This window comes from Dokdonella sp. (genome assembly GCF_019634775.1).
Classification (GTDB): Bacteria; Pseudomonadota; Gammaproteobacteria; order Xanthomonadales; family Rhodanobacteraceae; genus Dokdonella.
Window position 1 is genome coordinate 575,743 of record NZ_JAHCAS010000001.1, and the last position, 57,671, is coordinate 633,413.

Annotated in this window: 50 protein-coding genes and 2 tRNA genes (2 of these 52 only partly in view); 27 read left to right on the forward strand and 25 right to left on the reverse strand. The window is 66.6% G+C overall.

All coding sequences use genetic code 11. The features are described 5' to 3' along the window. Positions 1-509: the 5' portion of a c-type cytochrome gene (locus KF907_RS02465; protein ID WP_291217820.1), read on the reverse strand. Its footprint begins 22 nt before the window's first position; only the first 509 of its 531 coding nucleotides appear in the window; its start codon is at positions 507-509; its stop codon lies off the left edge, out of view. Positions 510-694: 185 nt separating this feature from the next. Between KF907_RS02465 and KF907_RS02470 the strand changes: the two genes are divergently transcribed. Then, a tRNA-Arg gene (locus KF907_RS02470) sits at positions 695-771 on the forward strand. Here the strand turns inward: KF907_RS02470 and KF907_RS02475 are convergent. The 4 genes from KF907_RS02475 to KF907_RS02490 all read right to left on the reverse strand — a co-directional run bounded on the left by KF907_RS02475 (position 742) and on the right by KF907_RS02490 (position 3,513). Beyond that, complete coding sequence (locus KF907_RS02475; protein WP_291217822.1) at positions 742-2,382, reverse strand: recombinase family protein; 1,641 nt, start codon at positions 2,380-2,382, stop codon at positions 742-744. The genes KF907_RS02470 and KF907_RS02475 overlap by 30 nt on opposite strands. Before the next feature lie 21 nt (positions 2,383-2,403). After that, positions 2,404-2,658, reverse strand: coding sequence for a hypothetical protein (locus KF907_RS02480; RefSeq protein WP_291217825.1), 255 nt, complete (start codon positions 2,656-2,658; stop codon positions 2,404-2,406). A gap of 94 nt (positions 2,659-2,752) precedes the next feature. Then, complete coding sequence (locus KF907_RS02485; RefSeq protein WP_291217827.1) at positions 2,753-3,112, reverse strand: type II toxin-antitoxin system PemK/MazF family toxin; 360 nt, start codon at positions 3,110-3,112, stop codon at positions 2,753-2,755. Beyond that, entirely contained in the window at positions 3,109-3,513 is a 405-nt protein-coding gene (locus KF907_RS02490; RefSeq protein WP_291217829.1) for an antitoxin MazE family protein, read from the reverse strand. The genes KF907_RS02485 and KF907_RS02490 overlap by 4 nt, the downstream gene beginning before the upstream one ends. A gap of 210 nt (positions 3,514-3,723) precedes the next feature. Here KF907_RS02490 and KF907_RS02495 point away from each other — a divergent pair, with 210 nt between their 5' ends. The 6 genes from KF907_RS02495 to KF907_RS02520 all read left to right on the forward strand — a co-directional run bounded on the left by KF907_RS02495 (position 3,724) and on the right by KF907_RS02520 (position 11,459). Further along, positions 3,724-3,915, forward strand: a complete 192-nt coding sequence (locus tag KF907_RS02495) for a type II toxin-antitoxin system Phd/YefM family antitoxin (protein ID WP_291217831.1) — start codon at positions 3,724-3,726, stop codon at positions 3,913-3,915. After that, entirely contained in the window at positions 3,916-4,236 is a 321-nt protein-coding gene (locus tag KF907_RS02500; protein ID WP_291217834.1) for a hypothetical protein, read from the forward strand. Further along, a complete protein-coding gene (locus KF907_RS02505; RefSeq protein ID WP_291217836.1) occupies positions 4,233-7,430 on the forward strand; it encodes a hypothetical protein in 3,198 nt (1,065 codons plus the stop codon). Before KF907_RS02500 ends, KF907_RS02505 begins: the two co-directional genes overlap by 4 nt. 3 nt (positions 7,431-7,433) lie before the next feature. Continuing rightward, positions 7,434-8,144, forward strand: coding sequence for a hypothetical protein (locus tag KF907_RS02510; protein WP_291217838.1), 711 nt, complete (start codon positions 7,434-7,436; stop codon positions 8,142-8,144). 721 nt (positions 8,145-8,865) lie between these two features. Next, positions 8,866-9,264 (forward strand): MerR family transcriptional regulator, encoded by a 399-nt coding sequence (locus tag KF907_RS02515; RefSeq protein ID WP_291217840.1) that lies wholly within the window; start codon positions 8,866-8,868, stop codon positions 9,262-9,264. A 44-nt stretch (positions 9,265-9,308) separates the two neighbouring features. Continuing rightward, entirely contained in the window at positions 9,309-11,459 is a 2,151-nt protein-coding gene (locus KF907_RS02520) for a VIT and vWA domain-containing protein (RefSeq protein ID WP_291217842.1), read from the forward strand. 22 nt (positions 11,460-11,481) lie between these two features. Here the strand turns inward: KF907_RS02520 and KF907_RS02525 are convergent, their stop codons facing one another. Continuing rightward, complete coding sequence (locus tag KF907_RS02525; protein ID WP_291217844.1) at positions 11,482-11,964, reverse strand: hypothetical protein; 483 nt, start codon at positions 11,962-11,964, stop codon at positions 11,482-11,484. Between the two features lie 225 nt (positions 11,965-12,189). Here KF907_RS02525 and KF907_RS02530 point away from each other — a divergent pair, with 225 nt between their 5' ends. The 3 genes from KF907_RS02530 to KF907_RS02540 all read left to right on the forward strand — a co-directional run bounded on the left by KF907_RS02530 (position 12,190) and on the right by KF907_RS02540 (position 15,955). Beyond that, a complete protein-coding gene (locus KF907_RS02530; RefSeq protein WP_291217846.1) occupies positions 12,190-14,817 on the forward strand; it encodes a peptidoglycan DD-metalloendopeptidase family protein in 2,628 nt (875 codons plus the stop codon). 323 nt (positions 14,818-15,140) lie between these two features. Further along, entirely contained in the window at positions 15,141-15,335 is a 195-nt protein-coding gene (locus tag KF907_RS02535; protein ID WP_291217848.1) for a hypothetical protein, read from the forward strand. A 386-nt stretch (positions 15,336-15,721) separates the two neighbouring features. Further along, complete coding sequence (locus KF907_RS02540; protein ID WP_291217850.1) at positions 15,722-15,955, forward strand: hypothetical protein; 234 nt, start codon at positions 15,722-15,724, stop codon at positions 15,953-15,955. 320 nt (positions 15,956-16,275) lie between these two features. On the opposite strand, the gene KF907_RS02545 is transcribed toward KF907_RS02540, so the two are convergent. The 6 genes from KF907_RS02545 to KF907_RS02570 form a co-directional block, all read right to left on the reverse strand. Next, positions 16,276-16,348, reverse strand: a tRNA-Thr gene (locus tag KF907_RS02545). Positions 16,349-16,412: 64 nt separating this feature from the next. Beyond that, positions 16,413-17,069, reverse strand: a complete 657-nt coding sequence (locus KF907_RS02550) for an SPOR domain-containing protein (protein ID WP_291217852.1) — start codon at positions 17,067-17,069, stop codon at positions 16,413-16,415. Positions 17,070-17,106: 37 nt separating this feature from the next. Further along, positions 17,107-17,844: a type III pantothenate kinase gene (locus tag KF907_RS02555; RefSeq protein WP_291217854.1), complete on the reverse strand. Its 738-nt coding sequence runs from the start codon at positions 17,842-17,844 to the stop codon at positions 17,107-17,109. Then, positions 17,841-18,836, reverse strand: coding sequence for a biotin--[acetyl-CoA-carboxylase] ligase (locus KF907_RS02560; protein ID WP_291217856.1), 996 nt, complete (start codon positions 18,834-18,836; stop codon positions 17,841-17,843). Before KF907_RS02560 ends, KF907_RS02555 begins: the two co-directional genes overlap by 4 nt. Further along, positions 18,833-19,462: a glycerol-3-phosphate 1-O-acyltransferase PlsY gene (plsY, locus tag KF907_RS02565; protein WP_291217858.1), complete on the reverse strand. Its 630-nt coding sequence runs from the start codon at positions 19,460-19,462 to the stop codon at positions 18,833-18,835. Before plsY ends, KF907_RS02560 begins: the two co-directional genes overlap by 4 nt. An 81-nt stretch (positions 19,463-19,543) precedes the next feature. Then, complete coding sequence (locus KF907_RS02570) at positions 19,544-21,376, reverse strand: DegV family protein (protein WP_291217860.1); 1,833 nt, start codon at positions 21,374-21,376, stop codon at positions 19,544-19,546. A 448-nt stretch (positions 21,377-21,824) separates the two neighbouring features. Between KF907_RS02570 and KF907_RS02575 the strand changes: the two genes are divergently transcribed. Further along, positions 21,825-22,211, forward strand: a complete 387-nt coding sequence (locus tag KF907_RS02575; RefSeq protein ID WP_291217862.1) for a hypothetical protein — start codon at positions 21,825-21,827, stop codon at positions 22,209-22,211. Positions 22,212-22,225: 14 nt separating this feature from the next. Beyond that, positions 22,226-23,020, forward strand: a complete 795-nt coding sequence (locus KF907_RS02580; RefSeq protein WP_291217864.1) for a M90 family metallopeptidase — start codon at positions 22,226-22,228, stop codon at positions 23,018-23,020. On the opposite strand, the gene KF907_RS02585 is transcribed toward KF907_RS02580, so the two are convergent. After that, positions 22,995-24,566, reverse strand: a complete 1,572-nt coding sequence (locus KF907_RS02585) for a tetratricopeptide repeat-containing sulfotransferase family protein (protein WP_291217866.1) — start codon at positions 24,564-24,566, stop codon at positions 22,995-22,997. The genes KF907_RS02580 and KF907_RS02585 overlap by 26 nt on opposite strands. 254 nt (positions 24,567-24,820) lie before the next feature. Here KF907_RS02585 and KF907_RS02590 point away from each other — a divergent pair, with 254 nt between their 5' ends. The 8 genes from KF907_RS02590 (at position 24,821) to rpoH (ending at position 34,009) form a co-directional block, all read left to right on the forward strand. Then, positions 24,821-27,445 carry a C25 family cysteine peptidase gene (locus KF907_RS02590; protein ID WP_291217868.1) on the forward strand — a complete coding sequence of 875 codons (2,625 nt, stop codon included), beginning with the start codon at positions 24,821-24,823 and terminating at the stop codon, positions 27,443-27,445. Positions 27,446-27,448: 3 nt separating this feature from the next. Continuing rightward, a complete protein-coding gene (locus KF907_RS02595) occupies positions 27,449-28,318 on the forward strand; it encodes a UbiA prenyltransferase family protein (protein ID WP_291217870.1) in 870 nt (289 codons plus the stop codon). A gap of 54 nt (positions 28,319-28,372) precedes the next feature. Then, on the forward strand, positions 28,373-29,581 hold the full coding sequence (gene gspF, locus KF907_RS02600; RefSeq protein ID WP_291217872.1) for a type II secretion system inner membrane protein GspF: 1,209 nt from the start codon (positions 28,373-28,375) through the stop codon (positions 29,579-29,581). 122 nt (positions 29,582-29,703) lie between these two features. Then, complete coding sequence (gene ftsE / locus KF907_RS02605; RefSeq protein ID WP_291217875.1) at positions 29,704-30,378, forward strand: cell division ATP-binding protein FtsE; 675 nt, start codon at positions 29,704-29,706, stop codon at positions 30,376-30,378. Beyond that, positions 30,378-31,397 carry a permease-like cell division protein FtsX gene (gene ftsX / locus KF907_RS02610; RefSeq protein WP_291217877.1) on the forward strand — a complete coding sequence of 340 codons (1,020 nt, stop codon included), beginning with the start codon at positions 30,378-30,380 and terminating at the stop codon, positions 31,395-31,397. The genes ftsE and ftsX overlap by 1 nt, the downstream gene beginning before the upstream one ends. Next, positions 31,394-32,239: a response regulator gene (locus KF907_RS02615; protein ID WP_291217879.1), complete on the forward strand. Its 846-nt coding sequence runs from the start codon at positions 31,394-31,396 to the stop codon at positions 32,237-32,239. Before ftsX ends, KF907_RS02615 begins: the two co-directional genes overlap by 4 nt. Further along, positions 32,236-32,952 (forward strand): uracil-DNA glycosylase, encoded by a 717-nt coding sequence (ung, locus tag KF907_RS02620; RefSeq protein WP_291217881.1) that lies wholly within the window; start codon positions 32,236-32,238, stop codon positions 32,950-32,952. The genes KF907_RS02615 and ung overlap by 4 nt, the downstream gene beginning before the upstream one ends. A 187-nt stretch (positions 32,953-33,139) precedes the next feature. Continuing rightward, positions 33,140-34,009: an RNA polymerase sigma factor RpoH gene (gene rpoH, locus KF907_RS02625; RefSeq protein ID WP_291217883.1), complete on the forward strand. Its 870-nt coding sequence runs from the start codon at positions 33,140-33,142 to the stop codon at positions 34,007-34,009. Between the two features lie 313 nt (positions 34,010-34,322). On the opposite strand, the gene KF907_RS02630 is transcribed toward rpoH, so the two are convergent. The 3 genes from KF907_RS02630 to KF907_RS02640 all read right to left on the reverse strand — a co-directional run bounded on the left by KF907_RS02630 (position 34,323) and on the right by KF907_RS02640 (position 39,287). Continuing rightward, positions 34,323-36,509 (reverse strand): primosomal protein N', encoded by a 2,187-nt coding sequence (locus KF907_RS02630; RefSeq protein ID WP_291217885.1) that lies wholly within the window; start codon positions 36,507-36,509, stop codon positions 34,323-34,325. Between the two features lie 382 nt (positions 36,510-36,891). After that, a complete protein-coding gene (locus tag KF907_RS02635) occupies positions 36,892-38,304 on the reverse strand; it encodes a DUF3667 domain-containing protein (RefSeq protein ID WP_291217888.1) in 1,413 nt (470 codons plus the stop codon). After that, the gene (locus KF907_RS02640) at positions 38,301-39,287 is read right to left on the reverse strand and encodes an NAD-dependent epimerase/dehydratase family protein (protein ID WP_291217890.1); all 987 of its coding nucleotides are present in this window, start codon (positions 39,285-39,287) and stop codon (positions 38,301-38,303) included. Before KF907_RS02640 ends, KF907_RS02635 begins: the two co-directional genes overlap by 4 nt. A 61-nt stretch (positions 39,288-39,348) precedes the next feature. Here KF907_RS02640 and KF907_RS02645 point away from each other — a divergent pair, with 61 nt between their 5' ends. Together KF907_RS02645 and sppA are read left to right on the forward strand one after the other, a co-directional pair. Further along, complete coding sequence (locus KF907_RS02645) at positions 39,349-40,719, forward strand: MATE family efflux transporter (RefSeq protein WP_291217891.1); 1,371 nt, start codon at positions 39,349-39,351, stop codon at positions 40,717-40,719. A 79-nt stretch (positions 40,720-40,798) separates the two neighbouring features. Further along, positions 40,799-42,646 (forward strand): signal peptide peptidase SppA, encoded by a 1,848-nt coding sequence (gene sppA, locus KF907_RS02650; protein WP_291217893.1) that lies wholly within the window; start codon positions 40,799-40,801, stop codon positions 42,644-42,646. A 96-nt stretch (positions 42,647-42,742) separates the two neighbouring features. On the opposite strand, the gene KF907_RS02655 is transcribed toward sppA, so the two are convergent. Then, entirely contained in the window at positions 42,743-42,958 is a 216-nt protein-coding gene (locus KF907_RS02655; protein WP_291217895.1) for a hypothetical protein, read from the reverse strand. 89 nt (positions 42,959-43,047) lie between these two features. Between KF907_RS02655 and KF907_RS02660 the strand changes: the two genes are divergently transcribed. From KF907_RS02660 to KF907_RS02670, 3 genes are all read left to right on the forward strand, one after another. Next, positions 43,048-43,824, forward strand: coding sequence for an SDR family oxidoreductase (locus KF907_RS02660; RefSeq protein ID WP_291220218.1), 777 nt, complete (start codon positions 43,048-43,050; stop codon positions 43,822-43,824). 62 nt (positions 43,825-43,886) lie between these two features. Then, on the forward strand, positions 43,887-45,350 hold the full coding sequence (locus KF907_RS02665) for an AlkA N-terminal domain-containing protein (RefSeq protein ID WP_291217897.1): 1,464 nt from the start codon (positions 43,887-43,889) through the stop codon (positions 45,348-45,350). A gap of 17 nt (positions 45,351-45,367) precedes the next feature. Beyond that, complete coding sequence (locus tag KF907_RS02670) at positions 45,368-45,871, forward strand: methylated-DNA--[protein]-cysteine S-methyltransferase (protein WP_291217915.1); 504 nt, start codon at positions 45,368-45,370, stop codon at positions 45,869-45,871. A gap of 102 nt (positions 45,872-45,973) precedes the next feature. On the opposite strand, the gene KF907_RS02675 is transcribed toward KF907_RS02670, so the two are convergent. The 3 genes from KF907_RS02675 to KF907_RS02685 all read right to left on the reverse strand — a co-directional run bounded on the left by KF907_RS02675 (position 45,974) and on the right by KF907_RS02685 (position 49,778). After that, positions 45,974-46,630 (reverse strand): DUF4124 domain-containing protein, encoded by a 657-nt coding sequence (locus tag KF907_RS02675; protein WP_291217917.1) that lies wholly within the window; start codon positions 46,628-46,630, stop codon positions 45,974-45,976. Positions 46,631-46,734: 104 nt separating this feature from the next. Then, positions 46,735-47,364 (reverse strand): DsbA family protein, encoded by a 630-nt coding sequence (locus KF907_RS02680; RefSeq protein WP_472843820.1) that lies wholly within the window; start codon positions 47,362-47,364, stop codon positions 46,735-46,737. Beyond that, positions 47,364-49,778 carry an acyl-CoA dehydrogenase gene (locus KF907_RS02685; protein ID WP_291217919.1) on the reverse strand — a complete coding sequence of 805 codons (2,415 nt, stop codon included), beginning with the start codon at positions 49,776-49,778 and terminating at the stop codon, positions 47,364-47,366. The genes KF907_RS02680 and KF907_RS02685 overlap by 1 nt, the downstream gene beginning before the upstream one ends. Before the next feature lie 222 nt (positions 49,779-50,000). Between KF907_RS02685 and KF907_RS02690 the strand changes: the two genes are divergently transcribed. Together KF907_RS02690 and KF907_RS02695 are read left to right on the forward strand one after the other, a co-directional pair. Next, positions 50,001-50,549 (forward strand): ECF-type sigma factor, encoded by a 549-nt coding sequence (locus KF907_RS02690; RefSeq protein WP_291217921.1) that lies wholly within the window; start codon positions 50,001-50,003, stop codon positions 50,547-50,549. Further along, complete coding sequence (locus KF907_RS02695) at positions 50,546-53,452, forward strand: serine/threonine-protein kinase (protein ID WP_291217922.1); 2,907 nt, start codon at positions 50,546-50,548, stop codon at positions 53,450-53,452. Before KF907_RS02690 ends, KF907_RS02695 begins: the two co-directional genes overlap by 4 nt. A 19-nt stretch (positions 53,453-53,471) precedes the next feature. On the opposite strand, the gene KF907_RS02700 is transcribed toward KF907_RS02695, so the two are convergent. From KF907_RS02700 to KF907_RS02720, 5 genes are all read right to left on the reverse strand, one after another. Beyond that, on the reverse strand, positions 53,472-53,888 hold the full coding sequence (locus tag KF907_RS02700) for a DUF1801 domain-containing protein (protein ID WP_291217924.1): 417 nt from the start codon (positions 53,886-53,888) through the stop codon (positions 53,472-53,474). 36 nt (positions 53,889-53,924) lie between these two features. Beyond that, positions 53,925-54,803, reverse strand: a complete 879-nt coding sequence (locus KF907_RS02705) for a prephenate dehydrogenase (RefSeq protein ID WP_291217926.1) — start codon at positions 54,801-54,803, stop codon at positions 53,925-53,927. Positions 54,804-55,100: 297 nt separating this feature from the next. Beyond that, positions 55,101-55,622 carry a tetratricopeptide repeat protein gene (locus KF907_RS02710; protein ID WP_291217928.1) on the reverse strand — a complete coding sequence of 174 codons (522 nt, stop codon included), beginning with the start codon at positions 55,620-55,622 and terminating at the stop codon, positions 55,101-55,103. Positions 55,623-55,753: 131 nt separating this feature from the next. After that, the gene (locus KF907_RS02715) at positions 55,754-57,355 is read right to left on the reverse strand and encodes a phytoene desaturase family protein (RefSeq protein ID WP_291217930.1); all 1,602 of its coding nucleotides are present in this window, start codon (positions 57,353-57,355) and stop codon (positions 55,754-55,756) included. A 7-nt stretch (positions 57,356-57,362) separates the two neighbouring features. Beyond that, a protein-coding gene (locus KF907_RS02720) for an MFS transporter (RefSeq protein WP_291217932.1) crosses the window boundary here: on the reverse strand, positions 57,363-57,671 show its final stretch. It continues 969 nt past the right edge of the window; only the last 309 of its 1,278 coding nucleotides appear in the window; the start codon falls outside the window, past its right edge; its stop codon occupies positions 57,363-57,365.

Sequence of the window (57,671 nt, forward strand, 5' to 3'; positions counted from 1 at the left end):
CACTCGACCGTGGCCTTGACCTGCTCATCGTTGAGCGAGGCGTTGCCGCCGCGCGCCGGCATCATGCCGAGGCTGCCGGTGAAGCCTTCGCTTGCGTGCTGGACGAGGGTGTCGAGGCCGAGCGCGATGCGCTGGTTCCAGTGAGCCGTATCGGTCAGCTTGGGTGCACCACCGGCGCCACTGCCGTGGCAGGCGCTGCACAGGTTGGTGTAGATCACCGAACCATCGGTCGTGCCCCCGTAGGCGACCTGCGAAGCCGCGGCCTTGCGCGCGGCTTCCTCGGCCGCAGCAATCGCCGCGCGACCGGTTTCACCGGCATGCACGCCACCGACCGGGGCGAGACGGCGCTCGACCACGCTCGCCTGGCTCGTCGCAACCGGCTTCTTCGTACCGTTGTAGACACAAGTCGACAGTGCGATCAGGCCCAGCGCGACGAGCACCAGCCCGGTGATGACCTGGGCGAAATGCTTGAGGAAGACCGCATCGGTCTGCGGAACGGGATTGCTCACGGAGGGCCACCTCTTGATACGTCCGCCCCTGTTGGCGGGCACGGATTGACGCGCAAGTATAGCCAGCGCCCCACGGACGCGGAAGGGCGCGGCGTTGGTCGTGGTCGGGCCGGCGCGCTATGATCCGCGCCGCGTCGCGGCCGGGCTTCGCCCCGTCCCGCCCGCATCATGCAGCGGCATCTCATGCGCCCGTAGCTCAGCTGGATAGAGTACCGCCCTCCGAAGGCGGGGGTCACAGGTTCGAATCCTGTCGGGCGCGCCATTTCAGTACAGAACTCTGAACACCGATTGTCGCCGATTTCCCGCCTGAGGCGGCGACGAGGGTGCGCAGCAGTTCAGACTTCGATCCCATGATGCGGACTTCGTTGTCGGCCACCTCGATGCGCTGGGCCAGCGCGCGCAAGTGGTCGCGGCGGTAGCCGCCGCCTGCGAGCCGGATTCGCCTGCGCGCCACGCGGGCGAAGGCTTTCACACGGTCGGGGCTGACGGCCTGGTTTCCAGCATTGCCGAGCGCGGCTTCGGTGCGGGCGGCATCGCTGGCCGCCTGCTCCCGGATGGCTTTGAGACCAGCGATCCGCTCTTTCAGGCTCTCGTCCAGATCGGCCACGCCGGTCTCGATGGCGTCATAGAGCCGGTTGAGGCGCTGATCGGTTTCGGCGATTCGCTGGTGAAGCTCGGCCAGATGCTCACGGCGGCGCTCGGTGCGCTCCTGACGACGATCCAGAACGCTGGCGAGGATGGTTTCCAGCCGCTCGGGCTGTAGCAGGCGGTCTTCCAGATGGTGGGCGACCAGATCGTCCAGCTTGTCCATCGGGATTGAACGCCCTTCACAGCCGGTCTGGCCCTGCCGGGCCTTGGTCGAGCAGGTGTAGTAGCGATAGGTTCCGCCCGCGCTGCCCCGTCCGGTGCGCAGCGTCATCGCGCCACCGCACTTTGCGCAAAAGCAGATGCCGGTAAGAAGGGTGGGACCGCTGGTGACGCGCGCAGGCGTCATCCTGGGATCGCGGGATTTGAGGCGGGCCTGCACCGCCTCGAAGGTGTCGCGGTCGATCAGCGGCGGGCAGGCCATAATCGCCACCTCGCTCTCCGGCTTCTTCTCCCGATCCTTGTGCGAGCGCGTGTTGAACCTGTGCTCGCCGATATAAGTCGTGCGGGTCAGGATGGCGTGGATTTGGGCGAGACCCCAGCGCCCACCGTCACGGGTGAACAGGCGGCGTTCGTTGAGATAGCAGGTGATGGCCTTGACGCCCATCGGCCCCTTCACGCCATCGCCTTCGAGGAACAGCCGGAAGATCAGCCGGACCGTGTCGGCGTGGAGCGGATCGATCTCCAGCTTCTTCTTGATCTTCGCGCCGCGTTGCTCGGCGGCGACGATGCGGTAGCCGATAGGAGGAAGCGCACCGTTCCAAAAGCCTTGCCGGGCGTTCTCGTTCATGGCGCGCAGGACGTGCTTGGCGTTCTCCTTGGACTGGTATTCGTCGAACAGGGCCATGATCTGCCGCATCATGACGTGCATGGGGTCGTCGCCCATCTCCTGCGTGATCGAGACCAGTTTGACGCCGTTCTTCGCCAGCTTCCTGACGTTGAACTCAAGCTCGAAATGGTCACGGAAAAAGCGCGAGAAGCTGTGCACCACCACAACGTCGAACGGCGCGGGCTTCGATATGCCAGCTTCGATCATGCGCTGGAACTCGGGGCGGCGGTCGTTGGTGGCCGACGCGCCAGCCTCAATGAAGGTTTCAACCAACTCATACCCCCGCGCGGCACACCAGGCTTCGCCTTGGCGTTTCTGGTCGGGAATGGAGATGTCATGCTCGGCCTGCCGCGCAGTCGAAACGCGCAGATAGAGAGCGGCGCGTAGTGGCGCGGTCATGGGGCATGGCTCCTTCTCATCTCATGGGGCCGGTCCGAACAGGTCGTCGAAGAGATCGCCGAACCACGCCTCGAACACATCCACCTCGGCGTCGGTGACGGGCACACGCCCGGGCCAGTCATCGGTGACGGCCCAAGCTGACGGATCGTGTTTCGACGGACGCCCGATGCGGGGCAGCGGCTTGGCCTCGGCATAGGCGTAAAGATCGCTCGGGAGCGCGCCGGCTCGGGGGCGCCGATGACGTTTGGGGCTGTGAAGGGCGCGCATCCTGGACATGCACCAAGGATCGCCCAAGCCCGGCCAATCCTGAACAGCCCATGTGCCGTCGATAGCCGTCCTTTGCCGCTCGGTCGGGGCACAGCCTCGACCGTCATGGCTGCTTCCCCCTTCCGGCCCTCGGCGTCACCGCCAAGCCGAGGAACACGATCATCGCCTGGTTGAGCCGCACCATGTCCTCGTCGTCGAGCCGCCCGACCTGCGCGCCTAGCTTGGTCTTGGGAACGGTGGTGATCTTGTCCACCATCAGGCGGCAGGCAGAGCGCAGGCCATTGCGCTCATTCGACTCCACCACGAGACGGAACAACGGCGCGTCGGTCGGATCGGTGGTGAAGGCGCAAATCGTGATCGAGTCGGTGGCGTCGAAACTGTCATCCTGCACGATCACGGCTGGGCGCGGCTTGCTCGCATAGTCGTTGCCGCCGGAGACGGTCCACACCTCGCCGCGCCTCACGCGTCGCCCCAATCAGATACGGCGTCGATGAAAGCCTGATCCGCACGCGCATGGGCGCTGGCGGCGACCGCCTGTGACTGGCGATGGGCCTGTTCCTGGAACGACGGTGCGCGCACGTCCGGCACCCAAATCTGGATCGGACGCAGCCCCTGCGCGCGCAGCCGGTCGCGATGCTCGCGCACCTTTTCCCGGACGGGCTTGGCCTTCGATGTCGCCGCCATATCGGCCTCCATGCAATCAGTTACATGTAACCTATCATGAAGCGATCCCGACCGCCAGACCTTTCGGTCGGGAGGCTCAAGAATGGCTTCGGATTCGGACAGGTGCAGTTCAGCGCGCAAGAGCGCGCCGTGGCGGGAAACTGGCGGATTGCACCGTGCATCAAGCCATTGAATGAGCATGGAAATCGGGAATGTCGCACTGTGCGCCAATTCCTCGCACGGTGCGAAATCGGCTCATAACCCCTTGAAAAACAACCGCCCCACCGCCGCGCACTGTGCGGCCTTTTATCCTGCCATCATTGGTCGCCTTCTGTGCCGCGCCCTTTCCGGGTTGCTCAAAAGAGCCATTTCGCCTTAATTGGCGCAATGGGGGCGGTGCAGGAATCAGTCATGAAAATCATGTCGGCGCGCGAAGCGAAAAACGGCTTCGGGCTGATGATCGACATGGCGCGTGCAGCGCCGGTGCTGATCGAAAAGCACGGGCGCGGCGTCGTGGTGGTCATGTCGGTGGAGGAATTTGAACGACTGACCGGCAAATCCGCTGCAGATCGACGGTTGGCTAAGGATGAGAAGAGGAACTGAATGCCGATCCTGCACTGGCTGACACGCGATGAGGATGTCCGGGCGACGGCACGCGTGCCGTATCGCCTGCTAGAGGAAGCGTCCGTGCTGTCTGCCGGAGATCCGGCGGCGGCGAATATACTCATCCAAGGCGACAATCTCGATGCGCTGAAGGCGCTTCTGCCGTTCTATGCCGGGCAGGCGGCCAAAGCCGCTCGTGACGTACGGGCCGCCTTCGGCGGTCAGGCGCAAGGCCAGTTGGGAGCGACAAAGGAGCCTGGCATCTCTATTGGTGAGAACATCAAGGCTAACGGGGGATTTGAACGGATGAGCGACAAATGAGCGAGATTGTTGAAGGGCTGCAAATTCTGGCTCCTGACGCCCTTCCTATCCTCGCGGAACTTGATTCTCGCGATGCCTGCCTCTGGCTAATGCCGTCCTTTGCTGAGGCGGCAGGGCCAGAAGCGACCGCAGGGGTGTTGAGTCTGCCCTGGGAATTTGTCTTGAGTGAGACCGCATCGGAGGGCCTACTCAAGGCTGTTGATGCTTTGGACAGTGCAATCGAGTCTCCGCTCGTTCGCCGGAGGGGGCTGGTGCACGTCATCGATGTCCCGCCCTCAAACACCGTGCTGCCGCCCCGGGGCCTTCCGATCTTTCTGCTCAACGGCCGCACCGGGGCCGACAAGGCAGGGTTCGTCGCTCGGGCGCGCCGGATAGAAATGATCATGGAGTTGCAGCAGCGCGGGGTCCGGAACCTCGTGGTGCTCGGCGGGCCCGATCTGACGCTGCCCGTTGAACTGGGACAACTCTGGCAAGACGGATTCCAGTGCGGCTTGACGGTCGTTAGCGATGATCCCGAGGCTCGGCAGAAGATCACCAAATGGCGGGCCGACGCGGGGGCGCGGCGTGTAACACTGCTGCCGGCCCCTTCGACTCTGCTGTCGGAAGCCCTGCATAGGCGCTATACGGAGCGCGCCGACGACCGGCTCATCATCCGCGTCCGGGATGCACAAGGAAGCAGGCACCGGGTCGACCTGTCGGGACGCGATGATCCCGAGCATCCACTTCTGGGCAATTTCGAACTGCTCTCTGAGGTTCATCTGGAATATGTGACGCCGGAGGGGCTGAGTTCGGAGGAAATCAACGGGTTCTTCCGGGATCCGTCTGCCTCGTGGCGACCCTATGCCGCGCAAATGCCGTGGTCTCGGGACGATCGCGCCCGGAACACCTTGATAAAGGCGCTGCGGGACCTCGACCGTAGCGGGCCGGAGGCGAGCCGGATCTTCTACATCCGGGCGGAGTCCGGAGCAGGGGCGACCACGTTCATTCGCGACCTCGCCTTCGGGGCGGCCATGGACGGGTATCCGACGCTGATAGCCACCCAAGCTCCCTTTACCCCCAGCGGGCGTAGCGTAGTGAATTTCATTAACTCCTGCTTGAACGGTATCGCTTCAGCCGACATCGGGAAGGGTTTGCGCCAGTACGAGGCGCCTTGGCTGATCGTGTTCGATCGGTCGCAGTGGGAGGGACGCGAAGGGGATATCGCCGCTTTTTCTAGGCAGATCACGGAGGCTGGGCGCCGAATCTGCATCGTCTTCGTAACTGATGCGCTGCTACCAGTCGCCATCTACGCGGAGAAGCGTCTGGAACATCTGTGCGATCTGTCCCACGAGATCTCGCAGGAAGCGGCGATGGATTTGGGCCGGCACCTGAACCGGTTTCTTCGACCGCTGGGTACGGCGCGCGATGCCTACGAATGGCAGGCATTCGTCAACCACTCACTCCTCGGACCCGCGGCGGGCCGCTCGGTATTCTGGATCGCGCTGGCATTCTGGCTGCAACGGCAAATCGACCTTACCGAAACGGTACAGGGCTGGCTTTACGAACAGTTCCGGCAGAAGGTTGCTGATACGGTCGTGCGGCGCGCGATAGTAGACATCGCCGCCATGAGCACGGTGCGCCAGCTTCTGCCCGAGACACTGCTGCCACGGTCCGGAGATTTTCCGACCCGTGACAAACTCTCTGATCTGCAATCGACCGTCGGGGCCTTGGGCGTGGTGCGCCAGCGCTTTGACACGGTAAGCCACTGGGCGATGATCCACGATCAACTGGGACGGTTCCTTCTGACCGGGCTGTTTCACGACGCCCCCGCCCGCGCTTCGGCCGGGCTGGCGGAGGCGCAGAATCCCGATCACCTGCGGTTGATGGTTCTCGCGCGGATCGCCTCCAACCCGATGATTGCGCACCCGGACTTGGTGGAACTGGCCGAAACCTTCGCCACCAGCATCTTCAAGATCGACCCCGGACAGGGCCGCAGCGAGTTCGCCCTCTACTGGCGTGAAGCGCTGGAGGCTCTGGACGCGATGCCGAAAGCATTTCGGATAACCAGCCGGACGTTTCTTCACCATTGCTCGATATCGCGGCGGCGCATCGCGAAGGACGACGTCATGTTCCCGATCACCGATGACGAGCGCGCCGATTTGCTACGGCGCGCTGCCGGGGATATCGAAGACGCGCTGGCACTCGAGCACGATCCCGGGGGCGAGCCCGACCTGAACCTCTATAATTCGCTCGCTCATGCCTATCACGACCTCGCCGAGGTGGAGGCGCGTCGCGGAATGCCAGCCGAACAGGTGGCAGCCCTGCGCGCCAAGGCAAACAAATCGACCTATAGCGCCTACAGGCTGAACCCTGACAATTCTTACGTTCTGGAAGTCTATGCGCGCGACCGGCTCGTAGGGGCTAACGAGGATCCCGACGGCGCAGCGAGCGTCGCGCTAGAGGTTCTAGGAATCGTCTACGGGGCCATGCAGCGAGAGACCGCAGAGTTGCGACGAAGCGCGCTGTCGCGTCTCGCCGACAAGGCGTTCGACCTGCTGCTTCGGTCAGCCGGGGCGTTGCATGACACCGAGCCATCATCCGAAGGCGAGGCGATCCAGCAGGCACTGTCGGCCTTGGGCGAAGGGATGACCCGGCGTGAGGGCATGCTGCTGGAAGACTTCCCGCGTGCGAACCGGATCGACGCGGCCGTCCGGCTGGGGCATCCGTTGCTGCGGACCAACGCACAGGCGGTCCGGCTGCGCTACATCTTGGTCTGTATGGATCATCCGAAGGACTTCGCCCTTCAGCTGGAGCTGCTCGAAACCCTCGATGGCAACCCGGCGATCCTATCTCCGCAGCTGGATTTGGAATTGGCGATTCTCATGCATCAGAGAAACCGCCATCACGAGGCATCGCGGCGGTTCCAAAGACTCCGCCAGCTCTGGGCACGAGGGGAGCACTACGTAGAGGTTCCGGACCGTCTCCGCTGGTTGCTTGACGAGAGCACGGGGAATAGGCGGCAGGTCCGCGCCCGTATCGCGTCGGGCGGAGAGGGAGCACGGCTTCATGCCAGAGTCCAAGAACTCCAGAACGACCGGGTCCCGTTTCGTATAGCCGAATTTGATGGCACCCAACTGCGGCCTGGCACGAATATTAGCGGCCTCATCTCCTTCGGGCACAACGGTCCGTTGCTGCGGCCGCTAACGGCAGGTTGAGCATTGATCGGACTTGTCGAGAGATACGCCAATGGAAAGGGCTGGAATGTCGGCACGGCCAACGTCGTTGTCGAAGGGACGAGCGATGTCTGCTACCTGCGCCTCGCTCGGGACCTTTGGCAACGCGAGAGCAATCATGATCTTTTCGACTCTGGATTTGCCGTTTTCGAGGCGGGGCTGAAGGATGATGGCGGCGTTCAAGGGGTAGTGCGAGAGTTGCAGACGCTGCGGCAGATGGCTTCCCAGGACACAGCAAGCCTGATGATGGAACGAAAGTTCGTGGGGCTGTTTGACAACGACCACGCGGGCCGTAAGCACGCCCGAATGCTTTGCGAGATGGATTTCCGGGTGAAATACTATCGAGATGTGTTCCTCCTGCATCCGATCATGCCGGCTTCGAACGGCGTCCTAGGTCCTGAGCTACAGCGCCGGGCTGAAGCACAGAACTGCAGTTGCGCAGGGCTGGATTGGGAGATCGAGGATTTCCTGCCCGAGGACCTAATCCGGAGATTCTGCAAAGCAAATCCCGGCTTGCTCATCCGCGAGCAGAAAATGGCGGGCCGCGTGCATCGTGAGTTCACTAGGGTAGGTAAGGGACGGTTGCAGAGGTATGTCGCTGAGGAGGCACTCGTTGAGGACATGATCGAGGTCATACGTTTGATTTGCGCACTACGCGACTACTTGGGGCTTGAGCACCAATCCGTGCGTCCTTGACCGATCGTGTTGAGTCGGAGGCCCTGAGGGTGAGGGGCGTGCATACTCTCCCACCTCCCCGATCCACAAGATCGCCAGAAACGATAACCTTGGCCACTTTGAGATTGGCCTCGACAAACTGCTCGAACAGCCATGATCCAGTCAGCCTCCTCTTGTCTGATTGATCTGGCGACCAGATTCCGAACGTAGCATGCAGCCAGCAAGCCGCCATGCATCCAATAAGGAGGCCTCAGTTAGAGGGCGATGGCGTAAACGTAGTTCTCATCATCGCCCGTTGCTGCGCGCCAATCCCCTCTGTGCCCTATCTGTGCGCTGGCTGTGCCAAGGATTTCCAGGCGCTTTGGGCGGTTCCGTCGGATCGGTTGGTTGCAACGATCTCGGCTGATGGCCTTTCCTGTAGTCGACTGTGTGACACCGATGAACTGCGCGAGGCGATCCGGTTCGTCTGACGACAGAGGATGGAAATCCCCGTCTCACTCTGTTGCCAACTTCGCGATGGTCGACCGTGATACCGAAAGCTTCCACGCCTTCCGCACTTGTCCGTGATTCAGGGGAAACCGACCCCTCGCTGGCGCGAGGTCGACACTGGATCCTTACCTGCTCATGACGTGATGTCCGTCCGCCGCAGGGGCCTCGCGACGCGGTCTGTCGTCGAGGGCCGACAGGGCTGTTGACAGTCGGTTTATTATTAGACAGTATATGCGCCACTTATGGTGGCTATATGAAGCTGACACTAGAGCAACTGAGTGAGCAGGCCGGAGTTCCCGGTCGAACCATTCGCTACTACATCCAGAAAGGGCTGATCGCCGGCCCCGAAGGTGAAAGGCGCGGCGCCTGGTACACGGCCAATCACCTGTCGGACCTGCTGCGGATACGCCAGTGGCAGGAATCGGGCCTTTCCCTGGACGCCATTGCGGGTTTGCTTCAAGCCAAGCGCGAGCCACCCCTGGCCCCGCGTCGTCCGGGCGCAGTCGAGGTGCGTTCGCACCTTGTCCTGACCGACGGCATTGAACTGGTGGTGGCGCCGGAGCGTGCGGGCCTGACGCAGGAACAAGTGCGTCGATTGTTCCAGTCGGTGATGGCGGCCTTGGACACGATCAGGGATTCATCACAGGACTGAAGATCTGCCTCGGCAGACCACGGCAAGACATACGAGAGGACACCATGAACCGCATTCGTCGTCGAAATCACGCCACATCACCGCTGGCGCACTCCGTGCTCAAGGTCGAGATCGTGGACCTCTTGGCCGAGTACGAGTTGCGTCACAGCTTTCGCAATGAAGGTGACTCCGCCATCGAAGCGGTTTACTCGTTCCCCGTGCCGCTGGACGCCGCGTTCTGTGGCATGCAGGCGACTCTGGGCGATGAATCACTGGTGGCGCAGGTGCTTCCGGCCGAGCAGGCGAATCGGCGCTATGACGATGCCATCAGCGACGGCCATGCGGCGATCCTGCTTGAGCAGGTCGAACGAGGGATGCTGTGCGTCAACCTGGGCAATCTGAAGCCGGGCGAACAGGGCGAGATCGTCTTGCGCTTCAGCGCGATGCTCAATGTGGCTGATGGTGTTGCGCGGTTCAGTCTGCCCCTGGTGCATCGACCACGCTATGGCCGAATGCGGCTGGATGAAGTTGTCGAGCCGCAGCATGATTTCATGGCGGAACACCCGCTGGATGCCGAAATCCGTGTACGCGGACTGCTGGCTGGCCGGCCGGTGCGGTGCGCAATGGAAGGTGCACGCTTCGAGCAGCAACAGGACGAAACTGTGCTGCGCATTGGCAAGGCCATGCTGGACCGCGATCTGGTGCTGAACTTCGAACTCGGCAATGCGCCGTTGGCGCAGGCGCGATTGGTGGACGATGACGATGGCAGCATCGCCATGATGACCTTCACCATCCCGCAAGTGGCCATCGCGGCGGAAGGTGCCCGCGAGATCTGCCTGCTGCTTGACGGCTCCGGCTCGATGTCAGGCGACGCCATCGTTCAATCACGCCAGGCATTGGCTGCTGTGGTGGATGCCTTGGAGGACACCGACCGCATCCAGGTGATTCGCTTCGGCAGTCGGGCCATTCCCATGTTCAGGCGTCCGCTGCGGGCCTTGCCCCGCGTGAAGAGTGCCTTGCATGAGCTGATCGCCACCATCGATGCGGACCTGGGTGGCACGGAAATGGACGAGGCCCTCATGTTGGCGCTGGATTCGCTGGCCAGTACGGATGGGGAGCCTGGCGGCAAGGCTGTCATCCTGGTGACCGATGGTGCTGTCAGTGCGCAGGAGCTTGCGCACGCCAGTCGTCGCGCTGCCGAAATGGGTATTCGGGTTTTCGTTGTGGCGGTGGGCAGCAGCGCCGGTGTGGACGTGTTGGCACCCTTGGCCGAGGAAACCCATGCGACGCTGGAACGCGCCGTACCTGCCGAGCCGATCGATGCCGGCGTGATGCGGCAGTTCCGCCGCGTGCGCGCGGCGCCGGTAAAGGTTGAAGTGAATTGGGAAGGGGCGGATGTACAGGCCCTTCCGTTGGGCGCTACCTATCCGGGGGACGCCGTTACGGCCATTGCCTTCGCGAAGGATAAGAAACCGCGAAAAGCCACGGTACGCACAGCGGGCGAAGTCGCCTTTGAACTGGAATTTGGCCAAGTCCAAAGCATGCCCAGCATGCGCGTCTGGGCCGGGCAGCAGGCCTACAGTCATGCAGCAAAGGCAGACCGGGAAACCTTGGCGCTTCGTTATGGTCTGGTGAGCCCGGAAACCAAAGCCGTGCTGGTGAAGTTGCGAGGCGACCATGAACTGGCGGAGGGATTGCCACGCGTCACACCCGTGCGCCACATGCTGCCCCAAGGGATGTTGGTCGCAGGAATGTCGCTCCGCGCCTTGCCGGGTTTGAGCTACGGACTCGACAAATTCGAGGCATACGATATGGCGCCAGGCGATTCCACGATCGACCGCATGGATCTACCGAGTTTCCTGCGACGCAGCGTGCAGGATGATCCTGTCGTCATGGAGGTTGCGGAACATCCGGAAGCGGAATCGGCAACGAGGGATTCCCTGAGCATCCACCAGGCGGACAAGCAATCCGTACTGCAGGCCCTGCTGGCATTGCTCCTGACCGAGGGGCGCATACCCTCAATCGATGCCGTGGTTGCACAACTGGAGCCTCGCCTGCGGCCGCTTGCACGGGCCTGGCTTGAGTTCCATCACTTTGACGACATGGCGGAAGGCGCATTGCTGACCTTGCTGCACGATGCCCGGCTCGACTTGAGTGATGAGCAGGAAGCCGAACTGGCGATGGTGCTCGGGGGCAGAAGCCTGTCGAACCCCTGATCGTCTGTGAAGCGGGACTGCATCATGGAGCCTCCGCGAGTCGACCGAGATCCTTGAACCGCGCGAGCCCGGCGTCCGGGTTCGCGACAAACAAGGGATGGAACGAGGCATAGCCCCACGCGACCGCTTCGGCATGGCGCCCCTGGGCCTCGCGCAAGCTGCCCACGGTGGCGGCCACAAAGGTTGAGTTGTAAGGATCATCCGGAGCGACCCGCTGCAGGGCCGCGACTGCTTCTGCGGCGCGCGCGTCGGCTCGGTCCGGAGGCACACCCAAGGTCAGTGCCTGGACTTCGAGCATGGCCGTCAGCCAGGTGTAGATGCTGTCACCGCTGACCGATCTGAGCATCCCGAAGGATTCATGCAGGCGCCGCGCCGCGGCGTCGAAGCGACCTTTGGCCCGGTCCGGCGATGCATAGGCCTGCCGGCACGGGGTGAAGTTTGGACATGTGCGTCTCCGGATCTTGCCTGGCTTCGATGGCGCCACAGGCACAGGCAGGACCGGCATCAGGCGTGGCCTCTGTCACCGCCGCTTTCCGTGTCTGCTCGATAGGGGGACCGGAACAATGGAAGGACCGCGACGGCTCACATGCCAAGGATGGTTGGAATGGGCCACAACACGGATGCCCAGGCCCACTGCGATCCATGCGCGACATGACGGAACCCGCTTGATCCACACCGCCCGCCAGCGGCGCGGCACAGGCACGGCGTCCTGACCACGAGGAGCTCACACATGCGTATCCGAATGCTGGCTGCGGCCCTGAGCCTGATTCCCGCCGGCCAAGCACTGGCTCAAGCCGGGACTGGAGAAACCTGGGACACGTTCGGTCCAGACCGGGCCAGCGGCGTGTTCCTGAACATCACCCGTGAGCATCTGGAGAACAACTATGCCGATGCGATCGCGGTCGATCATGCCGACCGAATCCTGATCCTGAACGACTGGCGCGAGGATGGCAGCACCAATCTCGATTGCGCGCTGACCCGGCATATCGCCAATGCCCGCCTGCTCGACATGAGTTTTACCGGGCCGCAGGAGTTGGAGGCCACGCAGCGCATTGCGCTCGATCTCGGCGGCGCCAATCTCGATGTGTGCAATTCCCTCGCCGTGGATGATGTCAACCGCCCGATCATTGCCGGCTACGCCACCACAGGCTCCGGCACCAGTGGATTCCTGATGCGACGTCGAGCCAACGGTTCCGCAGACACCAGCTTCTCTGCCGACGGCCAAGTCGTGCTGGCCAGTGTTCTCGGTTTCGTTGGCACCGATTCGCACCTGGAGCATGTCCTGTCCATCGGCGACAAGATCGTCGCCTGTGGTTCGGTCAAGCGCGGCGCTTCCAGCAACATGCTGATCATGCGCTTCAGCGCCAACGGACAGCTCGACACCAGCTTCTCCGGCAACGGCTGGGCGGAAGTGGATTTCGGCGTCAGTGGCACGCGCAACGACAGCTGCAAACGCATCGTTGCCCTGCCCAATGGCCACCTCATCGCCGGCGGCACCATCACCGATGCCAATGGTGCTCGCGCCTACGGCTTCGCTCGTTTCAACTCAAGTGGTGGATTCGTCACCAGCTTCGGCAACCAGGGCCGCCTGCTCATCGAGAACACCTCACAAATCGCGTCCACTCCGAGCCTCACCGACCTCGCCTGGGATGCCGGCCGAAACCGTCTGTTGGCCGCATGCAATCTCAGCTTCGCCTTCTCACTCGCTGATACATCGTGCGTCATGGCCATTCGCGGCGCGAATGGCGCGCTCGATCCGACGTTCTCGAATGCCGGACGCCTCAGCTTCCGCTTCTCCAACTTCGGCGGTGGAATCCGGGAAACCGGGGACAGCACCCTGACGCGCATCCACGTGCGTGACGATGGCAGCTTCTATGCCCTCGGCACGCATGAAAACAGCGAGACGGATGCATCGACCTATGGCAGCTCCGATTTCGTCAGCATGCGTTTTGAAGCCGATGGCAGCGTGGTGGAATCCGGCCCCCAGGCCTACGCTGGCGATGGCATCACCTTCACGTCCATGCCTGAAGTTTCCGTGAGTCAAGTGGCGCACCCGAACAGTTCCTGGCGACGCGTCGGTGAGACCCTGGTGGATTCGACGATCTACCGAGGCAACCTCCTGTTCCTGGTCAACCGCAATCGCTTTCCTTCCTTCGTCTACGACCATGATGGCGATGGCAATCTCGACGAACCCGGTCCGATCGCGCCCGTGGCCGGCGCCCTCGTGACTGACGGCCTGTTCAGTGCGGACTTCGACTACGACGGGGTTGCCCCTTCGACGCTCGCCACGCCGATCACGCAACCACCCGCGGGGCTCGGCAACTATTGCAGCGTGCGCGCTGCGAATGGCGCGTTCGGTCTGCTTCCGCAGGGCAGCGGCAGTGACCCCTGCCAGGTTTTCCTCAACGACAACCCCAGCCTGATCATCGAGCGCGCCGGCAAGTATTCGCTGAGCGGCTTCAACTGGGTCATCGGCACCTGCAGCGGTGGTTTCATCACCCTGCGCTCGGGCAACGGCACTGCGCCATTCGACCTGGCCTTCAATGACGCTGCCGGCCGCAGCAACTGCGTGTTCACCGCATCGCCGGATGCCATGCCGGTGTTTTCGCGACCCTACACCGGCACCAACAGCGGCGTGGGCAATACCCAGTCCTTCAATCACGACCCCTACAAAATTTCGCTGGACGTCACGGATTTCGGCCAGTCCTCGACCAACGGGTTCAATGCCTGCGCCATCGACAATCGCGGTCGCCAGCGCAGCATCGGCAATCCGGACGCCAACCCATCCACCTGCAACTACGACAACTCCGGCGTCGACGAGCCGGCCATTGACATAGGCGTCACCAATTCACGCAACGTGATCGCAGTCGCGGATGGCCGCGTGACCATGGCCATCCCGCGACACGTACCACGGTTCTCTCCCGCAAGCATGGATCCCTATCAACGCGAAGTGTTCGTGCGCCACTCGGTCGGCGGCGGCCGCTATGCCGAGGAGTTCACCACCTACTACGCACACATGAGCGATACCGCAGTGCGCACGGGCGATCTCGTGCTGGCGGGTGACGTGCTCGGCCAGGTCGGCACGACCGGGGCGTCCAGCGGCGAGCATCTGCACCTGGGCGTGATCCGCCACACCAACCTGACGTTCCGCCCGACCTTTGAACTCAACTTCGTCGGGGGAAGTTGGGATCGCGATGCCAGCGTCGGCGCGGTCGATCCCTTCGGCTGGCTGGCGCCTCAGGGCTTCGATCCGTGGGCGTGGCGCTTCCGCAACCATGCCAGCAATCCCCTGCTCAACAATGCCGGCGCCCTCAGTCCGCAGCTCTGGAGAAACGGACAGGCCCCGCCACTGCAATGATGCGCTCCGAGCAGCAATACCGGTGCCGCGTCACCGGCGCAGGCACACCCGATCGTGCCTGCGCGGGTCGTTTCGGATCAGCTGCGCTCGCGACGCCGCAAGGGGCGAAGATGCCTGCTGGCGGTGCGCGCCTGGCGCAAACGTGAGGCATGTAACTCCTTGCGGGTAGCCAGAGGCCGCGCAAGCGCCGGTTTGGGCACGGGTTGCGCGACCGCGCGTTGGATTTCGCTACGCTGCGGCCGCTGATCCTCGCACTTCACGACCATTTCGCACCGCTCCGCGGCAGCGGTTGCATGACGACAAGGTGGCGGTACGCTGCGCGCATGAACACGCCCGAACCGTCGCCCCTGAAAAGCGTTCCCGCCGACTGCTCGGATCTCTATCGCCTCGCCGTGCGTGTCGCCGCGACCGGGACGAACGAAGAACTCCGCGCGATGGTGGAACGGCTGCAGCCCCGAGGAAAACTCAGCCTCGTGACTTCAAGGGATGCCCTGATCAATCCCGCAATGGCGCCGTGACATCCGCAAGGTTCGCAGCCGGCTTCATCCGAAGCTGCTGCACGGGTCGCCATTACCTCGATCAGCTTGCGGGCTAGTGGATGCCCTTGCGGTAGTCGCTGCCAACAGGCAGGGGGGCCAGCATCTTCCCAAGGATCTCGCGGCGCTCGGCCAGCGCCTTGTCGGAAGGAGCTGGAAGTCGCAAACCTCGTCTTGGTCGACCGCGATCATCTCCTTCAAGAGACCACGCGCCCGTGAAGGGACGAGGTCCCTCACGAACGAGTGCGCCGGTATCCTGCCGGGCCAGACATTGCCCTGTAGGCAACGAACTTGGAGTGGGGGCTTGAGTCGGGGCTTGCCGGATTCCCTGAATCTGCGACGCTCGGCAGAAACGAGCTGGAGTGACCATGGAACTGACGAATGATCGACGCCTGCGCCTGGACGCGTCGGACCGGAAACTGATCCGCGCCATCGCCGCCGAGGAGGCCGCCGAGATCGTGTCGATCGAGTTCATTCGCGAATGCGCGGTGAACGTCCGCAACGGATCGGCGACCCACGTCTACGCCGACATCATGCGTGTGATGTTCGATCACTTCCTGGCGGAAGCCGAAGCCCTGGTGCGCTCGGCAAGGCTTCAGTGAGGAAAGGCTTGCGGGTGCCGTCCGGAAGGGGCGGCAGCGGCCTGTCTTCGCCGGGAAACCGGCGACGGACCGATGTCCGGTTCGTCTTCGTTCCGTGGTTGCGATGAATCCTCTCGCGAACCCCATGCCAGCGTGGCCAGGGGGGCAGTCGGGGCGCGATGTCGTTCAACGAGCGCAGCTCGGCGTTGCGCCGGCTCGACACACCGTCGTCCGCCTTCGCCGTCGCGCATCGATCTGCGCCCACGCAAGACGGTAACGCCGTTGCGGGATCGATCAGAGCATCCTTGGCCGTGGCCGGTACCACGGCATGACGGTAGACATGCCGGCACCCGGATTCGAACTGGGGACCTACCGCTTACAAGGCGGTTGCTCTACCAACTGAGCTATGCCGGCACAGGCCGCGCATTCTAGGGATGCTCTGAGCAATCCCGCAATGGCGGGATTGCTCAGAGCATCCCTAGAAACACTCCACCGCCTGCTCGGCCACAGCAGCGACTGCGGCACGTGCGCGTGCATCGAGCGTGGCGTCGCGGGCGATCGCGTAGTCAATGAAATACACCGGCAGTTCCTCGGTGCGCTGGATGACTTCGGGCGCGAAGCCGAGCGCGGTGATCTCGGCACGGCGGCGCTCGGCATTGGCCTGCTCGCGGAACAGGCCGAGCGAAACCGTGTTCTGCTGCTCGCCGGCGGTGACCACGTAGTAGTCGCGCACGCCCTTCGATGACAACGAGCGCGCGAGGCCGAGCGCTTCCTCGCGCGACTTCACCGCCGGCAGGTAGACCCAGTAGCCGCGCGATTGGGTGGCGCGCGCATTGCGGTACTGGATGCGTCGCACCTGCGGGGTCAGCACCTGCATTGCCGCGCGCATGTCGGCCTGTGTCGCGAACGGACCGAGCGTGCGGCAGACGTCGTCGCCGCGACCGGCAACCGCCGCCGTGGACGCCGGTGAGGCACCGTCGCCGCCGTCGCGTTCGGACAGCAGGATCAGGCGGGCGACGCCGGGCTCGGGCAGCAGCTCCGGAGCGCGTTCGGCAGGTGCCGGCGCGAACGCGATCCAGCACGCGCCACCGATGTTGAGCGCGAGCAAAAACAGGAACAGGAAGCGCGGAAACATCCGGTCTCGGCTGGCCAATGATGAAGTCGCGCGGATTCTAGCCCGCCCGCTCACTCCACAGGGCGAGGCCGCGCAGGACGAGATCGTGGGCACGTTCGAGATCGGGCAGTTGCGCGCGCCATTCGTCGAGGCCACCGCCATCGCCGACCAGGGCGACCGCCGTGCCGAGACGACGCGCGACTTCGCCACGGAAACGCTCGACCAGGGCCACCGCGGCCAGGGCGGTACCCGACCAGGCACCATCGAGCGTGTCTTCGGCAATCTCGACAAGACGGCCCGCACCTGTGCCGACGCGCGCCGTGGCGAAGCCGAGAGCACGGCGCATCAGGTGTGGCGACGGCGCGATGAGGCCGCCGAGATGGCGACCGGAAGCATCGAGCGCATCGAGAGTCAGGGCCGTGCCGCAACCGACAACGACCTGTGCGCGGGGCGCCTGTGCATGCGCAGCGGCCATGGCGAGGAAGCGGTCGACGCCCAGCCGTAGCGGCTGGTGATAGGCGTTGACGATGCCCAGTGCGGCGGCCGGGCTGCGCACAAACTCGGCCTCGCGGCCGCAACGCGCAAGCAGCAGCGCGTGCAGCGCGGCCTCCCTATCTGTATCGACAACGCTGGCGACATGGATCGAATCGACGGCAGGCAGTCCGACCCACTGCGCTGCCAGCGCTTCATCGAACGGCGTGTCGGCATGCGCAAACGCGCCACCGGGCGAGAAGCCTTCGGGCGAGGCCAACGCCCATTTGAGGCGCGTGTTGCCGATGTCGACCAGCAGTCTCATGCCACCGTCCCGTCGATCGTGCGCACGCTGACCTCACCGCTATCGACGACGCACTCTCCGTGCGCGCAGGCCAGACGCAACCGGCCTTGCGCATCGACGCCACGACCAATGCCTTGCACGAGCGTGGGCGTGCCGAGCATGCGCAATGAGCGCCCAGCCAGCACGTCGAGACGCGCATAGTCGTCGACGAAGGCTGCGAAACCATGCAGCGCGAAAACATCGGTCGCCGCGGCGATCTCGGCGAGCAGGTCGGCGGCAAGCACATTGCGGCCCGGCATTGCCGTACCGGCGAGCGTCGCCAGATCGGTCCAGGGCTGGTCAATCGCCTGCCCTGCCACGCCGAGTCGCAGGTTGAGGCCAATGCCGATCACGGCCACGCACGGACCATGCGCCTCGCCGGTCAGTTCGATCAGGATGCCGGCAAGCTTGCGTCCGTCGACCACGACGTCGTTCGGCCACTTCAGCCCGACACCAGCCAGCTCGTGCTTCGCGAGCGCACGCACGACGGCAACCCCGATGGCGAGGCTGAGGCCGGCCAGCGCAGCCATGCTGCCGTCGAAGCGCCGACGCAGCGACAAGGCGATGCCACCGCCGAGCGGCATGTGCCAGCCCCGGCCACGACGCCCGCGCCCGTGCGTCTGCCGTTCGGCCAGGCAAGCCGCGAGCACGCGCTCATCGCCGGCCGCCGTGCGCAGCAACGCGCTGTTGGTCGAATCGATCCGCCAGTGCACCTCGATGCCACCAAAGCGCCGGCGCAAGACCGGCGACAGATGCGCCGCGATCGCCCGCGCATCGAGCAGTTCGATCGGTGCGGCCAGGCGATAGCCGCGCCCGGCCTGTGCCTCGATCGCCACGCCCTCGGTACGCAGCGCCTCGATCTGCTTCCACACCGCCGCGCGCGTGACACCGGCACGCGCGGCCAGCTCGCTGCCCGAGCAGGGCGACTGCGCACAAAGCGCGCGCAGCAGGCGCTGGGCGGCGTCTCCACTCATGCGCGCGAGCGACCGATGCGCGGCTCCTCGCCACGCCACAGGCGGCGCAGGTTGGCGCGATGGGTGAACACGATCAGCACGGCGACCGCCAGCGCGAACACGAGCAGGGCCGGCGGCGGCTGCCAACCGGCGACACCGGCAAGCCAGACGCACAACGGAAACGCAAGCGCGGCGAGCACGGTGGCAAGTCCGACGAAACGCGTCGCGAACACGATCGCCAGCCACACCGTCAGCATCGGCAGCACGAACACGGGCGCGAGCACGAGCACGCCGCCGACCGCCGTGCCGGCACCCTTGCCACCGCGGAAGCCGAAATACACCGGCCAGCAATGACCGATGACCGCGGCGAAAGCACAACCCGCGCCGAGCGCAATGGCATCAACGCCGATGCGCGCAGCAGCGACCTCGTCCAGACCGATCCATGCGGCGAGCGCGCCCTTGCCGATGTCGATCACGACCACCCCCAGGGCAAACTTCCAGCCGGCCACGCGCAGCGCATTGGTGCCGCCGGCGTTGCCGCTGCCATGATCGCGGATGTCGACCCCACGCCAGCGCCCGAGCACGAGGCTGCCGCTGATCGAACCGAGCAGCCAGGACGCAACAAGTTTGGCCAGCACGATCAGCATTGCCAGGGATTTCCACGAAACTGGTTCACGCGCTGCGACAGACCAGGCAATTTCGCGGCTGCAGCCGCGATCAGTATTTCCTCAAGCCACATCCAACCGTGGCATCACCGACAGCGCCACCGCACCGATACCGGCATGTGCGGCGATCGCGCTGCCGGCGTCGAGCACGTCGGTGCATTCGATGTCCGGTCGCCGCGCGAGCAGCGCGGCGCGCACGCGCTCGGCCTCGTCGCGATTGTCGCAATGCATGACCTGGGCGCGCCAGCGCTGCGACGGATCGAGCGTGGCGAGCACGCGGGCCGCAAAGCGCTCGGCGAGGCCGGCGTGGCCGACCATCACGCCTCGCACATGCAGGCGGCCGTCATCGCCGCCGATGCGCACGAACGGCACCAGGCGCAACCAGCGCGTGATCGGCAAGGCCCAGCGCGGCACACGGCCGCCGCGCACCGCCGACGACAGGTCACGCACGAAGGCGAAGGTCGCGGTCCGTGCGCGCGCACGTTCGACGGCGGCGACGATCTCGCCCGCATCGGCGCCGGCCAGCGCACGCTCGGCCGCGAGCATCGCGAGCAGACCCTCGCCGCCGGAGACATTGCCGGTATCGACCACGCGCACGCGCGCGACCAGCGCTGCCGCCGCGCTCTCGCCGGCTTGCAGGGTGCCCGACAACGCACGCGAGAGGCCGACGTAGACGACCTCGTGATGGTGGCTCAGCAGGAACTCGAACAGGCGGCGGAAATCACCCGGCGGCGGCTGCGAAGTGCGCACCGGCACATCGGCCGAACGCAGCATGGCGTGAAAGCCCTGCGCCGACAGCGATACCTTGTCCAGGTAGTCACGCGCACCGACAGTCACGCGTACCGGCACCAAATGGATCGGCAGGCGCTCGAAAGCCTCGGCCGGCAGGTCGGCCGCCGAATCGACCACGATGGCGACCCCGCCGCGCGCCTGCGCGCTGCGCTGCTGTGCGCGCATGTCGTCGGCCTTGCGCGCACGTACCTCGCCGAACGCGGACAGGGTCGCGAACAGGCGCTCCGGATCGTCGACATGCATGTGCACGCGCAGCTTCTCGCGCGTGCCGGCAAGGACGAGGCTCGAACCATCGATGCGTGCCAGCGCTTCGCGCACGGCGCTGCGGTCGAGGTCGGCGCCGGAGAGCACGCATTCGCTGCACCAGCGATGCCCCATGTCGACATCGGCGAATCCGCCAGCGACGACCACGCCATGTTCGCCACTCACGTCGTCGCTCGCCTCGAGCACGGCACGGCGCCCGCGACGCATGAAGTCATCGATGCCTTCGAGCAGATGCACGAAGCCCTGCGCACCGGCATCGACCACACCGGCCTTGCGCAGCACGGCGAGCTGGTCGGGCGTCGCCGCCAGTGCGGCACGGCTTGCCGCCAGCGCCACCGTGAATTGGGTGCGCAGGTCACCACCGGTCGGCAACGCGCCCTGCAGGGCACGCGCGAACGCGGAGATCACCGACAGCATCGTGCCTTCGCGCGGTTCGGCGACGGCAAGCCGCGCCTGTACCGCACCGGATGCGGCCGCCGCGGCCAGTGCATCCGCAGCGATCCGCGCAGACCCGGCGAGCGTCTCGCCGAAGCCCTGCAGGAACTGCGCAAGGATGGCCCCGGAATTGCCGCGCGCGCCGTCGATCGCCTCGCCGGCCACCGCGCGCAACACCTCGCCAGCGTGCGCCGAGCGCAACGGTCGCAGCGCCTCACGCACGGCGGCCAGGGTGAAGCCGAGGTTGCTGCCGGTGTCGCCATCGGCGACCGGAAAGACGTTGATGCGATTCAGGCCATCGCGCTCGGCGACCACGCGCGCGATGCCGGCGAGCAGGGCGCGCTTGAGCACGCGCCCGCCGGCATGCGGCACGAGAGGGCGCTGCGGGACGGGGATGGCGGACATCGCCCAAGTGTAGGCACAAGCACGGCACGAGGGTGACCGTGGACAATCCCGCCCACGAAACCGCACGAGGGCAACCCCCTGCGCTGCGGCACGAACCGCCGGCGCACCCACGGAACGACCGCATCGGCATGCAGCGCAAGGGACGCACCGATCGATCCCGCAATGGCGTCAGGACATCCAGAGCGGACAGGCGACCCTGTCCGCACGGTGTCCGGCGGACAGTCCGGTCGCCATGCCGTTTACGTCGATTTACGCAAACGATTGTTCCATGGGCGATTTTTCCGAGGTTACTTCTGGCATGGTGCGTGCTTTGTAGTTCAGGCCCCAGCTGACGCGGCCGGTGCTCGATGAACGAGCCGTCAAATGGGGTGGTGGAGCCCGTGCTACGGACATGCGACGATGCCGGGCCCTGGCGCTGTCCGAATCCCTGCATGCCTTGGAGGCGAGCATGATCACGCGCAAGTCATTCCTTTTCCTGTTGGCCGTGGGCATCGCCTGTCTGCCGTTCGGCGCGCGTGCCGCCCAGTTCGCTTTCGGTGGCGGCGAGATGGCGCCGATGGAGGTGTCCGAGCCCATGGGCACATCACGCGGCTTCGACCGCGACGCCATGCCATCGCGAAGCGCGCTCGGCGGGGATGCTCGGCTTTCCTATTCGCGTGCGACCATGGCCGACGCGGCCAGCGATGATGGCGCAGCGGCGCGTGGTGAAACCGACGCACCAGTGGCTGCCCCGGTGACGACGCCGCGCAACACCCCTCCGGCCACGCCGGCAGCGCCGAACCGCGCGCGCGCCGGCAGCCGCTGGCAGTCGCTGGTGCCAGGCGCGATCAAGTAGTCCGGCGTGACTGCGTGAATCCGCCGGCTTGGTGGCGTCGCCTGCGCGCGACCGTGTGGCCGCGCACCGTCATCATCGACGATGCCGACTGGGGCGCGCTGGTGGCCCGCTCCGAATTGTTCTCGTCACTCGATCCGGCCCGCCTGGCACGCCTGCGCGAGCGCTGCGGCGAGTTTCTCGCACGCAAGTCGTTCAGCGCTGCCGCCGGCCATGTCCTTGATGATGCGCAGTGCCTGGCCATCGCCGCCCAAGCCTGCCTGCCCGTGCTCGACCTCGGTATCGACTGGCTCGACGGCTGGCGCGAAATCGTGGTCTATCCTGGCGGTTTCCGCGTGCGCCGCGAGCACCACGATGAACACTCCGGGGTGATCACCGAAGGCGACGACGAGCTGATCGGTGAGGCGTGGGAACGCGGCCCGGTGATCCTGTCGTGGGCCGATATCGCAGCCGATCTCGACGATCCCTTCGCCGGCTTCAACGTCGTCATCCACGAAATCGCGCACAAGCTCGACATGCTCGACGGCGCGATGAATGGCGTGCCGCGCCTGCCGCGCACGATCGCGCGCGCGGAATGGATCGCCACGATGCAGGCGGCCTACGACGATTTCGTCGCGCGCGTCGATGCCGGCGAAGACATGCCGCTCGACCCATACGCCGCCGAGGCACCGGACGAGTTCTTCGCCGTGCTCGCAGAATCCTGGTTTTCGACTCCGACCACGGTGCAGGCGCTGGGTCCCGGCGTCAGCAGCCTGCTCGAACGACTGTTTTCCCCCACTCCACCCCTCACCGGGCCTGCAAACGCTGCCTGAGTGGATCCAGCAGCGCGCCGTACGGCTCCACTTGCGACGAGGGCGCCCGCAACGGCTGGCGCACCTGTGCCGAGCTGGCCGTGCGGACCGGGCGCCGACTTTCGTGCGGGCGCAGGCAGTCGGCGTGGAAAGGCAGGCCAACGAAGTGCAGGAGCGCCCGGACCTCGACTTCGCGATCGTCGAGGAGTCGCTCGTGTGATTGGCATCGAACCGGGATGCCCACGGTGTCCCAGTGCGCCATCAGGCGCAGATAGTCCCGGCAATAGTCCGCAACGTCGTCGAGTGAGTAGGAATAGTTGGCCAAGTCAGGGGCAAAAAGCTGCTTGTAGCAGGACCAGCAGGTCTCCACGAGGTCACGTCGACAGTCGATGATGTGCGCACCCGGCAGCATCCGGCGGATCGCACCCACGTACTTCCAGTTGTCCGGGAACTTGTCGGTCGACAGCGGCCGCGTCGCGCGCCAGCGTGCCGTGCGCGCCAGGTAGGCCTCGCCGAGACGGGCCCAGTCGTCGGCCGTCGCCGACGGCACCCAGTCGGGAAACGGCTGTCGCCGGCGCTCGGATTCTCCGGCCAGCAGTGAGGGAAGCACTGCAAGTTCGCTCGCGCCTTCGACCGAAGGATGCGATGCCAGGACCTGTTCGACCACCGTGGAGCCCGATCGCGGCATCCCGACCAGGAAGATCACTTCGCCACCACGTGCCGCGGATGCGGGCAATGGCGGCTCGTCGCGCGAGAACGCCCGCGCGACGTCATCGATGAAGCGGGCATGCGACGCTGCATTCCAGCGCAAGCGTTGCCGCAGCCCGCGATTGGCGAGTTCGAGCGCACGGAATGCCGCCTCGTATTGCCCATCGGCTTCCAGCGCGCGCGCGAGGGCGAAATCGATCAACGTCTGTTCGTCGGGCGCGTGGCCGTGCTGCTTCGAAAGGCGCTTGAGCGCCGCCAATTCGGCATCGTCCAGACGCACGGTCTTCATGTCGAGCAACGAGAACCAGGCTTCGGCGACCCGCTGTCCGGCGCGGATCAGCGACCGATACTCCGCGGCCGCTGCGTCGATCCGCCCGAGCATCAGATACAGCCGCCCCAGCTGAAGCCCGAGCCGCCGGTCTGCAACGCCCTGCAAGCGCGCCTGTTCGGCCAATGCCAACGCCTTGTCGGGAACGCCGGCCAGGTCATAGGCAATCGCCAGATCGACCAGCCGCGCCCCATCCAATGTTCCCTGCGCGATTCGATCGAGCATGGACATCGCTGGAGGCAGCTCATCGAGCTCGGTCAGCAACGACACCAGTTCGAACTGCAGCCGCAGATCGTTTGGCGACTTCGCGACCCCCTCCTCGAGCACTCTGCGCGCCTCGCCACGGCGGCCGGCGAGGCGATGCGTGCGCGCGACCAGCAGCGGTAGCTCGGGGTCCCCGGCCGCGAGCAACATGACGCCCGGCAGCAGGCGCTCGGCGCCGGGCAGATCCCTTGCCGTGAGTGCCTGCTTCAGTCTCGACAGGGATTCAGCCACCCGACGGGATGCCGTGGTCGTCTTGCGCGATGTCATCAAGCTTCACTCCGAACGATCGAACTGGTTCCTTGTCCAACGCCGTGGCGGCGCCTGAATCCAGCGGCACCAGGCATCAAGGCGCCTTGCAGGCGATGCACCCCGCCGGTAACCTCCCGAGGTTCCGTGTGCATCGATTGCGGAACCCCTACGCATTGCCTTCCCCAGTATCCATGAATCCGCATTTTCTCCGTAGCCTCGCCTTGTGCGCCGTGGCAGTCCTTCCTCGCCTCGCCTGGTCCTGCGAAGGAGCCGTGTTCATCGAGGTCGAACACGACGACGTCTATGCAGTCGATCACGAAGCCATCGTCGCCCAGCAGCCGTCGTTGGCCGATTGCGAGAGTCGCGCACTCTACCTGAGCCGGGCCGGAAAGCAGGTTCCCATCCGTGTCGTTGATGGCGGTAGCGGTCGTTTCGGCCCGGGAGCACGGATCGAATGGGTCGGCGAGCAGCTGCATGGACCGCAGAGCTGGTACAACCACTACAGCATCAACAACACCTACCTGCTGTCGGTAGCGGACGGCGAACACTCGCGCATCAAGGATGTGGCGCCGCACGAAGGCGCTCCGGCGGCGCTCGAGCGCGTGCTCCATCACGAATCCGACAGCCTCATGATCCGCCTGGACCAGAACCAGCAGAAGCCGGGTGAAGAACCCGACGTCTGGCAATGGGCGAAGCTGACCCACGCCGATCCGTCGCCGTTCGAGTTCGAATTCGACCTCCCGGACCTCGGTGGATACGGCGGCGTGTCGATCACGATGAACTTCCGCGGCCTCTCCCGCGCGCTGCGGTCCCATGGGCACGAACCCGTGTCCGACCACGTCGTCGAGGTATCCATCAACGGGCAACCTGTCCGCACGATCCAATGGGACGGGCGTGACGAGGAACGTTTCACGTTCCCGCTCGGCGCAGGCATTGCGCGCGGATCAGGCAACAAGCTGCAGCTGCGGATTCCCAAACGCATGCCCTCGTGGGACGAGCGCAACCCTATCGTCGACGTGGTCATGTTCAACTGGATCGAGTTCCGCTTTCCGATCCGCGGCACGCTCGATGAAAGAATGCTGCCGTTCGTCAGCAGCAGTGACCGCACGCACCCCATCGAACTGCAAGGCAACACCGACGTGGCGCTGTACGGCTCCGACGGAATCCGCCGCAGTGGTGTTGCGTCAGGGCGCGGAGGCACGCGCTTCGCCGGTGCGGCACGCGATGTGACCCTGTTCCCGGCGGCCGCCGGGCGGATCTCGGCGCCTGTGACGGTGCGCGCAGCGACACGCCATTTGTGGATGAACCCGACGCATGGCTATGACTATCTGATCGTCAGCCACGCCAGCCTGATCGAGTCGATCCGGCCGCTTGCCGAGTTCCACGAGCGACGCGGCCTCAAGGTCGCCGTGATCGACGTGCAGGACGTCTACGACGCCTTCAACCACGGCATCACCCATCCGCAGGCGATCCGCAACCTCGTCGAGCGTGCCTGGCACGACTGGCCGGCACCGAAGCCGCGCTTCCTGCTGCTGGTCGGCGATGCCAGCTTCGACATCCGCCACGACAGCTACAACGACCTCGCCTACGCGAAGTTCGCCAACAATCCGACCGAGCTCGCATTCCCGGGCCATTTCGCCGGCATCCCTGGCACCCAGTACGAAGCCTCGAGCAAGCGCATGGCGGGCCGCAACCTCATCCCGACCTGGCAGTTCCCGTCACCGGAAGGACAATCCGCCAGCGACAATCCGTTTGGCGCGGTCGATGGCGACCGCATCCATCCGGTGGTTGCCGTGGGGCGCTTCCCGGTCGTCGAGCCGGATGAAGTCAAGGCGATCGTCGACAAGACGATCGGCTACATGACCAAGCCGCAGGCCGGCAGCTGGAAGCGCGACGTCATGTTCATCACCGACGAGTCGGATTACTTCAAGAGCAGTTCCGACGAGATCGCCAAGGAGATCGGCAGGGAAGGCTTCGTCGCCGACAAGATCTACGCGAGCAAGGACGAGGCCGACAACCTCGCCCACCAGAGCGCGATCAAGGACGGCCTCAACGACGGCCAGTTGCTCGTGCACTTCATCGGCCATGGTGGTCGCTACATCTGGCGCACCGGCCCGCCGGACATCCGCAAGAACCACGACCTGTTCACCCTCGATGACGTCAGCGGCCTGAGCAACGCGTCGCGCCTGCCGATGATCCTGTCGATGACCTGCTACTCGGCGCCGTTCGACAACCCGACCGAGGACTCCATCGGCGAGCGCTTCCTGCGCGAGGCCGACAAGGGCGCGGTGGCGGTCTTCGCCGCATCGTGGCGCAACGCCCCATCGACCGCGTTCAGCAAGGCCCTGGTCAAGGAATTGCTCGCCCCGGGTGCGACCATCGGCGAGGGCATCGTACGCGCCAAGGCCGCCATCGATGATCGCGTGCTGATCGAGATGTACAACCTGCTCGGCGATCCGGCAGTCGTGCTCAAGCGGCCAGTGGACACCGTGCGGATCGCGCTGCGTGAGGACCGCTGGAACCCGACGCTCGGCATCGCCCTGCCCGGCCCGCACTTCGACGGCGAGGTCGATGTCGACTGGTTCGACGCAGACGGCACGCGCATTGCCGGTGGCCGCTATCGGATCGCGCAGACCCGCTTCGAACTGCCACTGCCGCGACTGGGTGACGGCCGCGAGGCCGCCAGTGTGCGCCTCTATGCCGGCGATCCGCGAACCGGCCGCGACGCCACCGCAAGCTTCGACATCAAGGCCGAGCGTGAACGCATCGCTGCACGCACTGTCGAGCCCGCGGCTGAATCAGCCAGCCCGCGCGTACCACCGAAACCCACGGCGCCCGACACGATCTCGAGTGTTGGATTCGACGCCGAGCATCCCCAGCTGATCGCCGGAAACTGAAGCATGCGTGCCACTGCGTCGGCCCTCGTCGAGCTGGCGCGACCCGGCCAGTGGCTCAAGAACGGTTTCGTCCTGCTGCCGCTGTTTTTCGGCCACGCCCTGCTGTCGGCGCCGGCCGTGCGCGGTGCCCTGCTCGCCACGCTGGCGTTCTGCCTCGCTTCCTCGGCCGTCTACGCGTTCAATGACGCCCGCGACGTCGAACGCGACCGCCGTCATCCCGACAAGTGTCGCCGCCCGCTCGCCCGTGGCGCCTTGTCGTTGCAGGCCGCGTTCGTGTTCGCTGCACTCGCCGCGGTGGCTGCACTCGCATTGGGCGCAATCGCAACGCCGGCGGTGGCCGTGACAATTGGTGCCTATCTCGCACTGAACCTCGCCTATTCACTCGGCCTCAAGCGCGTCGCCTGGCTCGACGTCATCCTCGTCGCCAGCGGTTTCGCCCTGCGCATCATCGCCGGTGGTTTCGGGGCCGGCGTGCCGCTGACGCCATGGATCCTCGTCATGGGCTTCCTGCTCGCCCTGATGCTCGCCCTCGGCAAGCGCCATGGCGATCTCGTCCACGTCGAGAATGGCGCGGCGCACGCCACGGACGCCTACCACGCGACGACGATCGAGCATGTGCTCGCGGTGCTTGCCGGCGCCGTATTCGTTGCCTATGTGTTCTACACCCTCTCGCCCGACGTGACCGCCCGCCATGGCCATCGCGCCCTGGTCTATTCGGCTCCATGGGTCGCGCTCGGTGTTGCACGCTATCTCATCCTCGTGTTCCGTCATGCCGCCGGCGGCGATCCAAGCCGCCTCGCCGTGCGCGACCCCTGGCTGCTCGGCGCGACCATCGGCTGGCTGGCCACCCTCGGCGTGATCCTCTACACCTGACGCGCCGGCCCAATCCGGCGACAATGTGGCGTTCCGACAACGACGAGGGGCTACGTGCCGGCTTTCGCATTCCAGGCACTCGATAGCGAGGGCAGGACGCAACGCGGCGTTCTGCAGGGCGATACCGCGCGCGCGGTACGGGGTCTGCTGCGCGAGCGCGGACTCAACCCGCTCATGGTCGAAGAAGTGAGTGGCAGCGAGGCATCGCCCTTGCGCATGCGCCGGCGCGGCCTGTCCGGTGCCGAACTCGCTCTGCTTACCCGCCAGCTCGCCACCCTGGTCGGCGCGGGGCTGCCGATCGACGAAGCGCTCGCCGCGCTGGCCGAGCAGAACGACAACGAACGCCAGCGCACATTGACCGTCTCCCTGCGCGCGCGCGTGATGGAAGGTGCCGGCCTCGCCCAGGCCATGGCGGATTTCCCTGGCAGCTTTCCCGAGATCTATCGCGCCACCGTCGCCGCCGGCGAGCAGTCCGGTCATCTCGACACGGTGCTGGCCAAGCTGGCCGGTTACGCCGAGGAACGTGATGCCCTGCGCCAGAAGCTGCTCGCCGCGCTGACCTATCCGATGCTGCTGACGATCGTCGCCTTGGCTGTTGTCGCCGGCCTGCTGGCCTGGGTCGTGCCGCAGATCGTTGGCGTGTTCCAGAACATGGGTCAGAGCCTGCCTTGGGCGACGCGCGCGCTGATCGCAACTTCGGCCTTGCTGCGCGACTGGGGCTGGCTGGCGGTACTGGTCCTCGGAGCAGCGATCATCGCCGCACGCATCGCCCTGCGCCGCGAGGAGGTACGCGTGCGCTGGCATGCCTGGCTGTTGCGCCTGCCGCTGGTCGGCCGGCTCGTGCGTGCAGCCAACACCGCACGCGCGGCGCGCACGCTGTCCTTGCTCGCCGGCGCCGCCGTGCCCTTGCTCGACGCACTGGCCATCGCCGCCCAGGTCGTGCCGAATCTGCCGATGCGCGAATCGCTGCGCCGCGCCGCGCACAAGGTGCGCGAAGGCAGCGGTTTCGCCCGCGCACTCGGCGAAAGCGGCCAGTTTCCACCGGTCGCCCTGCGCCTGATCGCCAGCGGCGAACGCTCCGGCGAACTGCCGCGCATGCTCGACGAGGCCGCCGCCCAGCAGCAGCGTGACCTCGACCGCTGGCTCGGCGTGCTCGCTGCCACGCTCGGCCCGTTCGTTATCTTGGTCGTCGGTGCGATCGTGCTGTTCATCGTCCTCGCCATCCTGTTGCCAATCTTCAACTTGAACCAGATGGTGAAGTAGCCGCGAACGATGAATCGGCGGTGGGGAATGGAGGCCGGCGAAAGAACCGCACATCGTTCCGACCCCTCACTACAATCCGATCTTCCCCTCGTCCATCCCCGTCCCCATTCCCCGTCGCCCCGATGATCCACTTCGACCAGGTCAGCAAGCGCTATGCCGAGGGCCATGAGGCGCTGAGCGGACTCAGTTTCGACATCGCGGCTGGCGAGATGGTGTTCGTTACCGGGCATTCCGGCGCGGGCAAGAGCACGCTGCTCAAGCTGCTGTCGCTGATCGAGCGACCGTCGCGCGGCGAGATCACGGTCAACGGCCTGCCGCTGGCGCGCGTGCGCGCACGTTCGGTGCCGCATGTGCGTCGCGACATCGGCATGGTGTTCCAGAACCACCGCCTGCTGATGGACCGCGACGTGTTCCACAACGTCGCCATGCCGCTGCGCATTGCCGGGGCAGGACGCGAGGAAACCGCCAAGCGCGTGCGCGCGGCGCTCGACAAGGTCGGCCTGCTCGACCGCGAACGCTCGTTGCCGGTCACTCTGTCGACCGGCGAACAACAGCGCGTCGGCATCGCCCGTGCGATCGTCGGCAAGCCGCCACTGATCATCGCCGACGAGCCGACCGGCAACCTCGACCCACAGCTTTCGGTCGAGGTCATGCGCCTGTTCGCCGAGTTCCAGCAGGTCGGCACGACCGTCATCGTCGCCAGCCACGACCTGCACCTGATCCGCCACATGGGCAAGCGTGTGCTCGTGCTCGACCACGGCCGCCTGATCGATGATTTCCGGCCGCAGGTCACGTGATGGCGAAGTCCGAACGCATCGGCGGCAACCGCCTGCGCCCCGCACCGGCGGCGAACGTCAGTGTGCGGCGTGCACGCCGCCCCCTCGGCACGCGCTTCGAAGGCTGGCGCCAGGCGCACCAGGATGCCTTCGGCGGCTGCCTGCAGCGCTTCGCCACCCGCCCCTGGGCCAGTCTGGTCACGATCCTCGTGATCGGCATTGCGTTGGCCCTGCCCCTGCTGTTCCACGTCATCCTCGACAATGCGCGCCAGCTCTCGGGTGGCCTGCGCGATGCACGCGACGTCACCGTGTTCCTGAAGATCGACGTCGATGCGGCGCGTGCTGCCGCGTTTGCCGCCGAACTCGGCCAACGTCACGATGTGGAAAGGATCGTCGTGCGCACCCCCGACGAGGGGCTGGCCGAGTTCCGCCAGCTTTCCGGCTTCAACGAAGCGCTTGACGTGCTCCAGCACAACCCCTTGCCGAGCGTGCTGGTGGTCACGCCGCGCTCGGCAAGCGACGACCCCGACCACGCCTCCCTACTCGACACGCTGCGCAACGACGCCCGCGCCGGCATGGTCCAATACGACGCGGCCTGGCGGAAGCGCCTGTCGGCCTTGCTCGGATTCGGCGAACGGGCGATGCTCGCCCTGATGGCCCTGCTCGCCGTCGCCACCCTGCTCATCATCGGCAACACGGTACGCATGGACATCCAGGGGAAATCCGAGGAAATCGCCGTGCTGCAATTGATCGGGGCCAGCAATGCGTTCGTGCGCCGCCCATTCCTCTATACGGGCGTCGCCTACGGCTTGCTCGGCGGTGCGCTCGCCCTGCTCGCGGTCGGCCTGGTCGAATGGGCGGTGGCCGCACCTGCCGCGGACCTGCTCGAGAGCTATCGCAACCGTTTCCGCCTTGCCGGCTTCGGCGCGCGCGAGGCGCTGGCCGTGCTCGGCGGCGGCGCCGTGCTCGGTTGGCTGGGCGCCTGGCTGGTCAGTAGCGGGCACTTGCGCGCCGGTCGTATCGGGGAAAGCCGCGCATGAATGTCTCGCTCGGCCGCCACCTCTCGTCCGACCACCCACGCGTACTCGTCGTCGATGGCTCGAAGCTGGTGCGCCGGGTGATCGAACAAACCCTCGTCGCCAGCCTGCCTGGCGTCACCGTGCTGCAGTGCGAGACCGGCGTCGAGGCGCTCGGCCATCTCGGCGAGGGCGCGATCGACTTCGTCACCACCGCGTTGCGCCTGTCCGACATGGACGGCATCGAACTGGCGCGGCGCATCCGTGAAAGCGCGCCGCAGGCCTACATGCCGATCGTGGTCGTTTCCGGCGACGTGCAGGAGCGCCTGCTCGAACGCTCGCTGAGCGACATCATCACCGACTATTTCGACAAGTCGCTCGGTTTCCAGGCACTGGCCGAGTTCATCCGCGGCTATGTACGCCCGACCGAGGCGACGCCCGGCGAGGTGCTCTATGTCGAGGACAGCCGTGTGGTCGCCCTGGCTACGCGGCGCATGCTCGAAAAGCACGGCCTCACCGTGTTGCATGTGGTCACCGTCGAGGAGGCGATCGACATGCTCGAGACCGCCCAGGCGATGGACCGCATCGGTGCCGACCTCGTCCTCACCGACGTCAACCTCAAGGGTGAACTGACCGGCGCCGACCTGCTCGATCGTATCCGCCGTCGCCTCGGCTACGGCAAGGGCCAATTGCCGGTGATCGTGATGACCGGTGACGACAATCCGCAGAAACAGGCCGCGTTGCTGCGCGCCGGCGCCAACGACCTCGTCGAAAAGCCGATCGACGAGCGCCTGCTGCTGACCAAGCTGCTGTTCCAATTGCGCGTCAGCCGCCACCTGCGGGCGCGCCTGGGCACACCGGCATGAGCGAAGGCCGCGAGCTGAAGCTCGAGACTTCGTGGAAGCAGCGCGTAGGCAGTTATCTCGAACGTCCCGAGATGCGCGCACTGTCGGGCTTTCTGCGCGAACGCAAGCAGCAAGGCAGGGTGATCTACCCGCGTGGCTCGCGCATCTTCGCCGCACTCGACACCACACCGTTCGATGCGGTCAAGGTCGTCATTCTCGGCCAGGATCCATACCATGGGCCCGGCCAGGCGCACGGTCTGTGCTTCTCGGTGCTGCCCGGCGTCGCCGTGCCGCCCTCGCTCGAGAACATCTTCCGCGAGATCGAGCGCGACCTCGGCCTGCCGCGCCCCGACCATGGCTGGCTGGTGCCGTGGGCACGCCAGGGCGTGCTCCTGCTCAACGCGGTGCTGACCGTTGAACAGGGCCAGGCCGGCTCCCACCAGGGCAAGGGTTGGGAAGGCTTCACCGATGCCTGCATCGATGCGCTCAACCGCGAGCGCGAGAAGCTCGTGTTCCTGCTCTGGGGCAGCTATGCCCAGGCCAAGGGCAAGTTGATCGACACACGCCGCCACCGCGTGCTCAAGGCTCCGCACCCTTCGCCACTGTCCGCCCACCGCGGCTTCCTCGGCTGCGGCCACTTCTCGGCCACCAACGCCTGGTTGGCCGAGGCCGGCATGGCCTCGATCGACTGGCGCCTGCCACCACGCAGCGAGCTGCCAACCGACGCGCAATGAGGCCTGTTTCGGCCCCATTGTTCACGAAATCGAGCCAATCTGCTTACTGCGCGTTGACGGCGCAGGGCTTACCATACTCGCAGGTTCAGTTTCTCCCCACGCCGCAACGCGTCGGGAACTCCCGGGGCTTTAGCACTCTCAATACCGGAGTGCTAGCATGGCTCCCAACAACGGAGGACTTCGATCGATGACTCAGACTCAGGCCCCCATGGTCGACACCCTGCCGGTCCCGAGCGCGCTCGGCAGCCTCGATGCCTACATCTCGGCCGTGCACCGCATCCCGATGCTGACCATCGAGGACGAGCAGGCGTTGGCCCGTGAGTACCAGACCGAGGGCAACCTCGAGTCGGCGCGTCGCATGGTCATGTCGCACCTGCGCTTCGTCGTCCACGTCGCGCGCGGCTACTCCGGCTACGGCCTGCAGATCGGCGACCTCATCCAGGAAGGCAACATCGGCCTGATGAAGGCGGTCAAGCGCTTCGACCCCGACCAGGGCGTGCGCCTGGTTTCGTTCGCCGTGCATTGGATTCGTGCCGAGATGCACGAGTTCATCCTGCGCAATTGGCGCATCGTCAAGGTCGCGACGACCAAGGCGCAGCGCAAGCTGTTCTTCAACCTGCGCAAGTCGAAGAAGCGCCTCGGCTGGATGAATGCCGACGAGGTCAACACGGTCGCGCGCGAACTCGGCGTGCCGGCAGCGACGGTGCTGGAGATGGAATCGCGCCTGAGCGGGCGTGACATCGGCTTCGACGCCCCGGTCGACGACGACGAGGATGCGCGTCCCTCGCCGGTGATGTATCTCGAAGACCACCAGAATACCGACCCGTATCTGACCATCGAGAACGATTCGGAAGAGGAGTCCTCGTTCGACACCCTGCAACGCGGCCTCGCCAAGCTCGATGCACGCTCGCGCGACATCATCCAGCGCCGCTGGCTGAAGGACGGCGAGAAGGCAACCCTGCAGGAACTCGCCGACGAATACGGCGTCTCGGCCGAACGCATCCGCCAGGTCGAGGCGAATGCCATGAAGAAGATGCGCGCGCTGTTCGTGGCGTAGGCTTGGCTTTTGCAATCATCCTTGATTGCTGATTCGACCGGGGTCGCGCAGGGATTCCGTTGCGCGCCTTCGTGGGAACCCAGAAGCGGCGTCCATGGCCGCACGTTTGAACAGAAGCATCTCTCCGACGGCCCGTTGATTCGGGCCGTTTCTTTTTGTGCGCCACGCTTCCGCAGGAAACGCTTTCAGGCGTGCTGCCATCTCTCTGTGGCGTTGTACAGCCAGGGCATCACGGCTGAAGCCGTTTCCTACGGAGAGCCACGCGGTAGGAAACGGCTTCAGCCGTGATGCTTTTTTCACCACGCTCTGCGGCTCAATACAAGTCCACCGGATCGACATCGATCGACCAGCGCACGCGGCGTGCGTCCGGCAGGGCGCGCACACGCTCGAGCCAGTCACCAAGGAAGGCGTGCAGCGGCGCGCGCTCGGCGGATTCGATTAGCAGGTGGCTACGTTCGTAGCCGGCGCGGCGCGGCATCGGCGCCGGCATCGGTGCGTGCACGAGCACGCCATCAGCGGCGCGCGCCTCGGCGCGGGCGGCGAAGAGGAAGTCCTGTGCCGTGGTCGCCTCGCGTGCCTCCGCACGCAGCAGGGCGAGATGGCCGAACGGCGGCAGCATCGCGGCGCGACGTTCGGCGAGCAGGCGCGCGGACAGGGCCGGATAGCCGCCGTCGAGCAGGGCCCGCAGCAACGGATGTTCCGGGTGATGCGTCTGCAGGATCACCTCGCCGGCGCGCGCGGCGCGGCCGGCGCGGCCGGCCACCTGCACGATGAGCTGGCCGAGTCGTTCACCGGCGCGGAAGTCGAGGCTATACAAGCCTTCATCGACGCCGACCACGACCACCAAGGTCAGCGCGGCGAGGTCATGCCCCTTCGCCAGCATCTGCGTGCCGACGAAGATGCGTGGACTGTTGCCGTCCAGTTCGGCGAACACGGCCTCGCGGCGTCCACGGCTGCGCGTGCTGTCGCGGTCGACGCGCACGACCTGCGCGCCGGGGAAGCGCTCGATGAGGGTTTCCTCCAATCGCTCGGTACCCTGCCCCTGCGGGGCGAGCGCTTCGCTGGTGCAGTCGGGACAGACCCTCGGCAGGCGCTTCTCGTCACCGCAATGGTGGCAGCACAGGCGGCCTGTGCCGCGATGCACGGTCATCGAGCGCGCGCAACGCATGCACTGCGCGGTCCAGCCGCAGGCATGGCAGAACAGCACCGGCGCATAGCCGCGGCGGTTGCGGAACACGAGCACCTGTCCACCCTCGCCGAGGTGGCGGCCGATCGCCTGCAGGGTTTCGACCGCCAGCCCCTGCTCGAGGCGCCTGTGGCGAATGTCCATGACGCGCAGCGCCGGCGGTCGCGCGTCACCGGCGCGTTCGCGCAGGACCAGATGCGCATAGCGCCCGACCTCGACATTGGCCAGACTCTCCAGCGACGGTGTCGCCGAGCCGAGCACGACCGGAATGCCGAGCGCCTTCGCGCGCACGATGGCGAGGTCGCGCGCGTGGTACCGGAATCCTTCGTGTTGCTTGTACGAGGCATCGTGCTCCTCGTCGACGACGATCAGGCCGGGCCGCGCCAACGGCACAAACGCCGCCGAGCGCGTGCCGAGCACCACCGCTGCCTCACCACGCGCGGCAGCAAGCCAGGCGCGGGCGCGCTCACCGTCGGCGAGTCCGGAGTGCAGGATCGCCACATCCAGGCCGAGGCGTTCGCGGAAGCGCCGCATGGTCTGCGGAGTCAGCGCGATTTCCGGCACCAGCACCAATGCCTGGCGGCCACGCCCGATCGCGTCGAGGATCGCGTGGAGGTAGACCTCGGTCTTGCCGCTGCCGGTGACGCCGTCGAGCAGGAACGTGGCGAAACGCTCAGCGGCGGCACTGATGGCCGCAACCGCTGCGGCCTGGGCCGGATTGAGCGGCGGCCCTGACCGCTCGGCCACGCGCCAGTGCGCCAGCATCTCTGGCGCGGCTACCGTCTCGATCCAGCCGCGTTCGCGCAGCCGCCGCGCGGCCTCGCGCCAACCTGGCTGTTCGGCATCAAGCACATCCGCCGTGACCGCGCCCGCGGCGAGGCGCGACAACAAGGCATCGAGCCGGGTGCCGCGACGCCGATGCGGGTCGACCAGCGCAACCCGACCGGCATCGGTCAGCGCATGCCAGGACGCGCGTGCGACCGCCGTCGTGCCCGCACTGCGCAGCGCGACCGGCAGGGCGGCCTCGACAACCTCACCGATCGGATGCTGGTAATACCGCGCCGCCCAGCACAATGTGGCCAGTAGTTCCCGCGACAGCCACGCGCGCTCGTCGAGCACCTCGAGTACGGACTTGAGATCGGCCTCGGCCTGGTCCGAGACATCGGCCTGCTCGATGACGACACCGACCACCCGACGCCGTCCGAACGGCACGAGCACGCGCGCGCCGAGCACCACCGTCATGCCGTCGGCGAGGCGATAGTCGAACAGGCGATGCAGCGGCACGGGCACCGCCACACGGACGAAATGCGGCATCGGCACGGGGTCTGGCAGCACGGCCGGGGAGTGTAGCGAAGCATGCCGGATGGCCGCTGGGCACTTGCGTCGCATAGTTGAGGAAATCGGCAGGAAAGTGATCCAAGTAGCTGCCGTTAACGGGTTTTCCCCCTTATCCACAAGCATTGTGGATAACTGTGTGGATCACGCCCTGAATAACGCCCCACGGAACGTGACCAAGGCCTCCGTCGTCATCTTGGTGAAACTTTGACCACTCACACAGAGGCTTTCAAGATCAATGGGTTGCATCACCATGCCTGGCTGTGGTCGCGCATCGCGACGGCGAACTCAGGTGCCGCGTTTGAAAACTCCCCAGTTGTGCAAAACCGCTTGACTTGTCCGCAAAAACGGCTACGGCGCCTCAATCCATGGCCAGCCCGATCAGCACCGCAACGAAGGCCCCGGTCGACAGCAGGAACGTGTAGCAGATGCCGATCAGGCCGTATTTCAGCGTCGTCATGATCCAGCCCTGGCGATAGACGCGCTTCTGCATCCAGTACAGGTAAACGAACATCCACAGCCATGCGAACAGTTGCAGCCAGCCGAGCGGCGCGACGATCCAATTCACCTCGGCGGCCCAGGATTTCAGGGTGCCGAGAATGACGAGCACGACGATCGACAGCAGCAGGAAGGCGTGGCTGTGCAGGGCGACCAGCAAGTGCTCCATGTAGAGCCTGCGCTTGAACAGATAGAACAGCTTGAGCAGCAGGGCAAATACGGGCATCAGGAAAAACAGGGTCTGTGGCAACACCGCGAAGGTCGCGCGGAACCCTTTCGAAGGCTGCTCGATCCAGCTCTCGACGTTGTCGCACATGTGCTGCAGGGTTTCGTTGAACTTCATGTTCGCGGCATCGGGCAGCCAATCGAAAGCGACCGGATTCGCCTCGCGATGCCAGGGTGTGCCCTTGAAGGTGAAGAAGACCGTGGTGCTGCCCTTGCCGCAGGAACCGACCACCTCCGCAGGGTCGGCCGAGGGCGCCTCGGTGCCGGCGAGCACGCGCTTGCGCCGCTCGCCGGACTCGCGCAGCTGTCGCTGGCGTTCGTCGAGTCGGGTCTTGGACCGGGCCGGGAGCGCATCGATATCGACGCCGTCGACCAGTGCGGCGAGACCATCGGCAACAGCCTGATCGACTTCGGCGCTGGTCGACGCTGTACCGATGCGCCCGCGCGCGAGTTCGAGCTTGCGCGCGCGACCGACACCGGCGAGTTCCTTGATGCCTTCCTCGAGCTGTCGGCGCGAGTCCGCATCGAGATCGGTCGCCGCCGCCACTTCGTTCAGGCTGGCGATGCTCTGCTTGATCGCCGTGTCGACTTCAGCCGCCGTTGTCGCCGCGTCGATCTGTGCACGCGCTGCCATGGCCCTGTCGGCGTTGGCGAACATGGCGTCACCGAGCATCGCCTGCACGAGGAAGAACGCCAGCAGACAGAGCACGAAGAACAGCCGGAACGGCGTGACATAGCGCGCGCGCCGACCGGCGATGTATTCGGTGGTCAGGAAACCCGGGCGGAAATACAGGTCGAACAGAGAGCGGAAGATGCGCGAATCGACATTGAAGACGATGTCGGACAGGTCACTGAAGACCTCCTTCAGGCTGCGCACCATGCCCTTCTCGGACTGTCCGCAGGCGTGGCAATAGGGGCCGTGCACGGGCGCGCCGCAGTTCGGACAAGTCGGCTCCGGCGCGGCGAACGTGGCATCGGCCTCGGCACGTACCTGCGCCACCGGAACCGGTGGCGACGGAATCGGCGGCAGCGGATCGAGGTCGGAATTCATCGTGCTTGCAACAACCCCTGCGCACGCAGCCAGTCGCAGGTGTCGGCGACCAGGCGGGCGAGCGGCGTGATGCGATAGTCGAGTTCGCGCATCGCCCTGGCACTGTCGACACGCAGGTGATAACAGGTCAACGCCACTGCCTGCGGTGTCAGCGACGGTTCACGGCGCGTGATCGCGGCGATCAGGTCGAGCATGCGCGCATGCGCACGCAGCAGTGCTGCCGGCAAGGCTTGCGCAGGCGCCTTGCGGCCAAGCGTGCCGGCGATCACCCGCACGAGTTCGAGGAAGGGCGCGTGTTCGCCACCGAGCAGGAAGCGCTTGCCTGCCACCGGCCGCCGCCACGCGGCGACATGGGCGAGGGCGACTTCGCGCACGTCGGCGAAGGTCCCCGAACCGGGCGGCGCGCCGGGCAGCTTGCCCTGGTCGATGAGCAGGAACAGGCGTGCCCAGTTGTGGCGATCATCCGGCCCGAGAATGTGCGCCGGATTGAGGATCACCGTCTCGATGCGACCGCGTGTGCTGGCCTCGTCGACGAGTTCTTCGGCGATCGCCTTGGTGCGTTCGTAGTTGATCCACGACTGCGCCCCAAGGCGCGGCGTGTCCTCGGTCAGCACGCAGTCCTGCCGACCATAGGCCGATACCGACGAGGTGTGCACGAAACGGCGCACCCCGGTTGCTTCGGCGGCGGCGAGTACGGCGCGGGTGCCATCGACATTCGTGCGCGTCTGCCGCTCGGCGTGACCGCGCCACGGACTGGTATCGGCCGCAACATGGAACAGCGCATCGGTCGGCGCGCTCAAGGCGGTGCGCAGCGCCTCGCCGTCGTCGAGCGCGCCGACGAAGGCCTCGACGCCCGCGGCACGCAGGCGTTGTGCCGCATCGGCCGAACGCACATACGCCGCAACCTGCGCACCCTCGGCACGCAGGGCATCGAGCAGATGTCCACCGAGGAACCCTGTTGCCCCGGTCACCAGTACGCGCATGCAATCTCCCCGTCGGGCATCCGGGCGGACCGCTATACTCCGCGCCCCGCCGAGTCCGCCAATGCCCGCCATTCTACCCATCGGCCGATCGCGTCTGACACGCGAGATCGGCGCCACCATAACGCTGGCGGCACCGCTCGTGCTCGGCCAGCTGTCGGCGGTCGGCATGAACGTCATCGACACGATGCTGGCCGGGCATCTCGATGGCCACACGCTCGGCGCGGTCGCGGTCGGCACCAATGTCTGGGTGCTGGCGATCGTCATCGTGATCGGCGTGATGATGGCCCTGCAGCCCTCGGTGGCGCAGTTGCACGGTGCAGGCCGCCTCACCGCGATCGGGCCGCTGTTCCGCCAGGCCTTGTGGATCGCGCTGCCGCTCGGACTCGGCCTGGCCTGCGTCGTGTACGTCGCCGGACCGCGATTGTTCGGTCTGATCGGCGTCGATGCCGCGCTGATCGCCGACGCGACGGCCTTCCTGCACGCGATCGCATTCGGCGCACCGGCACTGACCCTGTTCTTCGCCCTGCGTGGTCTCAGCGAAGGTCTCGGCCTGACCCGGCCGACGATGTGGTTCAGCCTGCTCGGCCTCGTCCTGCTCGGCCCGATCGGCTACTTGCTGATGTATGGCGCATTCGGCCTGCCACGCCTGGGCGCGCGCGGTTGCGGCATCGCCACCGCGATCGTGCTGTGGCTGCAATGCCTGGCCTTTGCCGCCTACGTCGCCGTGCATCCGCGCTACCGCGCGGTGCGGCCGTTCGCACGTTTCGAAGCGGTCGATGCGCGCGCGATCGGCGAACTGCTGCTGATCGGCGTGCCGATGGCAGTGACCTTGTTCATGGAGGCCAGTCTGTTCGTCGCCGTCGCCCTGCTGCTCGGCTCGCTTGGCACGGCGATCGTCGCCGGCCACCAGATCGCGATCAATGTCGTCTCGGTCGCCTTCATGGTGCCGCTCGGCATCGCCATGGCCACGACCGTGCGCGTCGGCCATGCAGTCGGCCGCGGCGACGTGACCGGTGTGCGCAGCGCGGCCGCGGTCGGCCTGCTGCTGACCGTGCTCGTGCAACTCGTCTCGGCCCTCGTGCTGGCGACGCTGTCGCCGCAGATCGCCGCGCTGTACACCGCCGACGTGACGGTGGCGGTACTGGCCGCGCAGCTCATCATGTACGCCGCGATCTTCCAGTTGTCCGACGGCATCCAGGCGGTGGCCAACGGCGCCCTGCGCGGACTCAAGGACACGCGCGTGCCGATGCTCATCACCTTCTTCGCCTACTGGTGCATCGGCATGCCGACCGGCTACCTGCTGGCCTTCCGTGCCGACCGCGGCGCGCCCGGCATGTGGATCGGCCTGATCGCCGGGCTCAGCGTCGCGGCGATCCTGCTCGCCTGGCGCTTCTGGCGCAGTGCGTTCCGCCGCGTGCCGGTCGCCACCTGACTTCCCGGCCATGCCGCGCGCCGCGCGTTCGGCTACGCTGCACCATGTTTCGTTCTCCAGCATCCTCAGGAGCCCCGTCATGTCGGACAAATCCCCAGGCCTGATCGGCCGCTTCTTCCGCGGCCTGTGGAACACGCTGAACTTCACGCGCAGGCTGGTCTTCAACCTGATCTTCGTGGTGATCCTGTTTGCCGTAGTCGTTTCGGCCATGCGCGGCAGCCCGACGATCGAGGCGAAGACTGCGCTCGTACTCGACCCGGAAGGCACCATCGTCGAGCAGTACAGCGGCGACCCGGTCGAACGCGCGCTCGCCAAAGTGGGTGGCGAAGGCGAGAAGCAGATCCAGCTGCGCGACCTGCTGCGCACGATCGACCTCGCCGCGAAGGATGCGCGCATCGAGCGCATCGTGCTGTTGCCCGATCAGGTCAGTGCAGGCCTGGCCACATTGCGCGAGATCGGGCAGGCGCTCGACCGCTTCCGCGATGCCGGCAAGGAATTGGTCGTCGTCTCCGAAGGCATGAGCCAGGGCGGCTACTACCTCGCCGCGCACGCGAACGAGATCCTGCTCGACCCGCAGGGCATGGTCCTGCTCGAAGGCCTGTCCTCGTACCGCAGCTACTACCGCGACGCGCTCGACAAGCTCGGCGTCGACGTGCACCTGATCAAGGTCGGCGAATACAAGTCGGCGGCTGAGCCGTTCGTGCTGAACAAGGCATCGGATGCGGCGAAGGAAGCGACTCGGTACTGGATGGGCGGGATCTGGGAGAGCTACCTCGATGAGATTGCCGCGCTGCGCAAGCTCGACCCGGCCACACTGCGCAACGACATCGCCAATCTCGACCAGCAGGTTGCCGCCTACCAGGGCGACCTGGCCAAACTGGCCCTTGAACGCAAACTGGTCGACCGCATCGCCACGCGCGCCGAAGTGCGCGAGCTGCTCAAGGCCAAAGGTGCGCCGAGCGCGGACGGCGAAACCTTCCGCCAGGTCAACTGGCGCGACTATCTCAGCATGCAGGTCGCGCTGCCCGACTCGCGTCCACAGGTCGGCGTGATCGTCGCCCAGGGCGACATCGTGCAGGGCGAGCGGCCGCAGGGTACGGTCGGCGGCTCGACGATCGCGCAGCTCATCCGCCAGGCGCGCAAGGACGAGGCGATCAAGGCGCTCGTGCTGCGCGTCGACTCACCGGGTGGCGACGCCTACGCCTCCGAGGTCATCCGCCGCGAGATCGAACTGATCCAGGCCGCCGGCAAGCCGGTGATCGTGTCGATGGGCGATGTCGCCGCCAGCGGCGGCTACTGGATTTCCATGAATGCCGACGAGATCTGGGCACAACCGAACACGATCACCGGCTCGATCGGCATCTTCGGTCTGTTCGTGACGATCCCCGAGGCACTCGGCAAGCTCGGCATCCATACCGACGGTGTCGGCACCGCGCCGCTCGCTGGCGCGCTCGACATCCGCCGCCCGTTCGATCCGAAGGCCGAGGCGATCATGACCAGCGTCATCGAGAAGGGCTATCGCGACTTCATCGGCAAGGTGGCCGATGCACGTGGCAAGAGCTCCACGGACATCGACACGGTCGCGCGCGGACGCGTGTGGTCGGGTGAGCAGGCCAAGGAGCGCGGATTGGTCGACAAGCTCGGAGGCCTGCAGCAGGCGATCGTCTCGGCAGCCGGCCGTGCCGGCCTCGGCGACGGCTACCGCACGCAGTACGTCGAGAAGCCGCTGTCCACATGGGAACGCCTGGCGCTGAGTCTCGGCGAGACCGAGGCCGCCGCGCGCATCGGTCGCTGGTCGGGCTTCGGCCTGCCGCCCGGCCTGCTGCCGAAGGGCGAAATCGAAGAGACTGTCGGCTTGCTGCGCACGCTAGGCGGCGGACGCCTCGGCGTCGTCGCGCACTGCTTCTGCGAACCGGAGCGGCGTTGACCGGCGCCTCTGCGCACACCTCTCTTTTCGTAGGGGCCCGTTCACGGGCGATGCTTCTCTACCGATTGCAACGCCCCATCGCCCGTAAACGGGCCCCTACCCGCCCTGCTCCTCGGCAGCGGCATCGCGCTTGCGCACCGCTTCGTCGAGTTCCTGCTGCACCGCCTTGGCCTTGTCCAGCGCCTTCAACTGCTCGTCGAACACGGTGGGCTGGCGTTCGCGCGCAACCGGTTCGGGCGGCGGCGCTTCCTTCGCACAAGCGACGAGCAGGGCCGTGATGATGATCGTGGCGACAGGTGCTTGACGTACCATGCGCGGAACCTCGCCTGCGCTGGCCGTTGCCAGCACCGGCGAGTCTGCGCGCCGGTGCGGTCGCCGGCAAGTCGACGGAGGGGACGATGATGCAGGCCTCACGCTGGCGACTCGACGGAAGAACCGCACTGGTCACCGGCGCGAGCCGCGGCATCGGCCTCGCCACCGTGCGTGAACTGGCCACGCTCGGTGCCGACGTGCTGCTGGTTTCCCGCGATGAAGCCCATCTCGAACAGACCATGGCCGAACTCGCCGACGAATTTCCGGCACGTTCGCTGCTCAGTTTCGCTGCCGACATCGGCGATCCCGAACAACGTCTCGAAGTGTTCGACTGGATCGCCGACCTCGAGGCGAGTCCGTCCCTGCTCATCAACAACGTCGGCGAGAACGTGTCGAAGCCCGCGCTCGATTATGCGGTCGAGGAAGTCCGCGCCCTGCTCGACACGAACCTGATCGCCGCGTTCGAGATGTGCCGTCTCGCCCATGCGCACCTCGCCGAACACGGCAACGCGGCAATCGTCAACGTTGGTTCGGTATCGGGCCTCGTCCACGTGCGCACCGGCGCGCCGTACGGCATGAGCAAGGCTGCCTTGCACCAGCTCTCGCGCAACCTCGCCTGTGAATGGGCCGGTGACGGCATCCGTGTCAACTCGGTCGCGCCGTGGTACATCCGCACGCGCCGCACCGAGGAACCGCTTGCCGACACCGACTATTTCGACGAAGTACTCGGGCGCACGCCGATGGGCCGCATCGGCGAGCCGGAGGAGGTCGCCGCGGCAATCGCCTTCCTCTGCCTGCCTGCCGCTGCCTACATCACCGGCGAATGCATCGCCGTCGACGGCGGTTTCCTGCACAACGGTTTCTGAGCAACGGCATCGATGTCCGGAAACGGCGAGTCGACCCCGGCGGCGCCTGCTAGATTGCGTCCATGGAACCCGCCACCGCCCCGCCATTCAGCGCCGCCATCTGCCAACAGGCACGGCTGACCCGCGACGCGCGCTTCGACGGATTGTTCTTCACTGCGGTCAGGACGACCGGCATCTATTGCCGTCCGGTCTGCCCGGCGCCGACCCCGCATGAACGCAACATCGTCTATTTCTCAAGCGCCGCCGCGGCCAGCGCCGCGGGTTTCCGTCCCTGCCTGCGCTGCCGCCCAGAAGCGGCGCCGGGCTCACCCCTGCATCGTGCGCGCAGCGAGCTGGTGCGCGCGGCCTTGCGTCTGATCGAAGACGGCGCACTCGACGACGCGCCTCTGGCCACGCTGGCCGCACGCATCGGCGTGGGCGAACGCCATCTGCGTCGTCTGTTTGCCGAAGAACTCGGCGCGAGCCCGCTCGATGTCGCCGCCACGCGCCGGCTGCTTTTCGCCAAACAGTTGCTCATCGAGACGGCGATGCCGGTCACCACGATCGCCGGCGCCGCGGGCTACGCGAGCGTGCGTCGATTCAATGCTGCCTTCGTCGCCGCCTACGGCAGGCCACCGCGCGATTTCCGGCGCACGCGCCAACCTGCTCGCACGACTGCCGCGGCAATCGAACTGACGTTGCCTTATCGGCCCCCCTACGATTTCCGGGCCCTGCTTGCGTTCTACGCACGCCGCGCGATTCCCGGGGTCGAGATCGTTGATGCGAGCACCTACCGACGCAGCGTCATCGTCGACGGCCGCAGCGCGATGATCGAAGTGGACGCATCACCGCATCGCGATGCCCTGCGCCTGCGCGTACACGGCGCAGCCGCACCGGCACTCGGCGCGCTGGTCGCGCGCGTGCGCCGCATGTTCGACGTCGACGCCGATCCGCGCGCGATCGCTGCCAAGTTGCGTGGTGATGCCTGGCTGCGTCCACTCGTGAAACGCTGGCCAGGCCAGCGTCTGCCTGGCGCCTGGGACGGCTTCGAGCTTGCCGTGCGTGCGGTGCTCGGGCAGCAAGTCAGCGTCGGCGCCGCACGCACACTGGCCGCACGACTGGTCCAACGCCATGGAACGGCGCATCCCGAATCCGCCGCGTTCGGCCTCGGCGCACTGTTCCCGTCGCCATCGACACTCGCCGAGGCCGACATCGAAGCGATCGGCCTGCCGCGCGCACGTGCCACCGCAATCCGCGCGATCGCCCAGGCCACACTCGATGGCCGCATCGGCTTCGGTGCCGAGCAGACCCTGACCGACTTCGTTGCGCGGCTGGCCGCCCTGCCCGGCATCGGCGCCTGGACCGCGCACTACATCGCCATGCGTGCGCTGTCACAGCCCGATGCATTCCCGGCCGGCGACCTCGTGCTGCGCAAGCTGGCCGGCGACGGCAAGCCCGTGTCGGAACGCGCCATGGAAACCCGCGCCGAGGCCTGGCGGCCCTGGCGTGCCTATGCGGTCATGCTGCTCTGGCGCAGCGCTGCCTGATCTCCAGGAATCCACCCATGTATTACGACCACATCGACAGCCCGATCGGCCGCATCCTGCTCGCCGGCGATGGGCGTGCCCTGACCTTCATCGGCCTGCCGGAATCACGCCGTCCATTCATGATTCCCGCGGACTGGCAGCGCGACACGCGACGCTTCGATGAAGCACGCCGCCAGTTCGATGCCTGGTTCGCCGGCCGTTTGCAGGCCTTCGATCTGCCCCTTGCCGCGCGCGGCACGCCGTTCCAGTTGCGCGTATGGGAGGCGCTGACGACGATCCCCTATGGCGAAACGATCAGCTACGCCGAACTCGCACGGCGCATAGGCCAACCCACCGCCTCACGTGCAGTCGGCCTCGCCAATGGCACCAACCCGCTGCCGATCATCGTGCCCTGCCATCGCGTGATCGGCGCAAGTGGCTCGCTGACCGGCTACGGCGGCGGTCTCGAGGCGAAGCGTTTCCTGCTCGATCACGAACGTCGGCATGCGGCCGTGTCGCAGCCTTCCCTCTTTCCGTCGTAAACGAGGCGCCCGTGGGAAACGGCTTTGGCCGTGATGCTCATTCCTTGAGGCGTGGTACAGACAGAGCATCACGGCCAAAGCCGTTTCGCTCGACAGATACGTCTACCGGCACGCCGCCGCACGCTCGCGCAGAGCGGCGATCTCCGCGCGGACCTGCGCCGAGGTGTCGCTGAACGCGCGGCGCAGGCGGTATTCGGCGGCATCGATCTCGCCTTCGAGGAAACGACAGGCTGCACCAGCATCGACCGGCTCGCAGGCATCCTCGACCCAGACATAGGCAGCCCCGATCTGCGCATCGGCTGATCGATCGATGCCCGGCTGGCGCAGGCCCGGCGCCGACACACCGGCACCACCAGGGCCATAGGCATCCGCGAGGCTGCGCCCCGGCACGCCGAGCATCGCAAGCGGCACCGCACGCCGTTCACCGATGCCGGTGTCGCTGAGATAACGCGAACCATCCCCGCGTCGGCACAGCCACGATGAGGGCATCGTCGGTGCCAATGCCGCGGCGCCCGGCATCGCTGCAACAGGCTGCCCCACATCCTCGGCTTCGTTGCGCTGCGGCGTGGTGGACGTCGATGCCTGCGGCGGATCGTCGACGAGCTGGATCCTGTGCACGGCCTCGCCTGCCGCGCACGGCCGATCCTGGTAGCGCACCTCGCCATCCGCGGTCGTGCAGCGGACGATCTCGACGGCAGCCACCGACGACGCCAGCCCACCGATGCCCACGAGAATGAGGAGTCGTTTCACAGGCGCCATGTTACGCGCTGCGCGCGCAAGATAAAGCGCATGCCGGTGCCCTTCCCGCAGGCCCGTCGGTGACCCCGGTCCCGGCAAGGGCGGCAACGCGGTCACCGTGGCACTCATGACCGGCGTCGCGCACCCTCGGGCAAGGCTGCGATGCGCGCGTACTCGCCATGCGTGAAGCGCGCGCGGTCGGCGAGATGATCTTCGATCATCGGCGTGGCGTCGTCGCCCCAGAACAGCAGGCCGTCGAGTGCGAGCGTCGGCACGCCGAATACGCCGGCGGCGATCGCCGCCTCGGTGTTCGTGCGCAGTTCCTCCTTGACTGAGGCGGCATTGATCACTGCCTCGACATCGCCCACGCCGAGCGCGGCACCGACCTCGCGCAGGGCATCGGCGCTGTCACCGGCGCGACCATGCGCCCAGACGTGCATGAAGATCGCCTCGATCGCCGGCCACGACGAACCGCAGGCGACGGCGAGGCGCAGGGCGGCGAGCGGATTGAACGGATGAGTCGGCGGAAAACGCAGGGCAACACCTTCGCGTTCGGCGCGCCACTGCACCGTGCGATAGGTGAATTCGCGCTTGACCGGAATCTCGGCCGGCCCGAGCTGCCCATGATGGGCGAGCACGGCGCCGAACACGATCGGCCGCGGCACGATCGCCACACGCTGGCGCAGGGCGAGCAGCTTGGGCCACTGCAGGTAGGCGAACGGCGAGATGAAGTCGAAATACCAGGTGGCGCTCATCAGTGCAGGGTCTTGTAGGTTTCCGGGTCGAAGGCATCGACCTGGATGACTTCGTCGCGGGCGTCGCGGGCTTCGTTGAGGCGGTCGTATTCGTCCTGCGTGATGACGCCGGCGTCAAGGCCGAGTTCGTCGAGCATGTGACCTGGCGCGCGGTCGATCGTGCCGGCGCGCACGGCGTCGCGCAGCTTGGTTTCGATCGGCAGCGCGCCGACGGCCATGTCGAGGGCGGCTTCGAGCGTGCCGAGGCCCGGTTCGTCGGGCGGCGGCACGAACACGTCGCAGGTCAGCGTGCGCCGCGCCTCGCGGTCCTCGAGGATGTCGCGCGCGACGCGCCGGCCGATCTCGTCCGATGGCGGGCGGAAGCGCGCGCCGAGCGGGAAGATCAGCACGCGCAGCAGCCATGCGGCCGGGCGCATCGGCAGGTTTTCGAGCACGCCGAGCATGGCCTCTTGCACGCGATGCAGGCAGGTTTCGACCGACCAGCGCGCGAGGGCGAGGTTGGCCGTGGTCTTGGCCTCGTCGTGGTAGCGCTTGAGCGCGGCCGAGGCGAGATAGAGATAGGCCAGTGCATCGGCGAGGCGGCCCGAGATTTTTTCGCGCCGCTTCAGCGAACCGCCGAGCGTGCCCATCGCGGTGTCGGAAAGGATCGTGAACGCCGCCGACAGGCGCGACAAGTGCTGGTACCAGCGCGCGGTGTCGAGCGCCGGCGGCGGCGCGGCGATACGCGAGCCGGTCAGGGCCAGCAGCAGCGCGCGCACCGAGCGCGTGACGACGAGGTTGATGTGGCCAAAAAGCGCGCGGTCGAAGGCGGCGAGGTCGTTCGCGGCGACCGCGTTGATCTCCTTCTCGACGAAGGGATGGCAGCGGATCGCACCCTGGCCGTAGATGATCATCGAGCGCGTGAGGATGTTGGCGCCCTCGACCGTGATGCCGATCGGCACCGCCGCCCATGCGCGCGACAGCGTGTTGCGCGGGCCGCGCTGGATCGCGCTGCCGGCGCGGATGTCCATGGCATCACTGACCACGGTGCGCATGCCTTCGGTGAGATAAGCCTTGGCGATCGAGCCGAGCACGGCCGGTTTCTCGCCGGCGTCGAGCGCGCCGCAGGTCAGCGTGCGCGTCGCCGTCATCAGGTAGGTCAGGCCGGCGATGCGCGCGAGCGGTTCCTCGATGCCCTCGAAGCGGCCGATCGGCGTATCGAACTGTTCGCGCACGGTCGCGTAGGCGCCGCAGATGCGCGTGGCCATCTGCGCGGCGCCGACACTGAGCGCCGGCAGCGAGATCGAACGACCCGCGGCCAGGCATTCCATCAACATGCGCCAACCATTGCCCACACCGGCGTGTTCGCCGATCACCGCGTCGAACGGCACCCACACGTCGTTGCCGACGATCGGCCCGTTGTGGAATGGCACGCCCATCGGATCGTGGCGCAAACCGATCTCCACACCCGGCGTGTCGCGCGGGATCAGCGCACAGGTGATGCCGCGATCCTCGACCTCGCCGATCAGGCGCTGCGGATCCTTGAGGCGGAAGGCGAGGCCGATCAGGGTCGCCACCGGGGCCAGCGTGATGTAGCGCTTCTTCCAGTTGAAACGCACGCCGAGCACTTCGACGCCATCGATCGTGCGTTTCTCGACGATACCCTCGGACTGCGTGGCCGCGGCATCCGAACCGGCCTCGGGGCCGGTCAATGCGAAGCACGGAATCTCGATACCCTCGGCCAGGCGGTGCAGATACTTCCGTTTCTGCGCATCGGTTCCGTAGTGCATGAGCAACTCGCCAGGACCGAGGGAGTTCGGCACCATCACCGTCACCGCCGCGGTCACCGAGCGGCTGGAAATGCGCGTGACGATGCGCGACTGCGCGATCGCCGAAAAACCGTGGCCGCCGTATTCCTTCGGGATGATCAGTCCGAACAGGCGGTACTCGCGGATCAGCGCCCAGATGTCCGGCGGCAGGTCGCGCTGCTGGTGGATGTCCCAGTCGTCGAGACGCGCGCAGAAGTCGTTGACCGGCCCGTCGAGGAAGGCGCGTTCCTCGTCGCTGAGCGCTTGCGGAGTGAAGTCGAGCAGCTTGCGCCAGTCCGGCATGCCGGAGAAGAGTTCGGCATCCCACCACACCGTGCCGGCTTCGAGCGCAATGCGCTCGGTCTCACCGAGACGCGGCAGCACCCGTGCAAAACGCGGCATCGCGAAGCGCGTGACGAGCTGGCGCCGGAGCGGCGGCAGGCCGAACAGCACGGCGATCACGACGAGCGTGATGACGACGCTCTGGAACACGAGCGGCGATTCGATGCCGCTCACGCGCCAGCCGACCAGCACGATGCCGGCACCAACCAGCCAGGCAAGAAAACCTAGGCCGCGAAAGGCCAGCACGAGGAATGCGAGCACGGCGAGAACGATGGCGATCCACATGGCGATTCCTCCGTCGACCGCCGGATTATGCCCCGCCGTGGTGGCGCCGGGAGCGTGCGTGCAGATCTTCGCCGGCCCGATGGCCGGTGAACGGGCTCCGGGACAAGCGCACGCCGCAGGAGGCCCTTCAGTAGGGGCATTGCATTGCGTGCGCCACGTCACGTTGCGCTTGCCGATTGCATCGCTGCACCGCTGCGCAACCGCCGCGCTACCATACCGACCATGCCTGTCGTAGATCAGCGCGATCCGGGACCCGAGGCGGCCTCGGGCATCGAACGCCTCATGCCCGAGGTGTACGAACGCCTGCGCCGCATGGCGCATCGCCAGCTTTCCGGGGAAGGCGCGCACACGCTCAACACGACTGCGCTCGTCCACGAAGCCTGGATCAATCTCGCCCAGGGCGCCGACCCTGTCTGGAAAGACCGCGCGCATTTCCTCGGCTACGCGGCGATCGCGATGCGCCACATCCTGGTCGACCACGCCCGCAGGCGCGGCGCGGCCAAGCGCGGCGGCAGCAAGCTGCCGCTCGATCGCGAAGCCGAGTCGATTCCGGCCGAAACCATCGCCGGCGAGATGCTCGCACTCGATGCCGCCTTGAGCCAGCTCGCCGAAGTCGATGCGCGCCTCGTGCGCGTGGTCGAGCTGCGCTTCTTCGCCGGCCTGTCGGTCGAGGAGACCGGCGCCGTGCTCGGCATCACCGCGCGCAGCGTGGTGCGCGACTGGCAGAAGGCGCGCCTGTTCCTGCACACGGCGATCGAGACGGCAGCATGAATCCCGCGGCGGCGCGCTGGGCGGAACTGGCCCCGCTGCTCGACCGCGTGCTCGACGCCGGGCCGGATGAACGCGAGGCCGTCATCGCCACGCTCGCCATCGACGACGAACTGCGCACGGCCCTGCTCGACCTGCTCGCGCACGAATCCGCGGCCGGCATCCTCGACGATGAAGACGGCCGCGTCACCCGCGCCCTGCTCGAGGACGCGCCGCCGGTGGCGTGGCCACAGATCGTCGGCCCTTATCGCATCGTGCGCCTGCTCGGCGAGGGTGGCAGCGGCAGCGTGTTCCTTGCAGAGCGCGAGGTCGATGGCTACGTGCAGCGCGTCGCCCTCAAGCTGCTGCGCAGCGGCGTGCGCGATCCGGCCGAGCGGGAACGCTTCCGCCGCGAGCGGCGCATCCTCGCGCGCCTAGAACACGCGCACATCGCGCGCCTGATCGACGGCGGTTTCGATGACGACGGCGTGCCGTGGTTCGCCCTCGAGTACGTCGACGGGGAACCGTTGACGGCGTGGTGCGACGCGCGCCGGCTCGACGTCGACGCGCGCCTCGCCCTGTTCGACGACATCTGCGCGGCGGTCGCGCATGCGCATCGCGCCCTGGTCGTGCACCGCGACCTCAAGCCGGCCAACATCCTGGTCGATGACGGCGGCCGCGTACGCCTGCTCGATTTCGGCATCGCCCACCTGCTCGACCCGAGCACGCGCACGGAGGCGACACGCACCGGCCTGCGCCGGCTGACGCCGGCCTATGCGGCGCCCGAACAGTTCGACGGCGGCGCGATCACCACGGCGACCGACGTCTACGCGCTCGGCGTGCTGCTGCACGAGCTGCTGACCGGCCTGCGTCCGCAGCGCTACGGCGATGGCGACATCCGCCTGCCGTCGGCGCTGTTCGCCGCCGATACGCATGCGCAGGCTTTCGCCACCGCGCGCTCGTCGAACGCACGCGCGCTTGTGCGACGCCTGCGTGGCGATCTCGACACCGTGCTTGCGGTCGCGCTCGCACGCGACCCGTCAAGACGCTACGCCGGCGTCGAGGCCTTCGCGGAGGATCTTCGCCGACACCGCACGCAACGTCCCGTGCTCGCGCGGCGACCATCGCCGGGCTATCGCTTCGCGCGTTTCCTGCGCCGACATCGTGCCGCAAGCGCGCTCGCCGTGCTGCTGGTGCTGAGCCTCGCCGCCGGCATCGTCGCCACCGTCAATGAATCACGCAACGCGCGCGAAGCCGCCACGCAGGCGCTACGTGAAGCCGCGCGCGCCGATGCGGCAAAGCATTTCGTGCTGGCCCTGTTCTCCGGCGTCACGCCCGACGAAAGCCGCGGCCGCGAGGTCGGTGCGCGCGAACTGCTCGAACGCGGCGAGGCACGCCTGGCCGAAACGCTCGCGCAGCAGCCGCAACTGGAAGCCGAGTTGAGCACGGTGCTGGCCGGTGCCTGGCGCCAGCTCGGTGCGCTCGATCGCGCCGCCGCGCTGGCCACGCGCGCGCACGCCGTTGCCAGCGATCCGGCCGCGCGCCATGCGGCGGCGTTCGAGCAGGCCAACGTGCTCGCCGCGCAAGGCCATTTCGACGAAGCCGAAAGTGCGCTGCGTTCGGCCCTGGCCGAAGCGCCGGACGCGCGCGCGAAGGCCGGCGCACGCGTGCGTCTTGCCGAACTGCTGGCCGAGCGCGGCCATCCCGACGCTGCGCTGGCCCTGCTCGCCGAGGCCCTGGCCGCCGACCGCGACGATGCCGACCTGCTGCTGCGCGACACCGCCGCGCTCGGCCGCGTGCGTTTCCGTGCCGGCGATCTCGATCGCGCCGAGGAGGCCCTGCGCGATGCGCTCGTACGGGCGCGCGACGTGCATGGTGATGTGCATACGCTGACCGCCGGCCTCGAACACGATCTCGCGGTCGTCCTGATCCAGCGCGGCAATGCGAAGGAAGCCGCCGACTTGCTCGACGGGGCGCTGCGCACGCGCACGCTCCTGCTCGGCGCACGCCATCCCGATGTCGCGCAAAGCCGCTTCGACCTCGCCGTGGCAAGGCAACGCCTCGGCGACACCGCCTCCGCGCGCACGCTCTACGAGGAAGCGCTCGTCACCCAACGCGCCGCACTCGGCGAACACCATCCCGATGTCGCCAGCAGCCTCAACTCGCTGGCCATGCTCGACTACGCGCAGGGCCGCCACGATGCCGCCATCACGCGCCTGGGCGAGGCGCTCGCGGTCGCACGCACGGCTTGGGGCGAGGCGCATCCGACGGTTGCGACGATGCTCGGCAACCTCGCCGGCATCGAGCGCAGCATCGGCCGCATCGACGAGGCCGCACGCGACCAGCAGGCCGCACTCGCCGCCGCCGAAGCCGCGCTCGGTGCGGACCACTACCTCGCCGGTGTCGCCCGTTTCGGCCTGGCCGGCGTGCTCGTCGAACAGCGCCGCGATGCCGATGCGCTGCTCGAACAACGCCGCGCGAAGGATGTGCTCGAGGCCGCGTTCGGACCCGAACATGCCGATGCACGCCTCGCGCGTGCCGCGCTGGCCGAGCACCTGCTGCGCGCCGGCAAGCCCGGCGAAGCGCGCGGCACGCTCGGCGAAGTCGTCTTTCCTGAAGATCCGGCCACGCTCGACCCGCGCACCGCGCGCGTGCACCTCGTCGCGCAACGCATCGCCGCCGCCGACGGCGACTGCCTCCGAGTTGTCGAACACCTGCCCGTCGTGATCGCCGCCCTCGCCCGCGGCGGCAGCGCGCTGCGCCCCGAGCAGGCCAGCGCCGAACTACTGCTCGCGAGCTGCCTGCATGCGGGCAGCCAACCGTCGGGGGACGCCATCGCCCGTGCCGATGCACTGATCGCCACATTGCCGTATGTGCCGCGCAGGTTGCGCGAGGACCGCGCAGCGATGGACAGTGATCGCGACTGAAACCGCTCCCACGAGGCGATCAACCGTGGCGTCGTTTCACCTCGGCCACGGAATCCTCGACGAGTTCGCGCAGCACCTTCACATCGACATCGGCGAGGCTGCGCAGGTAGAGGCAGGACTTGCCGATCCTGTAGCGGCCGAGCTTGGCCAGCAGGGATTCCTGTTTCGGCCCCGCAGCGACCAGGTACACGCTGATGTCGCCCTTGCGTGAGTAAAAGCCGGTCACGCACCAGTCGCCTTCGCGACCGCTGTCGTAGCGGTAGTGGTAACTGTCGAAGCCGACGATGCTGCTGCCCCACATCACCGGCGGCTTCTTCGTCACCGCGCGCATGAGCTTGACGATGGCATCGCAGTCGGCGCGGCGCTTGGGGTCTTCAATCGCAGCGAGATAGGCCTCGACGCCGGCATCGGTGGCGACGATCGTGTTGGCAATCATGGATTCCCTCGCGCAGGCTGGCACACGGCCGCGACGCTATGCCGACACGTCCGGCCCGGCGGGCTTCCAGGCCGAGCGCGCACGGCTGGCCTTGTCGAACAGGGCCTCAAGTGCCTCGCCATCGCTGCCGGCGATCGAAGCGCGCAGGCCCGCCACCAGCGCGATGTAGTCATCGAGTTCGGCCAACAGGGCCTCTCGATTGGCCAGGGCGACGTCACGCCACATCTCCGGGCTGCTTGCCGCAATCCGTGTGAAATCGCGGAAGCCGGCACCGGCCAGGCCAAGTTTGAGTGCAGCATCCGCACTGTCGACAATCTGTGCGACCAGCGCATACGAGAGCATGTGCGGCAGATGACTGACCGCAGCCAGTACACGATCATGCTGCGCAACCGGCATCGTCGTCACGCGCGCTCCGCAGTCCGCCCACAGCGCCTGCACGCGCGCGATTGCCTGTGGTGCGTTCTCGGCCAGCGGCGTCAGAATCACGGCGCGCCCGTCGTAGAGCGTCGCCAGTGCCGCATCGGGTCCATGCACCTCGCGCCCCGCGATCGGGTGCCCCGGCACGAACCGCTCGATGCGCGGTCCGAGCTTGGCGCGCGCCGCAGCAACGACATCGCCCTTGGTACTGCCGGCATCGGTGATCAGCGCATCGTCGCGCAAGCCATCGACGATCCCCCCCAGCAAGCTCGGGACCTGCGCGACCGGCACGGCCAGGAACACGAGATCGGCATCGCGCACCGCTTCGGCCGCATCGGCAGCAATCGTGTCGATGACGCCAAGCTCGAGCGCGCGGCGCGCGGCATCGAGATCGCGATCGAAACCGACCATCCGCGTCGCCGGATGCCGACGCCGCAGCGCCAGCGCGAACGAACCACCGATCAGGCCGGTGCCGAAAAGGGCGATGGTGTGGAACATGCGATTGTCGTGTGTCGTGGTCGTTCGGGTTTCGGACCGGGAAGGTCGACAAGCTCACCGTGTTCGGCGCTCTGGATGGCGTGCTGAAACAACCGGTGACGATGAAGTGAGGGGCCGGCGCGACGGAGGGAACCGTCGTGCCGGCCATGCGTCGGAACGAAACTTCGCCGCGCGTACCGTGGACAAGGGTCGCCGCTGGGTCGAGTATCTCGAGTCAGGGTAACGCACGCAGATTCAGCCCTGCATCACCCCGCTCGATCTCCTCCGACCCGGAGGCCGACTGGCATACCATGCACCTCAATCCTGCGGCACAACCCCGAGATATCCCGCCGCCGCCGCAAGCGTTGCCCAGATCGATTCCCCACGGGAGAACGACTGCGCGAACAGCGCCTCGGCACGAGCACGGTCGCCGGCCAGCATCATGTAGGCGCCGATCTCGGCGATGTCGTTCTGGTCTTTCGGGTTCTCGGCAGCAAATCGATCGAACAGCGGCTTGGCGCTCTGCCAGTCTCCGGCCTCGCGGTATGCGCGTGCAATGCGCAGGATGTCGCTGGCGTCGGGTTTGACGAGCACGGCGTCGAAGATCGCCTTCGCCTCCTCCTTCATTCCGGCGAGCAGGTACACGCGCCCGACGCCGATGCGTTCCCAACTGCCCTTGCCGGCCTGCGCGAGCGCTTCGGTCAGCAGGGCCTTGCCGGCCGCCGTCTTCTCCATGCCGGTGTACGTGTTCGCATCGAGCGTCTTCTTCGCGGCCATGCCGGTACCGACACCAAACACGAATACGAGGACACCGGTTGCAACGAGCCAGGACTTCTTCATGCAATCCTCCTTTGAGGCAGTTCTTGTTGGTAGCTATCGAGTTCTTTCAGAACGTACTTGCGGCATCAGCTTCCTGCCCCTGCGAAGCGGGGAACCGAAAGCCTTCTCTGTTCCATTCCGCATGCAACCTTTCAGGCGAGATCCTTGATGAGCACGCGCGCGGCATTATGCCCCGGCGCGCCGGTGACGCCGCCACCGGGATGCGTGCCTGCACCGCAGAGGTAGAGGCCCGGCAACGCACCGCGATAGCCGGCCTGGCCGAGCATCGGGCGGGCACTGAACAACTGGTTGAGGCTGAGCGCGCCATGGAAGATGTCGCCGCCGATCAGGCCGAAGTCGCGCTCGAGGTCGAGCGGACTCTTGATCTGGCGACCAACGACGCTGGCGGCAAAGCCCGGTGCGTAGCGGTCGACCGTGGCGATCATCAGGTCGGCGACTTCCTCGCGATGCTCATCCCATGAACGCCCGCCCGACAGCACCGGCGCGACGTGCTGGCAGAACAGGCTGGCGACATGTTTTCCGGGTGGCGCGAGCGAATCGTCGAGCGTGGACGGGATCAGCATTTCGACGATCGGCTCACGTGACCAACCGCTTGCGACAGCGTCACGCCAGGCCCTGTCCATGTAGTCGAGGCTCGGCGCGAGAATGATGCCGGCGGTCAGGTGGTCACCCTCGCCCGGCAATGCGGTGAAGTCCGGCAGGCGATCCAGTGCGACGTTCATGCGGAACGTGCCGGAGCCGCAGCGCCAGTTCGCCATGCGCTCGCGCGTCGGCGCCGGCACGACATCGCATGCGAGCAGGCGTTCGTAGAGCAGCTTCGGATTGACGTTGGCTACGACCGCGCGCGCGCGCAGCACGTCGCTCTGCGTGGTGACGACACCGACCGCGCGACCGCCCTCGACGACTACTTCGCGCACACCGCAATCGGTGCGTATTTCCGCGCCGGCCGCAAGCGCGGCCCTGGCCATCGCCTGCGTGATCGCGCCCATGCCGCCGATCGCATGGCCCCAGGCGCCCTTGATGCCATTGACCTCGCCGAACACGTGATGCAGCAACACGTAGGCGCTGCCCGGCGTGTACGGGCTGGCGAAATTGCCGACCACGCCGTCGAAGCCAAGCACGGCGCGGATCGGTTCGCTCTCGAACCAGCGGTCGAGGTATTCCGCCGCCGAGATGGTGAACAGGTCCAGCAGTTCCTGGCGTAGCGAGGCATCGAGCCCATGCAGGCGCTTGCCCAGTTTGCCGGCGCGCACGAGCTCGGGCAACGCCTTCCACCATCCGCCATCGGTGACGTTCGGCGGCGGCTCGAGCGCAAGCGCGCGCAATACATCGGCAATCGCATCGAGGCGCCGTTCGTACTCCGGCAGGCGCTCGGCATCGCGCCGGGAGAACTTCGCCACTTCGTCCCGGGTCTGCCCGCCACCAGTCAGCAGATACGACCCATCCGGTCGCGGCAGGAAGTTGTTGCGCCGACGCTCGACGATGCGCAGGCCATGCGCGTGCAGGTCGAGGTCACGGATCACCTTCGGCTGCAGCAGCGACACCGTGTACGCCGCAACCGAATTGCGGAACCCCGGATGGAACTCCTCGGTCACCGCCGCCCCGCCGACCACACCGCGGCGTTCGAGCACGCAGACCCTCAACCCCGCCTTGGCGAGATACGCCGCACAGACGAGGCCGTTGTGGCCGGCGCCGATGATGAGGGCGTCGAAGGACCTGGTGTCGTGGGTCATCGACGGATTATCCGCGCGATGGGCGACGTACGCCAAACCATGTCCCGATCACCCCCGCCACGCACGCCAGCACCACGTAGTACACCGCCGCATTCGGCTCATGCCGGATCCAGGTGGCGACGGCGAGTGGGGTAAGGCCGCCGGAGATCGCGTAGGCGATGTTGTAGGCGAATGAGATGCCGGAGAAGCGGATCGGTGGTGGGAAAGCATGGATCATGGCGGTCGGGACGACGCCGACCACGCCGACAGCGAAGCCGGCGATTGCATAGAACGTGGCGAAGCGTTCCGGCGCGGCGCGCGTGCCCATGTACAGCAG

Coding starts and splice junctions, on each gene's coding strand:
- KF907_RS02475 (WP_291217822.1), bottom strand. CDS start 2,382: ATGACCGCGCCACTACGCGCCGCTCTCTATCTGCGCGTTTCGACTGCG.
- KF907_RS02480 (WP_291217825.1), bottom strand. CDS start 2,658: ATGTCCAGGATGCGCGCCCTTCACAGCCCCAAACGTCATCGGCGCCCC.
- KF907_RS02490 (WP_291217829.1), bottom strand. CDS start 3,513: ATGCTCATTCAATGGCTTGATGCACGGTGCAATCCGCCAGTTTCCCGC.
- KF907_RS02495 (WP_291217831.1), top strand. CDS start 3,724: ATGAAAATCATGTCGGCGCGCGAAGCGAAAAACGGCTTCGGGCTGATG.
- KF907_RS02500 (WP_291217834.1), top strand. CDS start 3,916: ATGCCGATCCTGCACTGGCTGACACGCGATGAGGATGTCCGGGCGACG.
- KF907_RS02505 (WP_291217836.1), top strand. CDS start 4,233: ATGAGCGAGATTGTTGAAGGGCTGCAAATTCTGGCTCCTGACGCCCTT.
- KF907_RS02515 (WP_291217840.1), top strand. CDS start 8,866: ATGAAGCTGACACTAGAGCAACTGAGTGAGCAGGCCGGAGTTCCCGGT.
- KF907_RS02520 (WP_291217842.1), top strand. CDS start 9,309: ATGAACCGCATTCGTCGTCGAAATCACGCCACATCACCGCTGGCGCAC.
- KF907_RS02525 (WP_291217844.1), bottom strand. CDS start 11,964: ATGCCGGTCCTGCCTGTGCCTGTGGCGCCATCGAAGCCAGGCAAGATC.
- KF907_RS02530 (WP_291217846.1), top strand. CDS start 12,190: ATGCGTATCCGAATGCTGGCTGCGGCCCTGAGCCTGATTCCCGCCGGC.
- KF907_RS02535 (WP_291217848.1), top strand. CDS start 15,141: ATGAACACGCCCGAACCGTCGCCCCTGAAAAGCGTTCCCGCCGACTGC.
- KF907_RS02540 (WP_291217850.1), top strand. CDS start 15,722: ATGGAACTGACGAATGATCGACGCCTGCGCCTGGACGCGTCGGACCGG.
- KF907_RS02550 (WP_291217852.1), bottom strand. CDS start 17,069: ATGTTTCCGCGCTTCCTGTTCCTGTTTTTGCTCGCGCTCAACATCGGT.
- KF907_RS02555 (WP_291217854.1), bottom strand. CDS start 17,844: ATGAGACTGCTGGTCGACATCGGCAACACGCGCCTCAAATGGGCGTTG.
- KF907_RS02560 (WP_291217856.1), bottom strand. CDS start 18,836: ATGAGTGGAGACGCCGCCCAGCGCCTGCTGCGCGCGCTTTGTGCGCAG.
- plsY (WP_291217858.1), bottom strand. CDS start 19,462: ATGCTGATCGTGCTGGCCAAACTTGTTGCGTCCTGGCTGCTCGGTTCG.
- KF907_RS02570 (WP_291217860.1), bottom strand. CDS start 21,376: ATGTCCGCCATCCCCGTCCCGCAGCGCCCTCTCGTGCCGCATGCCGGC.
- KF907_RS02575 (WP_291217862.1), top strand. CDS start 21,825: ATGATCACGCGCAAGTCATTCCTTTTCCTGTTGGCCGTGGGCATCGCC.
- KF907_RS02585 (WP_291217866.1), bottom strand. CDS start 24,566: ATGACATCGCGCAAGACGACCACGGCATCCCGTCGGGTGGCTGAATCC.
- KF907_RS02595 (WP_291217870.1), top strand. CDS start 27,449: ATGCGTGCCACTGCGTCGGCCCTCGTCGAGCTGGCGCGACCCGGCCAG.
- ftsE (WP_291217875.1), top strand. CDS start 29,704: ATGATCCACTTCGACCAGGTCAGCAAGCGCTATGCCGAGGGCCATGAG.
- ftsX (WP_291217877.1), top strand. CDS start 30,378: ATGGCGAAGTCCGAACGCATCGGCGGCAACCGCCTGCGCCCCGCACCG.
- KF907_RS02615 (WP_291217879.1), top strand. CDS start 31,394: ATGAATGTCTCGCTCGGCCGCCACCTCTCGTCCGACCACCCACGCGTA.
- ung (WP_291217881.1), top strand. CDS start 32,236: ATGAGCGAAGGCCGCGAGCTGAAGCTCGAGACTTCGTGGAAGCAGCGC.
- rpoH (WP_291217883.1), top strand. CDS start 33,140: ATGACTCAGACTCAGGCCCCCATGGTCGACACCCTGCCGGTCCCGAGC.
- KF907_RS02630 (WP_291217885.1), bottom strand. CDS start 36,509: ATGCCGCATTTCGTCCGTGTGGCGGTGCCCGTGCCGCTGCATCGCCTG.
- KF907_RS02635 (WP_291217888.1), bottom strand. CDS start 38,304: ATGAATTCCGACCTCGATCCGCTGCCGCCGATTCCGTCGCCACCGGTT.
- KF907_RS02640 (WP_291217890.1), bottom strand. CDS start 39,287: ATGCGCGTACTGGTGACCGGGGCAACAGGGTTCCTCGGTGGACATCTG.
- KF907_RS02645 (WP_291217891.1), top strand. CDS start 39,349: ATGCCCGCCATTCTACCCATCGGCCGATCGCGTCTGACACGCGAGATC.
- sppA (WP_291217893.1), top strand. CDS start 40,799: ATGTCGGACAAATCCCCAGGCCTGATCGGCCGCTTCTTCCGCGGCCTG.
- KF907_RS02655 (WP_291217895.1), bottom strand. CDS start 42,958: ATGGTACGTCAAGCACCTGTCGCCACGATCATCATCACGGCCCTGCTC.
- KF907_RS02660 (WP_291220218.1), top strand. CDS start 43,048: ATGCAGGCCTCACGCTGGCGACTCGACGGAAGAACCGCACTGGTCACC.
- KF907_RS02665 (WP_291217897.1), top strand. CDS start 43,887: ATGGAACCCGCCACCGCCCCGCCATTCAGCGCCGCCATCTGCCAACAG.
- KF907_RS02670 (WP_291217915.1), top strand. CDS start 45,368: ATGTATTACGACCACATCGACAGCCCGATCGGCCGCATCCTGCTCGCC.
- KF907_RS02675 (WP_291217917.1), bottom strand. CDS start 46,630: ATGGCGCCTGTGAAACGACTCCTCATTCTCGTGGGCATCGGTGGGCTG.
- KF907_RS02680 (WP_472843820.1), bottom strand. CDS start 47,364: ATGAGCGCCACCTGGTATTTCGACTTCATCTCGCCGTTCGCCTACCTG.
- KF907_RS02685 (WP_291217919.1), bottom strand. CDS start 49,778: ATGTGGATCGCCATCGTTCTCGCCGTGCTCGCATTCCTCGTGCTGGCC.
- KF907_RS02690 (WP_291217921.1), top strand. CDS start 50,001: ATGCCTGTCGTAGATCAGCGCGATCCGGGACCCGAGGCGGCCTCGGGC.
- KF907_RS02695 (WP_291217922.1), top strand. CDS start 50,546: ATGAATCCCGCGGCGGCGCGCTGGGCGGAACTGGCCCCGCTGCTCGAC.
- KF907_RS02700 (WP_291217924.1), bottom strand. CDS start 53,888: ATGATTGCCAACACGATCGTCGCCACCGATGCCGGCGTCGAGGCCTAT.
- KF907_RS02705 (WP_291217926.1), bottom strand. CDS start 54,803: ATGTTCCACACCATCGCCCTTTTCGGCACCGGCCTGATCGGTGGTTCG.
- KF907_RS02710 (WP_291217928.1), bottom strand. CDS start 55,622: ATGAAGAAGTCCTGGCTCGTTGCAACCGGTGTCCTCGTATTCGTGTTT.
- KF907_RS02715 (WP_291217930.1), bottom strand. CDS start 57,355: ATGACCCACGACACCAGGTCCTTCGACGCCCTCATCATCGGCGCCGGC.